This window comes from Paenibacillus sp. FSL K6-1558 (assembly GCF_038002565.1).
Taxonomy (GTDB): Bacteria; Bacillota; Bacilli; order Paenibacillales; family Paenibacillaceae; genus Paenibacillus; species Paenibacillus polysaccharolyticus.
Genome location: NZ_JBBOCV010000001.1, coordinates 2652890 through 2710560, shown reverse-complemented (window position 1 = coordinate 2710560; position 57671 = coordinate 2652890). Strand labels below are relative to the sequence as shown.

Below are 57671 nucleotides of genomic sequence, written 5' to 3'. Positions count from 1 at the left end.
CCATCGGACATCTGATCAGCATCGGTTTTGAGAAACAATTTTTGCTACAGAACAGTCTGGTCCTGGATTACTCCGAAGTCCTTGATCTCTATGCACTCAATTACGGTTTGAATATGGGCCGATTCTCGTACGGTACAGCGATAGGTATCTTCAACTCTGTTGTCAGTATCATTCTGTTGTTTACGGCCAACGGTTTGTTCAAAAAATTCACCAAAGAAAGCATCATGTAGGGAGGGGGAGACATTATGGCGAACAAAACATTCAATGCCACACGGGGCGATAAAGTGTTCGATATATTTAATATCCTCGCGATGACCATGGTGCTGATTGTAACACTCTATCCATTTCTTAACGTACTGGCGATCTCACTGAACAACTCAGCAGATACAGTACGCGGCGGAATTTACTTATGGCCTCGTGAATTTACATTACAGAACTATCAGACGATCTTCCAGTATGAAGGTCTGCTCCAGGGCTTGAAAATCTCCATTATGCGTACGCTTGTAGGTACACTGCTTGGACTGATCAGTTCATCCATGATCGCCTTTACGCTAAGCAGACCTGACTTCGGTCTTCGGAAATTTGTATCTACAACACTGGCGCTGACGATGTATTTCTCGGGTGGTCTGATTCCGGTATATATCCTGATGCGTGATCTGAACCTGATCGGTACATTCTGGGTATACGTATTGCCTGGTATGATCAGTGCCTGGAACGTATTTATCATCCGTTCATTCATTGACGGGTTGCCCTATGCCTTGCAGGAATCAGCGAAGCTGGACGGCGCGAATGATTTCAAAATCTATTACCGGATCATTCTACCGCTGTGTAAGCCGGTACTCGCAACGATTGCTTTGTTTCTGGCAGTAGGTCAGTGGAATGCGTGGTTCGATACGTATCTGTATAACGGCTCAAAAGCACATCTGACGACGTTGCAATACGAGTTGATGAAAGTACTGCAAAGTACACAACAAGGTTCGGGAGCCGGAAGAAATGCGAATGATATGGCACAGCAAATGACGCAAATCTCTCCAGAGTCGATCAAAATGGCGATTACAATCGTCGTTACCGTTCCAATTTTGATTGTGTATCCATTCCTGCAAAAGTATTTTGTTGGCGGAATGACGCTTGGAGCGGTAAAAGCATAGACCTGTGATCCGATGTAAAGACTGGCTTAATAATGGATTGTACACCTATAATAAAGTACTTATACAAGAAGCTCGGGATATCCGAACTGCTGCCGTAACGGCTTGATTTTCAGCTACTGCGGCAGAGGATACTCATGAAGCTATAGAGAGGAACAGAACAGTTCCGTATAAGACAGACGTATGAATAGGGAGGATTACCATTATGTCCAGTTTCAAAATGAAGGTCGCACTGGCGCCTGTTCTGGCTTTACTTGTGCTTACAGCCTGTGATGGAGGCGTTGGCGGTAAAACGTCACTTACGAATACGAGCGGAGCGCCATCTCCACTTACGTTCGATTTTTTCAGTGTTGATCCGAGTCCGAACTGGAATGGCATGAAGGATGAAGTGGGCAAGGTCATTACAGCTAAAACAGGCATCACCCTGAACGGTGAATTTGCCGTTAGCGGGGGACAGGATAGGATTTCATTAATGGCAGCAAGCCGAGACTATCCAGATATCGTTTCTCCCAAGGGGGAACTTAGCAAGCTGGTTGATGCTGGAGCGATGCTCGACCTGACAGACCTGATTGAACAACACGCTCCCAACCTGAAGAAGCTATATGGTAATTCCATGAATCGGTTGAAATATAGCAACGAGGATCAGTCTATTTATGTATTGCCGACGTATTATGCGGTGGATCAGAAGTATTTTGACGCCGGCGGTGGATTCGGTATTCAGCATCGTGTGCTCAAAGAGCTGGGATACCCCAAGGTTCGTACACTCCAGGATTATGAAAATATATTGCGAGCTTACAGCGAAAAACACCCCATGACGGATGGTCAGCCGACCATTCCGTTAACGCTGGATGCTGACAACTGGAGAATCATGATCACCGTTACGAATCCTGCGTTTCTGGCGACAGGCGCGCCGGATGACGGCGAATACTACATTGATCCGATTACCTATGAAGCGAAGCTACATTATAAGCGCCCAGAGGAAAAGGAGTACTTCCGATGGTTGAACCATATGTATAACGAAGGTTTGCTGGATCAGGAAAGCTTTGTACAAAAGTCAGATCAGTATAAATCCAAGATTGCGAGTGGACGCGTACTGGGCCTGATCGATCAGGATTGGGGATATGCCGACGCTGAGGACGCATTGAAATCGGCGGGCAGAGCGGAGGCAACCTATTCACATTTTCCGGTGACGTTGTCCGAAGACATGAAGGATCATTCTTTTCAAGACACGGGATTTGTATCAGGCTGGGGAATTGGTATAACGACTTCTAACCCTGATCCGGTGCGTACCATCAAGTTCTTTGATTATTTGGCTTCCGAGGAGGGTCAGATCTTGATGAACTGGGGCATTCAAGGCAAGCACTACGAAATCAAGGATGGCAAACGTGTAATTCCCGCAGAAGTCCAGGATCAAAAAACAAACCATGCTTCTGCTTTCCAGAGAGAGTCTGGCATTGGACTATATAAAAATATGTCTGGACGTTACGGGGATGGTGTAAAAGACTCGACTGATAATTATTATACGACGAATTTTCCTGAGCAAATTCAGGCTTCATATACCCAGGCGGAGAAAGAGACCCTACGGGCATATGGTGCATCCACTTGGAAGGACCTGTTTCCAAAGGAAGAGGAATTCCCGGTTAAACCTTGGGGAGCAGCTTATAACATGCCTACACCCGGAGACTCGGATTATAATGTCATTTTCCAGAAAACACAGGATATCATTCGCAAACGGATTCCCAAAGCTGTTTTAAGTTCGCCGGATCAATTTGATGCCATTTATGATGGCTTGATCGTTGAACTAAACCAGGCAGGAGCAGAAAAAATGGAAAAACAATATACCATTTTAATTCAAAATCGCGTTCGTTTGTGGAACGCTGATTAGTGTTGGAGTAGTACAGACTTGTCTGTTTCAAAAATGGAAACAAACCCGGAATATCGGGTTTGTTTTATACAGAAAACGTTTTAGTGAAACCGTTTTAGGTTTTTAAAATTAGCTATTGACAAGGGAATTCTTAGATATTATGATTCAACTGTGAAAGCACTTACAAAAACTTGTACGCTGTTGGATAGACTCAAACGTTAGTACTAAATTGAGTGAACGTGTGATTCATCAAAGCTCAGCTAGGTCAGATTCTCATCCCCACAGACGGGGGGAAAGTAAGCGCTTTTAATGTCACCTGAATCTGAGAAAGCATTTGATTCACCCGGATATGGTATGAGCAGGCGTGTCCTGTTGTACAAATACACAGCTTCATTTTATCCAAAGGGGGATTATACATGAAGGGCAGAACACCAAAAACATTTGCAATGCTTTTGTTAGCGAGCGCTCTTGCGATCACAGCAGGATGCGGAACTAGCGGAGGGAAATCAGCTGAAGAAAAACCGGTGGATACGGGGGATACAACCACGCCAATCACCTTTACATTCTTCGGAGCCGATGCAAGTCCGAACTGGAATAACATGAAGGATGCTGTTGGGCAAGAGATTACGAAGGCAACCGGTGTTACGCTTGAAGCTGAGTTTGACGTGAATAACGGTGGAGACCAGAAAATTCCGCTGATGGCTGCTAGTGGTGATTACCCTGATATTATCTATCCTAAAGGAAACCTGTCGAAGCTGGTGGATGCAGGTGCCATGCTTGATCTAACCGACCTGATTGAGGAACATGCACCTAACCTGAAAAAAATCTATGGTGACCAGATGAACCGTCTAAAATATAGCAATGAAGATCAGAAAATTTATACGATTCCAACGAATATGGGTGTAGGTAACGTCGCATTCGATGCTACCGGCGGATTCGAGATTCAGCAGAAAGTGTTGAAAGAGCTGGGTTATCCCGAAGTGAAAACCCTTGAAGATTATGAAAACGTGCTACGCACTTATTATGAGAAACATCCAACCATTGATGGTCAGCCTACGATTCCGCTCACGCTGAATGCGGATGACTGGAAGATTATGATTACGGTTACAAACCCGGCCTTTCAAGCAACGGGTGGACCAGACGATGGTGAATATTATATTGATCCAGAGACGTATGAAGCAAAGCTGCACTACAAACGTCCAGAGGAAAAGGAATACTTCCGCTGGCTGAACAAAATGTACAACGAAGGTCTTTTGGATAAAGATACGTTTGTTCAGAAGGATGACCAGTATAAGTCCAAAATCGCCAGTGGCCGCGTACTGGGTCTGATCGACCAGGAGTGGAACTATGGCGAGGCTGAGAATGCGCTCAAATCCAAAAACAACGGCGAGAGCACATATGCTCACTTCTCCGTGTCCCTGAACAAAGACATCGTAGATCATACGTTCCAGCCAACCGGTTTTGACGGTTACGGCATTGGTATTACAACGTCTGCGAAAGATCCGGTTCGTATCATCAAGTTTATGGATTGGCTTGCTTCTGACGAAGGCCAGGTGCTCCGGTACTGGGGTGTTGAGAACCAGCACTACAAAGTAGAGAATGGAAAACGCATCGTACCAGATGATGTGCAGGATCGTAAAACTAACGATAACTCCGCGTTCACAAAAGAGTCTGGAGTCGGAATGTATAACATCTTTAGTGCCAGATATGGTGACGGTATGAAAGATTCCACAGATAACTACTACACAACGAACTTCCCTGAACAGATTCAGGCTGGATATACGGCAGCTGAGAAAGAAACGTTGAAAGCGTATGGCATTACAACATGGAAAGATTTCTTCCCATCTGAGGATAAGTTGAAACTAAAGGATTGGGGTGCAGCATATAACATGCCGGTGCCTTCCGATACCGAATACAACGTGACTTTCCAGAAAACACAGGATATCATCCGCAAACGTATTCCAGAAGCGATCTTGGCGAAACCGGATCAATTCGACAGTGTGTATGACGGGCTGCTGGCTGAACTGGATAAAGCAGGCGCAGTGGAGATGGAAAAACAATATACCGTCTGGATCAAGGATCGTGTATCCCTCTGGACAGGTAAAGATGTGAAATAAGTTTTAGCATGACAAATGCATTGAAGGAAAATTTTAATTATATTTTTCAAGATTAAGCAGCTTGGCTCAAATAAGAAGTGGTATTCACAGGCACCAAGCCTGTTATACAGATAAAACCTTCATAAATAGGGGAGATAGACAAATGAGAGGCAAAATGAAAGGCAGAATGACAGGTAAGACACCCAAGACGTTTGCGATGTTAATGTTGGCTAGTGCAATGTTGGTTACAGCTGGATGCGGTAACTCCGGTAGCAAAGAGACTACCGAATCCAGTGGTACCGACCCGATTACGATCTCGTTCTTTGGCGCAGATCCAAGTCCAACCTGGAACAACATGCAGGATGCCGTTGGTAAAGAGATCACGAAGCAAACCGGCGTTACGATTGAGGCTGAGTATGATGTCAACAATGGCGGTGACCAGAAGGTTGCGCTGATGGCAGCAAGCGGCGACTATCCAGACATGATTTTCCCAAAAGGAAACTTATCGAAGCTGGTGGATGCAGGTGCAATGATTGACCTCACCGATCTGATCGAGGAGCATGCTCCTAACCTGAAAAAAATCTATGGTGATCAGATGAATCGTCTGAAATACAGCACCGAAGATCAGGCGATCTATACCATCCCGACCAACATGGGGGTAGACAACGTTGTTTTTGACGCTACAGGCGGATTCGAAATCCAGCAAAAGGTATTGAAAGAACTGGGTTACCCTGAAGTAAAAACACTTGAAGATTATGAAAATGTACTACGTGCCTATTATGAAAAACATCCTACCATCGACGGACAGCCAACGATTCCACTGACGCTGAATGCCGATGACTGGAAAATCATGATCACGGTTACGAATCCGGCCTTCCAGGCAACGGGTGCACCGGATGATGGAGAGTATTACATCAATCCTGAGACATATGAAGCGATGCTTCATTACAAACGTCCAGAGGAGAAAGAGTACTTCCGTTGGTTGAACAAAATGTACAACGAAGGTCTCTTGGACAAAGATACATTTGTGCAAAAGGATGACCAGTACAAGTCCAAAATCGCTAGCGGCCGTGTTCTGGGTCTGATTGATCAGGAGTGGAACTATGGTGAAGCCGAGAATGCGCTCAAGTCCGCAGGTAAGGATGACAGCACGTATGCTCACTTCTCCGTCTCGCTGAACAAGGACATCGTAGACCACACGTTCCAGCCGACCGGCTTTGACGGTTACGGTATCGGAATCACGACGTCTGCCAGAGATCCGGTTCGCATCATCAAGTTTATGGATTGGCTGGCATCCGATGAAGGTCAAGTCCTGAGAAACTGGGGCATTGAAAATGAGCATTACAAAGTAGAGGATGGCAAACGTGTCGTTCCACAAGATATTCAGGATCGCAAAGTAAACGATAACTCCGCATTCACCAAAGAAACAGGTATTGGCATGTACAACATTTTCAGTGCCAGATACGGTGATGGTGTGAAGGATGCAACGGACAATTATTACACGACCAACTTCCCTGAGCAGATTCAGGCTGGATACACAGCGGCTGAGAAGGAAACGTTGAAAGCTTATGGTATTAATACGTGGAAGGATTTCTATCCTGCTGAAGATGATCTGAAGCTGAAAGAGTGGGGGGCAGCGTACAATATGCCCGTACCTTCCGGTACAGATTACAGTGTAAAATTCCAGAAAACACAGGATATCGTGCGCAAACGTATTCCGGAAGCTGTTCTGACTTCACCAGCGAACTTCGATGCAACCTATGATGCATTCCTTGCTGAACTGGATAAAGCCGGTGCAGTAGAAATGGAGAAACAATACACGGAATGGATCAAAGATCGTGTATCCCTGTGGACGGGTAAAGACATTAAATAATAAGAGTTCATCTTTATACCAGTTTCGAATTGGAGTAATAGGAAAAGGCCCTCATTGTGAGGGCTTTTTTCTGTAGTAGTATCTTTTGAGAATTCTGTAACGAGAAGCATTGACGACATTTTTGAAATCGCATATAATCCTCTTATTGTAAGCACTTCCAGTCAACATAATGGATGAATTTTAAGTTTTGCATGTTTACACCATTAAAACTTTTTTATTTTCGCATTTCCGAAAACGTTTTAGGAAACTAGTTTCGCTAACTCCCTATATCAAAAAAAAGAAAAAAATAGGTAATAAGCGAGATGGAATCATGCCTTACATGAACGACCCTATTACTAATGAATGACGTGGGAAGCACGATCCGTACGTCATCTGAAATGGAGGAGTTAATTATGACGATTTTTCAATTTCCGCAAGATTTCCGCTGGGGGACCGCAACCGCATCCTATCAGATTGAGGGGGCTGCACAAGAGGGAGGGCGTGGAGTATCCATCTGGGATACATTCGCACGTACTCCTGGTAAAGTGTTTAACGGTGATAATGGTGATGTTGCGTGTGACAGTTACCACCGTTATGAAGAAGATATTGCACTGATGAAAAAGCTTGGCATTAACACGTATCGTTTCTCTATTGCGTGGCCACGCATTATTCCAGATGGGGATGGAGAGATCAACCGTGAAGGTCTGGATTTCTATCATCGTTTTGTAGATACTCTGTTAGATGCTGGTATTGAACCGTTCCTTACACTGTACCACTGGGATTTACCACAGACGCTGGAGGATGACGGAGGCTGGGGAAACCGTAGAACGGTGAATGCATTTGTAAAATATGCTGAAGTGATCTTCAAAGAATTTTCAGGCAAGATCAACTTCTGGTTAACCTTCAATGAACCATGGTGTATTGCCTTCCTGTCCAATATGCTTGGCATTCATGCGCCGGGTAATAAAGATGTGCAAACGGCTATTAATGTGGCTCATGGTCTGCTCGTGGCACACGGCAAAGCTGTACAGTCTTTCCGCCGTATGGGCATTACGGGTCAGATCGGTATCGCTCCGAATGTATGCTGGGCTGAGCCTTATAGTAAGTCTGCTGAGGATCAGGCAGCGTGTGACCGCTCTATCGCGCTGAATACAGACTGGTTCCTTGATCCAATCTATAAAGGCTCCTATCCTCAGTTTCTGGTGGACTGGTTTGCAGAAGCAGGAGCAACTGTACCGATTCAAGATGGAGATATGGAAATTATCTCAGAGCCGATTGACTTGCTTGGCATTAACTACTATACGATGGGCATTAACCGTCATAATCCCGAAGCGGGTGTGCTTCAGTCGGAAGAAATGAACATGGGATTAATTAAAACAGACATCGGCTGGCCTGTAGAATCGCGTGGCTTGTATGAGTTCATGCATTACCTGCAAAAGTACGGTAACGTGGATGTGTATATTACAGAGAATGGTGCATGTATTAACGACGATTTGGAGAACGGCAAAATTAACGATGATCGCCGCATTTCGTATTATGAACAGCATTTGGCTCAGATCCACCGCATCATCAATGACGGCATCAACCTGAAAGGGTATATGGCCTGGTCACTGATGGATAATTATGAATGGGCTGAAGGTTACCGGATGCGCTTTGGTTTGGTGCATGTTGATTTTCGTTCACTTGTGAGAACGCCTAAGGAGAGCTTTTACTGGTATCAGAACGTGATCAAAAATAATTGGCTTGAGATCCGGAATTAAACTTTGAACGAATGTCTCTTTAACAAAAATTATTTTTTCTACTATTATATAGGCGGTTCTGTCGGACTTCTAAGGCAGACCGTCTTTTTCTTATTCTAACGATCTCCACAAAGCTTATTTCAACAAAAACAGAAGAAACAAGCCCATTTCTTTAAAGCCCCCTAATCCAATTGGACACTCAAAGCTACCTCAGATACACTAAATGAAATGAGGAGAGTGTTCATGAAAAGACGATTTAGATGCCCAGTTGAGGCGAAAAAGGAGTATGTCGTAGAGGTGCTTTCTGGCCTCCGGACAGAGGTCGTGGCACGAAAGTACGGCATGTCTCCTAAAACGCTGACGACTTGGGTTCGTCAATACGAAGATGAGGTGGGGGAACTGGTGGCTAAAAAACAAAAAGAAACACAACAAATACAGCAAGATGTAGCCAACTATCAAGAATTACAGGAGAAATACAATGAAGCTTTGAAACTTCTTGGCGCAAAAGAATTAGAAAACCAGATTCTTAAGGATCTCGTTAAAAAAAAGTATCCCGACTACAAACCGCGATAGGTTGGATTGAGCGAGGATATCCTGTCCGTACGGTGCTCCGGATCTGCGATGTTCCTCGCTCAACATATTATTATCACTTGAAACACCCTGAACGCCAGCAACCCATAAGTAGCGGACGAAAAATCCCTGGATACTCTTACAACCAGCAAGGGAATCGTATTTCGGACACTCGGATTGTCGGGTTTCTTCGTCGTTTGATTCAAGGGCCAAATGCAGCGTTTGGCTACCGAAAACTAACCGTGTTGTTACGCCGAAAGTACAATCTGGTAATTAACAAAAAGAAAGTATATCGGCTCTGTAAGTCTCTCAGTATCCTTCTCCCTCAGCGCGAACAAATCCATACCGTACCGAGAAAAGTAGCTAATAACCGAACGGTAGATGGGCCTAACCAATTGTGGCAGATGGATATCAAGTACGGTTATGTTGCGGGGAAACGCCGGCACTTTTTCCTCGCAAGTATTATTGATGTTTTTGATCGTCGAATCGTCGCTCACCATCGCGGTAAAGCCTGCGACACGCAGAGCATCCTGCATACGCTCCGGCAGGCTATGGTAACGCGACGTATCCCTAAGACCGAGCCAAAGCTCGTGATTCGTACCGATAACGGCCCTCAGTTTATAAGCAAAGCGTTTTATAACTTCTGTGAAGAAGCAGGTTTAGAGCATGAGCGGACACCCGTTCGAACACCGAATAAAAATGCTTTTATTGAATCGTTTCATAGTGTTCTGGAACGTGAGTGTTACCAGCGACATTGTTTCGAAAGCTACGAAGAAGCCTTTTCCGAGGTAGACCGTTATATCCGTTATTACAACAAAGACCGTATTCACGGCAGTCTACACGACTGGTCGCCGACAGATTACCTGCGCCTGGTCAACGAAGGAACCATAGAGCCCAAATCCATTGCATTATGATGCGTCAATCTGAGAAAAAGCTAGCTAGTGTCCAATATTAAGGGGTTGAACCGATTTTAGCGCCAAACAACTCAAATAAGCTCTCCTGTGATCGTTAGAAAATAAAAAGGTGTGATATACCCTAAATAGCGTCTCTGGTGATCGTTAGAAAAACGAGTCGTCCCAGCATCTTAACATTCCCAATCTAACTTCCTCTTCGTTTAATTAAAAGAACAGAGCCAGATAATCGTTAAGCATCTCTATTGTCACAAGTAAAATTGAAATTTCTTAATTGTTCATAAGGGTTAACTAAGTTTCTGTTATAAATGGATTGTTTTTGGGTTATAAGAAGTATAGCGATGGCGATAATGAGTTTGTCAATACGATTAAAAGAAATAAAGTGTCCAAAATGAGAAAAAAATTTGAACATTTCTTGACTAAAATTCATACTGATGTGGTATATTGGTATTAGGAAAGCACTTACAAAAAGGGAAAAGGAAGTGTTTACTATGGCATCTAAAACAGCAATGGTCAGCCAATTAGAGCGTAAAGATAAAAATATGCGTCGCGCAGTTTTAACGATGACAGTTCTGGCATGGGTTGCGCTCATCACTGGAGTGGTACTGTGCCTGATCAACTTGAATGATTTTAATGATCGCAATTTAGGATTAATGGTCGGCATTGGCTTTCTTGTAGGTAGCGTATTTATCTACGTCATTGCTAAATCGATTGGTCTAGTTCATACACGGCATGAAGATGAAGGTGCAGATTAATTATAATCTTGCGTAATATCGTCCATAATAAGACTGGAGTATTCCTCGGAAATCCAGTCAATAAAGCCCTTTGCGGATACGTTGACAATCGTTCAACGGGACTGCAAAGGGTTTTATTTTGTGACCTGGAGTGTAAAGATTACAATGTACAAATATCAACCGATCAAGCGATTTGTGAGAAAAAATTCACACATTTGGGGTGTAAAATCGACAAATTTGTTAACATGAACAAAAAAGTCGTTCGTTTCTGATATCTTTAGTAGGAAGAGAGTAGTATACTGATTTTTTAGTATTAGCGAATATTTAAGGAGAGGGGATCAAAATGAACAAGAAACCTAGGTCGCTTATCCGGATTATTATTCCGGTTGTCCTGACGTTGGTTACAATTGCGTTGATTGTCTGGCCAATGCTGGCAGGCGGGCAGTATGTTGTTCTGGATCCGAAGGGGCCTATTGGCGCCGCACAGAAAGATTTGATTATTATTTCAACTCTTTTGTGTGCTGTTGTCATCGTCCCTGTGTTGATTATGTCCGCTGTAATCGTTTGGCGTTACCGCGACAAACCAGAAAACAAGAATGAGTACAAGCCAAACTGGGCTCATAGTACAAAGGCTGAAGTCATCTGGTGGACAATTCCGATTGTTATCATCGGACTTTTGGCCATCGTTACTGTGCGCTACACCTATGATTTGGAGCCTTCCAAACCACTGGCACATGAGAAAGAGCCCATTACGATTCAGGTATCTTCACTGGATTGGAAATGGTTGTTCCTCTATCCTGAGCAGGGCATTGCAACAGTTAACACACTGAATATTCCTGCAGACCGGCCTGTGAAATTTGAGCTCACTGCGGATTCACCGATGAACTCGTTCTGGATTCCGCAACTGGGTGGACAGATTTACACGATGTCAGGAATGGCAATGACCTTGTACCTGCAAGCTGACCATGAAGGTCAATATTGGGGTTCAGGAGCCAACTTCACTGGTGAACACTTTGGAGAGATGCGTTTTGATGTTAATGCAACGTCGGATGAAGAATTCGATAAATGGGTAGCTGAAGTGAAGCAACAATCCCAGCCAATGACTCAAGAAACGTATGACACACTGGCTAAGCCAGGAACAAGCAATGTTGCGTATTATTCTGCATTCCCTGAAGGACTGTTCCAGAAAATCGTAACTAAATATGTTGTTGACGGTAAAAGTGCTCACAGCAAGCATGAAGGTTCGAGCTCGAACGAGTCTGCTGCTGGAGATAAATCCTTGTCTGTACCGAAATTAAATACAAGTACGAACTAAAGATTCGAAAGGAGGCCCCCAATGTTAGAGAGATTAAAGGAGTTTGCATCGGAGTTTTTCGTTACCGGTGACCCGCTGATCTATGGAGCAGACGTGGCGATCGGAATTACGATGATTACCATCGTAACGGTGCTGACTTATTTCAAAAAATGGGGCTGGCTCTGGCGTAACTGGTTAACTACTGTCGATCACAAAAAGATCGGTATTATGTATATCATTGCTTCCATTATCATGTTGTTCCGTGGTGGTGTGGATGCATTGATGATGCGTCTGCAGCTGGCTATGCCTAATATGGATTTCTTACATCCAGAACACTATAATCAGGTCTTCACAACACATGGTACGATCATGATCCTGTTCATGGCGATGCCATTTATGTTCGGTTTGTTTAACGTTATTGTGCCGTTACAGATCGGAGCGAGGGACGTTGCATTCCCGTTCCTGAACGCACTAAGCTTCTGGTTATTCTTCCTGGGCGCAATGCTGTTCAACCTGTCCTTCGTCATCGGTGGTTCACCGGATGCAGGATGGCTGAGTTACCCGCCTCTATCGGAGCTGTCACACAGTCCAGGGGTAGGACAGAACTTCTATATATGGGGTATCCAGATATCGGGTATCGGTTCCCTGGCAACCGGTATCAACTTTATGGTTACCATCATTAAAATGCGTGCGCCAGGCATGAAATGGATGAAACTGCCGATGTTCACATGGTCGGTATTCTCCACTTGTATCATTATCTTGTTTGCATTCCCGATCTTGACTGTGACGCTTGCATTGCTCTTCCTCGACAGGTTTGCCGGGGCGCATTTCTTCACACTTGATCTGGGCGGCAACCCAATGATGTATATCAACTTGATCTGGATGTGGGGTCACCCTGAGGTATACATTGTCGTCTTGCCGGCATTTGGTGTGTTCTCCGAGATTGTAAGTACATTCTCGAAGAAAAAACTGTTTGGTTACAAATCGATGGTATTCGCGATGCTGATCATCAGCTTCCTGTCCTTCTTCACTTGGGCGCATCACTTCTTCACGATGGGTTCCGGAGCGGACGTTAATGCATTCTTCGCGGTTACAACGATGTTGATTGCCATTCCAACAGGGGTTAAGATATTTAACTGGCTGTTTACGATGTATAAAGGAAGGATACGCATGGCCACTCCGATGATGTGGACACTTGCCTTTATCCCGTGCTTTATCGTCGGGGGTATGACAGGGGTTCTGTTATCCGTTGCTCCTGCTGACTTCCAGTTCCACAACAGTTACTTCCTGATTGCCCACTTCCACCAAGTATTGATCGGTGGCGTTGTCTTCGGATACTTCGCAGGTCTGTACTACTGGTGGCCAAAAATGTTCGGTTTCCAATTGGAAGAGAAACTGGGCAAATGGGCATTCTGGACTTGGAATATTGGTTTCTATGTGTGCTTCATGCCGCAGTATGCTGTCGGTCTGATGGGTATGACTCGTCGTCTGAGCACTTACGGTTGGGATACCGGCTGGTGGGAACTGAACTTCGTATCCACAATCGGGGCATTCCTGATGGGTGTTGGATTCTTGTTCCAAGTTGCACAAATTGCAGACGGTATTCGCAAATACAAAACACTCAAAGCTTCTGGCGATCCATGGGATGGTCGTACGCTCGAGTGGTCGATTCCTTCACCAGCACCAGAATACAACTTCGCTGTTACACCGCGCGGAGATGATGTGGATGAGTGGTGGGAAGAGAAAGAACGTCGTGCGAAAGGCATTCATCCGCCTGAGCCTGTATATGAGCCAATTCATATGCCGAAAAATTCCTCGATTCCGTTCATTATGTCTGTCTTCTGGTTCGTTGCTGGTTTCGGCTTCGTCTTTGGATGGCTGTGGATGGCAATCCTCGGACTCGCTGGCGTGGGTATCTGCATGATTGCTCGTTCCTTCTCTTACGATACGGATTATTACATTCCGGTCGATGAAATCAAGCGTACCGAAGCGTCGTTAAGGGGGTCGGTATAGATGGCTCAAGCAGCCGCTAAACACGGTGAGAATCATGCACACGGTCATGACCATGGCCACCATGATCCACAGGAAATGAAAATTCTCGGATTCTGGTTCTTCCTGATTTCCGACGTTATCCTGTTCTCCGTATTGTTCGCAACCTTCATTGTGTTGCGTGACAATACGGCGGGCGGACCAATTTTGTCTGAACTGATCAAAATGCCTGGTGTTATTGCTGAAACCTTCTTGTTGCTCACAAGTTCATTTACGAGCGGACTTGCGGTTCTGGCAATGAACCAGGGTAAAGTGAAACAACTGATTAACTGGTTGATCGTTACAGCCGTTCTGGGTGCGGGCTTTATCGCGCTGGAAATAACTGAGTTCGTTGAGATGATTCACGAAGGATTCAGCTACACAACAAGTGCAGCATCCGGCGCGTTCTTTACCCTCGTGGGTACTCACGGACTTCACGTATCGCTCGGTCTGATCTGGATGATTGGCCTGATGTTCCAACTGAAAAAACGGGGTATTACCGATGTCACTCGCGGTAAAATCAACGTAATCAGCTTGTACTGGCACTTCTTGGACGTTGTATGGATCTTCCTCCTGACCATCGTCTATCTGATGGGGGTGATGTAGATGGCACAGCACAACGCACATGATTCTCATGGCCATGAACAACATGGTTCCCTGAAGTCTTATGTCATCGGCTTCATACTGTCCATCGTTCTGACCATCATTCCTCTGGTAGTGGTGCTGAACGACATGATGGGCAAAACAGGAACGATGATTGTTATTCTGGGAACTGCGGCACTGCAGTTTGTCGTTCAACTCTTCTTCTTCATGCATATCCGTGAAACAGAGAAACCTCGCTGGAACGTGATGGCTCTCATTTTCGGATTGCTGATGATGTTGACTATCGTTATTGGTTCGATCTGGATCATGCTGAACAACGCAGTTGCACATTAATAGTCTTTAACGAGAACCTTCTTGTCTGAATTTTCAGACAGGAAGGTTCTTTTTTTTCAATTAGGTCTGATGGCGGTATGGTTACAAACCGATATAGACTTTATAGGGATGATTTGTGGGAGGGGCTGGGGTGAAACTTTAAATTTAGGATTCTAAAATCAGTGATGTAATCTCGATCAAAATAAGATTTGTAATAACTCTTGCATAATCTACGGTTCAATAAAAAGGAGAATAGCGATGAAAAAGGCTACAGCTGAAAAAATCGGGATGCAAAGACATTTATCCCATCCAACAAAAAATGCAAAGAGCTACCTTAATAAGGTGTTCTCTTCTTTCATGGCAATTGTACTTTTCGTTAGTTTGCATTCATTTCCTGTATCGGCTGCTTCAGGGATTACAAGCAATTCATATCCTGAATTTAATGGCATACCATCGGCAGTGGCCAAAGCCTCGAATGGGGATATGTATCTCGCATATCCTCAAATGGGAACTGTTCAAGGTGGAAGCCAGGGTACTAAGGATTTTAAAATTTATAAATGGACTTCGGCGAGTAATTCTTTTTCACTAGAAACAAGTGTCAACGCAGCGGTTGGACTGAATCAACTTGATGTCTATTATGGGGAATTAAAGATGGCATTTGACACCAACGGCACATTACATGTTGCTTTTATAAAAACGGGTTCTTTCCATGATTTGAATTGGTATTCCTATTCCAAAGGAGTATATTACGGCACATACAATACAAACAACAATTCTTGGTCAAGTGAATTTTCGGAAATAGAGACACAGGGTCTTCCTACACAACTGAGTGCAGACCGCTACTTTTATAATTCGTTGCAACTTCAAGTGAATTCATCGGGTGACGCTACTATTGCCTATGTCAAAAACTCAAACCTAGATCCAAAAAATTACCACATTAAGATTAATACTGGCTCGAATGCAAATACCACTTGGTCTGAGACCGTATTGAATACAGGGGATAATGTTAGGTTTAATAGTCTCTTGAATGATAACCACGGAAACTTTAGTGTTGTTTATTCTATTGATAATGCGACTAGAGGTCCCGATATCTATGTATCCAGCGCCCCCTTTGCCACTTCCACTAAAGTACTAACGGGAGATGATATCTATTATTCTTATTACGGATCCGCAATAGATTCATCGGATCACATTCATGTTCTCTATGGGGATGCAGGATTTAAAGTTGTATCTAATACCGGAAACGGGGGTTCATGGGAAACAACAGTAATTGATAATGTCGACTACGTCGCAACTTCAAACGATTCTCCTCAAGCGGTGAGCCGCTTGGTTATCGATGCGAATGATAATATGTTTGTCCTTGCAGTTTCCATTGATCCATCAAATTATGCGGCTACCTCTTATTATTATTATGGAAAATTCGCTGGAAGTAATATTTGGATGAAAGGGAAGAATGATATTCCCGAATTAAGCAATATGATAGGCAAGAATTTGGACTGGTTGCATCCTTTTGTTCCGTCAACCGGGAATCTGATGTTGCAGTACTTTGAAAAGGACACAACTAAAGCAAGTTATGTTTATGGAAAACAAACCGACTTTTTTGCTTCTTCCAGCTCAAGCAACGATGCAAGTTTGAGCAGTGTATTGGGGCAAAACATTACAACAGGAGCGGAAGCGGGTACAACGTCAGCTCCGAAGACTGCAACCATCGAGGTAAGTAATGGAGTATCATCTGTATCGGCCGGGGATATCGTCAAGCACGACGCAGGTGCAATGGTGACTTTCTACGGAACAGACAGTACTTTCGTGACGCCTGATGTCGGCACTGTAAACCTTACATTGGGTTCAGGAACAGATGTATACATCAAAGTGGTTGCGGCAGACAATACAACCTTGTACTACAAGATTAGTATCAACAGGATGGCACCGATTTCTAATTTTGCGAATACGGCGAAAACGAGTACAAGTGCAAGCTTTAGCTGGACAGCAGCGAGCGGAGCAACTGGAATTGTGATTGAACAATCCCCTGCGGGCGCGAACACGTGGACTACAGCGTCTACAAGCGGAGCCCTTGCGACCAACGACACAAGTGGCACGGTAACAGGATTGAACCCGGCTACATCGTATGACTTCCGTCTTGTGGTCACTGGTGGTACGAACGCTGGCACATCGAACGTGGTTTCGAACATCACGACGGACAATGCACCGAGCGTACCGCTCACCGATTTTGCGAGTACAGCGAAAACGAGTACAAGTGCAAGCTTTAGCTGGACAGCAGCCAGTGGAGCAACCGGAATCATGATTGAACAATCCCCAGCGGGCATGAATACATGGACAACGGCACAAACAAGTGGAACGATTGCGACCAACGCCACAAGTGCAACCGTAACAGGTTTGAACCCAGCCACATCGTATGACTTCCGCCTCGTGGTCACTGGCGGTACGAATGCCGGCACATCGAATGTGGTCTCGAACATCACGACGGACAATGCACCGAGCTTGCCGCTCACGGACTTCGCCAATACGGCGAAAACGAGTACAAGTGCAAGCTTTAGCTGGACAGCAGCTAGCGGAGCAACCGGGATCGTGATTGAACAATCCCCAGCGGGCATGAATACATGGACAACGGCACAAACAAGTGGAACGATTGCGACCAACGCCACAAGTGCAACCGTAACAGGTTTGAACCCAGCCACATCGTATGACTTCCGTCTTGTGGTCACTGGCGGTACGAATGAGGGCACATCAAACGTGGTCTCGAACATCACGACAGATAATGCACCAAGCGTGCCGCTGACCGACTTTGCGAATACGGCGAAGACGAGTACAACCGGAAGCTTTAGCTGGACAGCAGTCAGCGGAGCAACCGGAATCGTGATCGAACAATCCCCAGCAGGTGCGAATACATGGACTACGGCATCTACAAGCGGAGCCCTTGCGTCCAATGCCGCAAGTGCAACCGTAACAGGATTGAACCCAGCCACATCGTATGACTTCCGTCTTGTGGTCACTGGCGGTACGAATGAGGGCACATCAAACGTGGTCTCGAACATCACGACAGATAATGCACCAAGCGTGCCGCTGACCGACTTTGCGAATACGGCGAAAACGAGTACAAGTGCAAGCTTTAGCTGGACAGCAGCGAGCGGAGCAACTGGAATCGTGATCGAACAATCTCCAGCGGGCACGAATACATGGACTACAGCGTCTACAAGTGGAGCCCTTGCGACCAACGCCACAAGTGGCACGGTAACAGGATTGAACCCGGCAACATCGTATGACTTCCGACTTGTGGTTACTGGTGGTGGGAATGCCGGTACATCGAACGTGGTTTCGAACATCACGACGGATAATGCACCAAGCGTGCCGCTGATCGACTTTGCGAATACGGCGAAGACAAGTACAACGGCAAGCTTTAGCTGGACAGCAGCCAGCGGGGCAACCGGAATCGTGATTGAACAATCTCCAGCGGGCACGGATACGTGGACAACATCGTCCACAAGCGGAGCCCTTGCGGCCAATGCCACAAGTGGCACGGTAACAGGATTGAACCCGGCTACATCGTATGACTTCCGTCTTGTGGTCACTGGTGGTACGAACGCTGGCACATCGAACGTGGTTTCGAACATCACGACAGATAATGCACCGAGCATGCCACTCACCGACTTTGCGAATACGGCGAAGACGAGTACAAGTGCAAGTTTTAGCTGGACAGCAGCCAGCGGAGCAACCGGAATTGTGATTGAACAATCCCCAGCAGGTGCGAACACGTGGACTACAACGTCTACAAGCGGAGCCCTTGCGACCAATGCCACAAGTGGCACGGTAATAGGATTAAACCCGGCCACATCGTATGACTTCCGACTCGTGGTCACTGGTGGTACGAACGCTGGCACATCGAACATGGTTTCGAACATCACGACGGACAATGCATCGAGCGTGCCGCTCACGGACTTCTCCAATACGGCGAAAACGAGTACAAGCGCAAGTTTTAGCTGGACAGCAGCCAGCGGAGCAACCGGAATCGTGATCGAACAATCGCCAGCAGGTGCGAACACATGGACAACATCGTCCACAAGCGGGGCCCTTGCGGCCAATGCCACAAGTGGCGCGGTAATAGGATTAAACCCGGCCACATCGTATGACTTCCGACTCGTGGTCACTGGCGGTGCGAATGCGGGCACATCAAACATTGTCTCGAGTGTGACGACGGATAATGCACCGAGCGTGCCGCTCACGGACTTTGCGAGTACGGCGAAAACGAGTACAACGGCAAGCTTTAGCTGGACAGAAGCCAGCGGAGCAACCGGAATCGTGATCGAACAATCAGCTGCTGGTGCGAATATATGGACTACAGCGTTTACAAGCGGAGCCCTTGCGACCAACGCCACAAGTGCCACGGTAACAGGGTTGAACCCAGCCACATCGTATGATTTCCGACTTGTGGTCACTGGCGGTATGAATGCAGGCACATCGAATGTGGTCTCGAACATCACGACAGATAATGCACCGAGCGTGCCACTCACCGACTTTGCGAATACGGCGAAGACGAGTACAAGTGCAAGCTTTAGCTGGACAGCAGCGAGCGGAGCAACAGGGCTGGTGATCGAACAATCGCCAGCGGGCACGAACACGTGGACAACGGCCTCTACAAGCGGAGCCCTTGCGTCCAATGCCACAAGTGCAACCGTAACAGGATTGAACCCGGCAACGTCATATAATTTCCGCCTCGTAGTCGCTGGCGGCGCGAATGCCGGTACATCGAACGTTGTCTCGAACATCACGACGGATAATGCACCGAACGTGCCTAACAACCCTAACGTACCAAGTTCGCCGACTAGTTCGATAAATAGCAGTTCTGGTAGCATCGCTCCTTCAAGCGGCACTACTGGAGTAGACATTCTTGTTAACGGGAAAGTGGAGAGTGCGGGTACAGCCACGACATCGCAACGCAACAATCAAAGCGTGACCACGATATCCGTCGACCAGAACAAGCTGGACAACAAGCTTGCATCGGAAGGTTCAGGAGCCGTAGTGACTTTACCGGTTAATACGAAATCGGATATTGTGATTGGTGAATTGAACGGTCAGATGATTAAAAATCTGGAAAACTATAGTGCAACATTGGAGATTAGAACAGCCCGAGCAACATATACCTTGCCAGCTCAACAAATAAATATTAATGCCCTATCCGCCCAATTGGGTAAAGAGTTGAACCTGCAAGACATCAAAGTTCGCATTGAAATTGCCGCTCCAATAACGGATATGATGCAAGTGGTAGACCAAGCGGCAGGGAAGATTGGGCTCACGCTCGTTGCTCCACCGACGGATTTCAAGATTAGCGCAACATATGGAAGTACGACCATTGACGTATCAAAATTTAACGCATATGTTGAAAGAAGCGTTGCTCTTCCGAACGGTATTGATCCGAATAAGATCACAACAGGCTTGGTGATAGAGCCGGATGGATCGGTAAGGCATGTACCAACCAAAGTGATTTTCAAGGAGGGAATGTATTACGCTCAGATCAACAGTTTAACAAACAGCACTTATAGCGTTGTCTGGCACCCACTAGAATTCAGTGATGTTGCAAAGCACTGGGCTAAAGAAGCTGTGAACGATATGGGTTCCCGAATGATTGTCAACGGTATCGGCAATGAACAGTTCAATCCCGACCAAGATATTACACGCGCCGAATTCGCAGCCAGCGTTGTTCGAGGACTGGGGCTTAAACTTGAGAACGAGACTACGCTTTTCTCGGACGTTAAGTCTTCCGATTGGTACAGCAGTGTAATTAGTACGGCTTATGCATACGAATTGCTTGATGGCTATCCAGATGGTACCTTCCGTCCGATGGATAAGATTACACGTGAACAGGCAATGGTGATCCTTTCCAAGGCAATGACTCTGACCAGATTGAAGGAAAAGCAGCCTGTACAATCGACAGATGGAATACTTCATTCATTCCAAGATGCGGCTAGTGTCTCTCAGTGGGCACAAAGTAGCGTTATGGAAAGTGTTCAAGCAGGCATCATATCTGGCAGAAGTGCCACAGCACTTGTACCTAAGGCTTATATTACAAGAGCTGAGGTAGCCACGATTATCCGGAAGCTTCTTCAAAAGTCCGAATTGATCTAATGTAAATACAGTTCTATTCATCAAGTGATCTAAAAAAAGAGAGTTGACTAAAAAAGGGTGATCTCTGCATCTTGCAGAAATCATCTTTTTTTCGTAGTGAGTTTTATTGTTACTGGAGTCACAAGTTTTACTAGAAATAGCCAACACAATTCAGTGATTTGGTTGAATCATAAAAATAAGGGTACACAAATGATAGGAAATGAACTAAAATGAACTCATATGAACTTTAATAAACATAGTGAACTTCATTGAATGCCACAAAGCAACAATGAGTTCAACTCTAAACTTAATTCACATGACGAAAGGAATGGATTACAAATGGAAAACCGTTATGCAGCACACCCGAATGAAGTAAAAACGTATGATACAGCTCGTTTGCGTGAGGAATTCCTTATGGAGCAATTGTTTGCCAAAGACGAACTGGTGACTGTGTACTCCCATGTGGATCGTTACATTGTCGGAACAGCGGTTACACAAAGCAAGGACATCACTCTTGAAGTAAACCTGAAAGATATCGGAACAGACTTCTTCCTGGAGCGCCGTGAAATCGGTATCATCAACGTGGGTGGACAAGGTACAGTAACAGCGGACGGAGAAGTGTATGAGATTGGAGCCAAAGAATGCCTCTACATCGGTAAGGGCGTTAAGGAAGTGGTATTCAAGAGCAATGGCACAGAGCAGGCGGCTCAGTTCTACTTTGTTTCTACACCGGCTCACCATACCTATCCAACGGTAAAAGCAACTCAAGAGCAAGCACAGCCGAACCACCTCGGCAGCATCGAAACCTCCAACGAACGTACTATCTACCGTTACATTCACCAAGGTGAGGGCGGGATCAAGAGCTGTCAGCTCGTTATGGGTATCACAGAGTTGAACAAAGGTAACATGTGGAACACGATGCCGGCACATACGCATAACCGCCGCTCCGAAGTGTACCTGTACTGGAACCTGCCTGAAGATGGCGTTGTATTCCATATGATGGGCGAGCCAACGGAAACGCGTCATCTCGTTGTACGTGATCGTCAGGCGATCATCTCTCCAAGCTGGTCTATTCACAGCGGTGTGGGCACAAGCAATTACACTTTTTGCTGGGCAATGGCTGGAGAAAACCAAACGTTCGAAGACATGGACGGCGTAGCGATGAAGGATCTGAAATAAGAAAGAAATAGGAAGTTGATTAGATGAATCCATTGAAACGACATGAAAAGATCATGGAGGCTCTGCTAGAACGCCAGGAGGTCACGGTTAGTGACCTGAGCGAACTGTTGCAGGTGACTGGCAAAACGGTGCGAGAGGATCTCGATAAGCTGGAGAGTATGGGATTGCTCGTGCGTGTACACGGCGGAGCTATGCTGGCTCAGAATGACCAATATGGGATTCTGAACAGCCGCGGGGCACTGGAGAAACACCAGTCCGAGAAAACCGAGATTGCCGAACGAGCACTTGCTTATATTAAGCCTGGGGATATTGTAGCACTGGATGGTGGCAGCACCACGCTAGAGATGGCCAAGCGGCTCGATAACCAGCCGCTGACGGTGATCACAAGTGATTTATACATCATTGCAGAGCTGACGAAAAAGGAACAGGTGCGACTGGTCGTTCCTGGTGGAGCGCGTGTGCGTAATATGCTGGTGGGTGAAGATACGGCGGCATTTATTTCCGGTCTGAACATTCACAAAGCCTTCATTTCAACAACGGCGCTTCATCCTGAATTTGGCTTGTCCATCTATACAGGCGATCTGGTTCCTCTGAAGAAAGCAATGATTGCTGCTGCACAGCAGGTATTTGGCGTAGTGGATCATTACAAATTCGGGCAATTCGCACTCCGTACCTTCGCACAGTGCTCTGAACTGGATTATATTATCAGTGACCGGAATCTGGACGAAGAGACAGCGGCTTTATACAGGCAGAGTGGTGTCAACGTGGATTACACAAGTTAACTTCATGTATTTTTAACGGAATGAAATAACGAACGATACAGTTGTAATTTGCATATCAAAGACATGTGGAGGAAATGTTCATGAACCCATTTGATTTAAGCGGACAAGTTGCAATGGTGACAGGTACTTCAGGAGGACTCGGGCAAGGGATGGCAGTTGGCCTCGCTGAAGCGGGGGCAGATGTGGTGCTGGTATCTTACTCCAAACCGGCGGAGACGGCAAGTGCAATTGAAGCACTGGGACGTAAAGCATATATCATCGAAGCTGATCTAAGCAAAGAAGAAGAACTGTCAGCTGTGTTTGAAAAAGCGCTCGCTTTCCAAGGCAGAATTGATATTCTCGTCAACAATGCCGGCATTATTCGCCGTACTCCGGCAGCGGATCACGCACATCAGGATTGGCATGATGTCATCGCGTTGAACCTGAACAGTGTATTTTTCCTGAGCCAGCTGGCGGGGAGACATATGATTGAACGTGGAAGCGGCAAAATCATTAACATTGCATCGATGCTTTCCTACCAAGGTGGCATTAATGTTCCAGGATACACGGCTAGTAAACACGGCGTTGCCGGGTTGACGAAAGCCCTGGCTAATGAATGGGCTGGCAAAGGCATTCAGATTAATGGTATCGCTCCAGGTTACATGGAAACGGATAATACAACTCAAATTCGTGCGGACGAGAACCGTTACCGCGATATCACGGCACGTATTCCAGCAGGTCGCTGGGGAACACCTGAGGACTTGAAAGGTCCAGTGGTGTTCCTGGCTTCTGCTGCATCGGATTATTTGAATGGTCACGTACTGAATGTAGACGGCGGTTGGATGGCGCGTTAATCCGTCATCTGAGATCCGTTTTGCAGAAGGAGGCAATGAGATGAAACTTGGTGTTCTGGCCCATACGTTTGGTAAACGGCCTACAGCTGACCTGGCGCAAATCATTGCGGACAACGGATTCAACTCCGTGCAACTGGCTCTTGCTAAAGCATTGTCGGACATGGATTCAGCGAACGGCAAATTGAGTCCTGGATTCGCTAATGAGGTAGGAGAACAATTTGCTAGCCGCGGGGTGAAAATTGCCGTTCTAGGCTGTTACATCAACCCGATTGATCCTGATCCTGTAAGCCGTCGAGCAGACATTAACCGGTTCAAGGAACATCTGCGTTATGCCCGGGATTTTGGGTGCAGTATGGTGGCAACAGAAACAGGAGAACGAACGACTTATAAGGATTCTCATCCAGACACATATGATGAAAAGTCATGGAGTGTTCTGAAAGATACGCTGGAGGAAATCACGGAGGAAGCTGAAAAATGGGGTGTACATGCTGCCATTGAACCCGTGGCGACCCATACGCTTCATACCCATGAACATATGACCCGGTTGTTTGAAGAGATTCCGTCATCCAATCTGGGCATGTTGTTTGATCCGTGCAATCTGATTAAACAGCATCATACAGCAGATCAAGGAGCTTTTCTGCGTGAAGTAATGGAGAAGCTGTATGAGAAGATGATCGTGATTCATGCGAAAGATGTAGCTTTCAATGCACAGGGTGAGAAGTATAATCCTGTCCCTGGTGGGGGCATTCTGGATTATCCGTTGTTCTTCGAATTGCTCAAGACGTATAAACCACACATTGATATCTCGCTGGAAGGTGTGAATGCAGAAGAGGCTGTGCCTGCTGCCAAGCATCTGCGAGCGGTATGGGACGCTGTGAAGGTAAGATGAGGTAGAAGAAGTTCTAACGATGAATGAACTGAAAAACCTTTGCCATGGCAAAGGTTTTTTTAGTACAGCAGGATCATATTTTACATATTAACATTTCTTATCGGAAAGATCGGAAATAACTCTTTTCAAAACCGACATCTTGTGAGAGAATATGGAAAACATAAGCCGCCATGATGAGACATCAAGAAGCCAGCAATTGAGATCAGGATGCACCAGAGTGCATATATCAAGGGAGGATTCAGTATTATGTCAAACGAACGTGAGCTTTCATTTGAAACATTAGCTATTCATGCAGGTCAAGAGATTGACCCAACAACCCAATCTAGAGCTGTGCCTTTGTATCAGACAACATCTTATGGATTCCGTGATACGGAGCATGCTGCTAATCTGTTTGGTTTGAAAGAGTTTGGCAACATCTATACGCGTCTGATGAATCCAACAACGGATGTATTTGAACAGCGGATTGCTGCTCTGGAAGGTGGAGCAGGCGCATTGGCTACGGCTTCGGGTCAGGCAGCTATTACGTTCTCTTTGCTGAACATTGCCGGTGCTGGAGACGAGATCGTGTCCTCGGCAAGTCTGTATGGCGGTACGTATAACCTCTTCTCTACAACGTTGCCGAAATTGGGCCTTGATGTGAAATTTGTAGATTCCAGTGATCCGGAGAACTTCCGAGCGGCGATTACGGAGAAAACAAAAGCATTGTACGCTGAAACGATTGGTAACCCGAAGGGGAATGTACTTGATATTGAAGCCGTGGCAGCAATTGCCCATGAACATGGCATTCCTTTGATCGTGGATAATACGTTCCCAAGCCCGTATTTGCTTCGTCCAATTGAACATGGAGCGGACATTGTCGTTCACTCGGCAACCAAGTTCATTGGTGGGCATGGTACATCCATCGGTGGTGTCATCGTGGACAGTGGTAAATTCGACTGGAAAGCAAGCGGGAAATTCCCAGGATTGACTGAACCGGACCCAAGTTATAACGGGGTTGTATACACAGAAGCGGTTGGCCCGATTGCTTATATTATTAAAGCACGTGTACAGTTGTTACGTGACTTGGGAGCGTCCATTTCACCATTTAACTCCTGGCTGTTGGTACAAGGTTTGGAGACGTTGCATCTTCGCGTGGAACGTCATAGTAGCAATGCGCTGGCAGTTGCAGAGTATCTGGAGAAACATGAGGATGTCCTGTGGGTGAGCTATGCAGGTCTGCCAAGTCATCCATCTTATGAACTTGCACAGAAATATCTGCCAAGAGGGCAAGGTGCCATCCTGACGTTTGGCATTAAAGGCGGTGTAGAGGCAGGGCGTAAATTGATCGAAAGCGTGAAACTGTTCTCCCACCTTGCTAACGTAGGTGACTCCAAGTCATTGATCATCCATCCGGCAAGCACAACCCATGCTCAATTGACGGAAGAAGAACAAACAGCAGCTGGCGTAAATCCGGAATTGATTCGTCTGTCCATTGGTACGGAGAACATTCAGGATATCATTTATGATCTGGAGCAGGCGATTAAAGCGAGCCAAGGTGCAAGTGTAGGCGCGTAAAAGTAAGTTACAATTGTAGGTGTATCAAAGTATGTCGTACTTGAAAGGTCAAAGCCACGTTCAGCGGGCTTTGGCCTTTTTGTATGGAGAGTTCTTTGTGGCAAAAGCTTTATGGTAGGTACATAACGAACGAGTACTTTAAAGCCCCCTAATCCAATTGGACACTCAAAGCTACCTCAGATACACTAAATGAAATGAGGAGAGTGTTCATGAAAAGACGATTTAGATGCCCAGTTGAGGCGAAAAAGGAGTATGTCGTAGAGGTGCTTTCTGGCCTCCGGACAGAGGTCGTGGCACGAAAGTACGGCATGTCTCCTAAAACGCTGACGACTTGGGTTCGTCAATACGAAGATGAGGTGGGGGAACTGGTGGCTAAAAAACAAAAAGAAACACAACAAATACAGCAAGATGTAGCCAACTATCAAGAATTACAGGAGAAATACAATGAAGCTTTGAAACTTCTTGGCGCAAAAGAATTAGAAAACCAGATTCTTAAGGATCTCGTTAAAAAAAAGTATCCCGACTACAAACCGCGATAGGTTGGATTGAGCGAGGATATCCTGTCCGTACGGTGCTCCGGATCTGCGATGTTCCTCGCTCAACATATTATTATCACTTGAAACACCCTGAACGCCAGCAACCCATAAGTAGCGGACGAAAAATCCCTGGATACTCTTACAACCAGCAAGGGAATCGTATTTCGGACACTCGGATTGTCGGGTTTCTTCGTCGTTTGATTCAAGGGCCAAATGCAGCGTTTGGCTACCGAAAACTAACCGTGTTGTTACGCCGAAAGTACAATCTGGTAATTAACAAAAAGAAAGTATATCGGCTCTGTAAGTCTCTCAGTATCCTTCTCCCTCAGCGCGAACAAATCCATACCGTACCGAGAAAAGTAGCTAATAACCGAACGGTAGATGGGCCTAACCAATTGTGGCAGATGGATATCAAGTACGGTTATGTTGCGGGGAAACGCCGGCACTTTTTCCTCGCAAGTATTATTGATGTTTTTGATCGTCGAATCGTCGCTCACCATCGCGGTAAAGCCTGCGACACGCAGAGCATCCTGCATACGCTCCGGCAGGCTATGGTAACGCGACGTATCCCTAAGACCGAGCCAAAGCTCGTGATTCGTACCGATAACGGCCCTCAGTTTATAAGCAAAGCGTTTTATAACTTCTGTGAAGAAGCAGGTTTAGAGCATGAGCGGACACCCGTTCGAACACCGAATAAAAATGCTTTTATTGAATCGTTTCATAGTGTTCTGGAACGTGAGTGTTACCAGCGACATTGTTTCGAAAGCTACGAAGAAGCCTTTTCCGAGGTAGACCGTTATATCCGTTATTACAACAAAGACCGTATTCACGGCAGTCTACACGACTGGTCGCCGACAGATTACCTGCGCCTGGTCAACGAAGGAACCATAGAGCCCAAATCCATTGCATTATGATGCGTCAATCTGAGAAAAAGCTAGCTAGTGTCCAATATTAAGGGGTTGAACCGAGTATGCCTTTATCTTTAGGTCATTGGAACGAGGAGAATGAGGAGCTAGCGCTAACGATCTCCACGGAGTTTATTTGCCTTTTTTACCGAGATTTAAAATCTAACGATTAGCAGAGATGTTATTTATTCATTTTTCAGCATTTAGGGGCGAGAAATGGGCTAAATGCAATGAATAGCGTTCCTAGTGATCGTTAGCATTAAAAATGATGCTTTTTCGATGAAATAAGGTTTCTCATGATCGTTAGCCTGAAACACCCATTTACAAATCAACAGCATAGGCATATAATTGAGCTAAAGTTGTATTGAGTAAACATAATTGCATAAGCGCAAAAATGATTATCATTCTCACTGGATTACAGATCTATGAAAATGCCAAATCATCTCTAAACCATGCTGCTGCGGGATTCCCGCAGCAGCATGTGCCATTTTTAGGGCAATAACAATGGCTCTCATTCTCAATACAATTTGGGCAATGCAGTCAGATGAGAACAAAACCTCCGAAGGGAACGTGATTTATATGCAAGCGATACATCAACCTTTACAAGGGAAACAGCAAGCCAAGCAACAATCGGCCCATACTCCTGGACCCAAACGGGGCAAGAAAAAGAATTTTCGCGCGATGTTGCAGAACAAGGAGATGCAGGCAGCGCTGGGCAGTGGCATTATGATGCTGATTGCATGGGGGATAGCACCTTATTTTGCCACGATGTCTGTGATAATCTACATTGCCGCTTATGGGATTGGTGGCTGGACGAAGGCCAAAGAAGGTGTCGAAACTTTGGTTAAGGATCGTGATCTGGACGTTAACTTGCTAATGATTGCCGCATCACTTGGAGCGGCGACAATTGGTTATTGGAATGAAGGCGCGATGCTAATCTTTATTTTCGCCCTTAGTGGAGCATTGGAAAGCTACGCCACGGAGCGCAGTCACAAAGACATCTCATCCTTACTGGCACTTAAACCGGAGACGGCATTGCGGATCGAGGATGGACAAATGAATATCGTGGCGATTGAGGATTTGCAGCCAGGGGATCTGCTACTCGTGAAGCCAGGCGAGCTGATTCCTGCGGATGGAGTTGTTTATCGGGGAAGTTCTTTTATCAATCAATCGTCGATTACCGGGGAATCGATGCCAGTAGATAAGAGTGCAGGGGACGAAGTTTACGCTGGTACAGTGAATGGTGAGGGGGCGTTATATGTTGAAGTCACCAAGTCGGCCGAGGGCTCACTATTCGGAAAAATCATCAAGCTGGTGGAGGAAGCGCAAGCCGAGGTACCGGATTCGCAACGTTTTATGGAACGTTTTGAAGGTATCTATGCACGAATTGTTGTAGGTGTTACGCTTCTTGTTATTGTAGGAGCACCACTACTCTTGGGATGGACGTGGAATGAAGCTTTTTACAAAGCCATGGTCTTTCTTGTCGTGGCATCACCTTGTGCACTGGTGTCTTCCATCATGCCTGTGATGCTGTCCGCAATGTCCAGCAGCGCTCGCCGCGGGATTTTGTTCAAGGGAGGGGCACATATGGAGAATATTGCTCATACCCGAGTGGTCGCTTTTGACAAAACAGGCACGCTCACGATGGGAACTCCCAAAGTAACGGATATCCTAACTGCACCGAGCGTAAGCAGAGAGCAATTATTGTCCGCAGTGGCGTCTGTTGAAAATCTCTCGATGCATCCCCTTGCTCGGGCTATCGTGGAACAGGCGAGTAAAGAAAACTTACCTCTACAAGAGGCAGAGCATGTGCAGTCTATTACAGGACACGGCATTCAAGGAAGCATAAATGGCGTCGTGTGGAAGATTGGGCGGCTGGATGGAACAGTTTGGGCACAAGAGATACAAGAGAATCAGACGATGGAAGAGAGAGAAGCTACGGAAACGCTAGCTGTAACGCCAACTGGCGAATTTAAGAATGGCAAAGCTGTGGAGTCTATAGCCAATGATGTACTTGTAAACGGTGAAGCAGACTGGGAAGCGGTATGTACCCGACTGGAGCAGGAAGGCAAAACGATATCTGTTGTAACTGTCAATGGTGAGTTTGCGGGTTTGATTGCGATGCGGGATATGATCCGTCCACAGGCGGTTGAAGCTGTGAAGAAGCTGGAGAGCATGGGTGTCAAAGTAGCGATGTTAACTGGTGATCGTGCCCGTTCAGCTTCGGTCATTGCCGGTGAAACCGGGGTTAGTCTGGTCTATGCTGATCTGCTACCTGAAGATAAGGTCACACAGGTGCAAGCGCTCCGTGAGCAATATGGTCATGTGCTGATGGTTGGTGACGGGGTTAATGATGCGCCTGCGCTTGCGGCAGCAACGGTGGGGATGGGCATGGGGTTATCAGGCAGTGGGACAGCAATTGAAGTGGCCGATGCGGTGCTTATGAATGATAATATCGAAGAGATTGCTTGGGTAATCGGGCAAGCTCGGCGAGCCGAACGCACGGTGAAGCATAATATGTGGTTTGCCATTACAGTTATTTTAGCGTTAATCGCAGGTAACTTCTTACAAGATATTGCTTTGCCACTTGGAGTGGTTGGTCATGAAGGCAGTACCATTTTGGTGATTCTGAATGGACTTCGACTGTTGCGTTAAGTTGTGCTTTAACGCACAGTGCCCCAGCAGCTCCCGTTTGAACCTGTTGTCAGAGGGTAATAGTCGAAGAGACGATACAATGTAATGCAATGTATCTCACTGACGATAATTACTTTTAACGATAAAGGGAGCTGTGAACAATGGGCCGTTATGTACAAGTTGAACCGAATGTAAAAGTATATGTTGAAGATATTGGTGAAGGGACTCCGGTACTGTTTTTGCACGGCTGGCCTGTCAATTATAAAATGTTTGAATACCAATTGAATGTGCTACCGAACCACGGCATTCGTACCATTGCAATGGATTTCAGAGGTTATGGTTTATCCGATAAGCCGTCTACTGGATATGATTATGACCGCATGGCAGACGATGTTCGTGCTGTTATTGACGACCTGGGGCTGACAGATGCCATACTCGCTGGTTTCTCCATGGGTGGTGCTATCGCGGCACATTATATGGCGCGTCATCAGGGACACGGAGTATCGAAGCTGGCACTGCTGTCGGCGGCGGCACCTGTATTTACGCAACGTGAAGGTTATCCGTACGGTTTAACGCCGGATGAGCTGAATGAGCAGATTATTGAGCCGATCTTCACGGATCGTGCGAAGCTATTGGATACGTTCGGCGGAATGTTTTTTGCGAAGAAGCACAGCCAGCCTTTCATGCAATGGTTCCATGCACTAGGCATGGAAGCTTCGTCTTATGGTACGATTAACAGTGCGATGGCGTTGCGTGATGAGGATTTGCGCGGGGAATTGGAAACGATCCAGGTGCCTACAGCCATTTTCCACGGTAAAAAAGACGAAATCTGTCCGTTCGAATTCGCTGAAGAGATGCACAAAGCGATCCCTTCGGCTGAAATGGTTGTGTTTGAAGAGAGTGGACACGGTGCATTTTACGATGAGTTGGAAAAATTCAATGCTGAACTAATTCGATTTATTCAATCTTGATCGTTTAAATAAAAAGAAAATATAAATTGCTTTACAGATGATTTCAGCAATTTCAGTAATTTCATGGAATCTTCATTTGTGGCTAAAAAAAGAACCCGACTTCAGCATCCGCTGTGGTCCGGGTTCTTTTGCCTTTCACCCATCTAGAACAGTTCGGTTAGTCCGATCATCGTAATCAGACCAAACAGGAAGGAGATCGTAGCTGCGCGTGCATTGCCGTCACCATGACTCTCAGGGATGAGTTCTTTATAAACGATAAACATCATTGCACCTGCTGCGAACGCGAGACCGTAAGGCACCAGTCCGGCAACAAGACTACTGAGTGTATATCCGATCATGGCCGTTATAATCTCTACAGCCCCAGTCAATGTTGCAATGCCAAGTGCTTTAAAGCGACCGATGTTCTGATTGACGAGAAAGAGAGCGACCAGAAAGCCTTCCGGTGCATTTTGCAAACCGATAGAAAAGGCAATCAGGTTGCCTAAGTTTTCATCCGTACTTGCATAACTTACACCGACAGACAAGCCTTCCGGCAAGTTATGCATTGTGATGGCTGCGATAATCATGAAAGCTTTGCCTTCAATTTTGAAAGGCATCTTTTCAGGGTTTTCCAGATCTACGTGCGGAATACGCATCTCCAGCACCAGTAGAACCAGACTGCCGAGCATAATGCCAAAAGCAAGAACAAATAAATTAGATTGTCCCAGTGCTTCGGGAATGAGATTGTACACCGAGGCTGAAGTCATAATACCCGCTGCGTAAGCGAGCAGAATGTCGCGCAGACGATGTGATATTTTACGCATAAATAAGATCGGTACGGCCCCAAGTCCGGTAGACATGGCCGAAATAATACTGCCGAGTAGAGCGTCGTTCATGCTTCCATTTTCCCTCCTGATGAAGACTTCTTCATAATCGCTGCCGAGCATTGACACCGTACATAAAAGAGATCATAATGAACAACAGATTAGAATGATTATAAATTAGAATTCGGTTTCTGCATAGGTAAATCGTCATATTCGTAGGCAGTTCTTATGGACATGATGTGGGCTATCCGTTCTAGTGTATGCAAAGGCTCGCGCTTTTGATGCCGGAGAGCTTGATCTTTTTGCAGAACATGGGGGAGGAACTATACATGTATAAATCAATTATTATTGGAACAGGCCCTGCAGGGCTGACAGCAGCAATCTATCTGGCACGTGCCAACTTGAACCCACTCGTTATTGAAGGACCGCAACCGGGTGGACAACTTACAACAACGACAGAAGTGGAGAACTTCCCGGGTTTCCCTGATGGCATCATGGGCCCTGAACTGATGGACAACATGCGTAAACAAGCGGAGCGTTTTGGCGCAGAATTCCGTACGGGCTGGGTAAACAACATCGACATGAGCGAGCGTCCTTTCAAAATTCAAGTCGAAGGTATGGGCGAACTCGTATCCGAAACGTTGATTCTGTCTACAGGCGCATCTGCTAAATATTTGGGTATCCCAGGAGAAGAAACAAACGTGGGCCGCGGTGTCAGCACATGTGCGACATGTGACGGATTCTTCTTCCGTAATAAAGAAATTATCGTTATTGGCGGAGGCGATTCCGCACTGGAAGAAGCAAGCTTCCTGTCCCGTTTCGGTTCCAAAGTAACACTGGTGCACCGTCGTGAAGAACTGCGTGGCTCCAAAATCATGCAAGATCGTGCACGCAGCAACGAGAAAGTAGAAATGGCACTGAACCGCACACCACTTGAAGTGATTGCTGGCGACAACGGCGTAACTGGCCTCAAAGTGCTCAACAACGCAACTGGTGAAGAAGAAGTGATTCCGGCAAGCGGCGTATTTGTAGCGATTGGTCACACACCAAACACAGGTTTCTTGGGTGGTCAGATTACTACAGACGAGCATGGTTACATTTTGACAACTCCAGGTACTTCTGAAACAAACATCCCAGGCGTATTCGCATGTGGTGACGTTCAGGATACACGTTACAAACAAGCGATCACTGCTGCAGGTAGCGGATGTATGGCTGCAATGGACACCGAGAAATTCATTGAAAGCCTGGAGCACAGCGCAGTAGCGTTGTAATTCGGAAAGCCCGATGTTTAAATAGTGCTTCATTTAGCTTATAAATAATTAACCATATATAACAAATAATAATTCTGAGGTGAACTAAACATGGAAAACGTAATTGTATACACATCCACGAACTGCCCGAACTGCAAATCCGTCAAGACTTTCCTGGCTGATAAAGGTATTGCTTATGAAGAGCGTAACATCGAGACAAGCGACGAGTTCGCACAACAAGTATGGGATATGGGCGTACGTGCAGTTCCTTTGACTGTAATCGGTGAACACCGCATTCTGGGTATGAACAAAACACAATTTGCTAAAGCATTGGACGCTTAATTCATGCTTGGCTAGCTATGGTTGCTGGCTATGTAGTTTAACAGAATTGAAGCTATTCCGGTTCGCGCGAGCCGTTTGAATATAGAAGTTAGATTGGGAAGGGACCGTACCGTATAAGGTACGGTCTTTTTTTAATTAATCTGATGTTGAAAGGAATGGGATGAAAACAAAAAGAAGACGCGTAAGACAACGTCTGGACTTGAGGACATTGCGCATAAGCGTCTCCTTTTTAGTCGGAGCAACATCATTTGCCTTTGAGTATAGGAGTACATTCAAGCGTAAAGAATTCTCCGCTAGAAAAAAATACTCATGCATGTCTGAAATACGACATACACCAGTAAGCCTGACAGCATGTACATGAGACCAGCCTTCTTTTTGCTCTGAAAAAAACGAAGTATGCCCAGGCTGAACAGGGGCGCAAGCACAATCAGGAACAGGAGTACGGTGACAAATACTGGCGCCGAGATATCTGATGTATCCACGTAGGTCACGAGTTTCACTCCGTTTCATTATCGGATAACACGGCAACGAGAACGCTGCCATGACAAAAATCACATAATCTCATTATACCTCTGGATTTCTTTAACAAAAAGGGAGGAAATGGGGCGAAATCTTGTCAATTTTAATGATTTTTAGCTAAATATTAAACAGATACCCTTACATTACCTAAAAATTGGGATATTGCAGAATAAGCAGCCCCTATTCGAGTCGAACGGCTACCAAGTGCAGCCCATTCCACTTGCAGACTTCGACGGTGATAAGGCAGAGTACGTTCCTCGACCACCTGTTTGAGGGCTGATTCAATCCAAGGTTTAGCTTCCGAAAGCGGCCCGCCAATAATAATACGCTCCGGGTTGAAGCTATTTACGATGTTGGTAATGCCAACGCCCAGCTTGCGTCCGATGATATTGTATAAGGCGATCACGTCCTGATGTCCGTTCTGGGCGTGTTCAATCAGTTCTTTGGTCGTATGTGCAGGCAGGTGCTGCTGATCCGGGTGTTCGTATACTTTTTCCGAAGCATATAACTCCCAGCATCCCCGATTACCGCAAGAACAAGGCAGACCCTCTGCTTCAATGGACATATGTCCAGTCTCACCCGCGTAACCCCACGCACCCTTATATAATTCACCATCAACCATAATGCCTGAACCAATCCCGATTCCTGCACTGATATAGATCAGATGACGCACACCAACACCTGCACCAAAGTTTAATTCGCCCCGTGCTCCCGCGTTGGCCTCATTATCAATGGTGACAGGCAGGTTGAAGCTTTCTTCCATCATGGATCGCAAAGGCACCATCTCCCACTTCAAGTTGGGCGCAAACAGTACGGTTCCTTGCTCATCCACCATCCCTGGAACACCGATGCCTATGCCAATTACTCCATGCGGAGAGGGGGGAGCCTGCTTTATCAGGTGACTAGCGGCCAGCTTTAATTGTTCAAATACAGACGTTGCATCATGCTGCTTCAGATCGACGGCATAATCGGCAACGATATGACCTTCGAGGTCGGTGAGTACTCCCTTCAAACGCGTTACGCTCAGTTCCAGACCAACAGCATATCCAGCCGTACTTCTGAAAAGCAGCATTAGCGGTTTACGTCCACCACTAGATTCTCCTGGCCCAATCTCCTGCACCAACTCATCGCTGATCAGATCCGCTACCAGATTGGAAACCGTTGCTTTGTTGAGACCGGTCACTTCGGACAATTTCGCCCGGGAAAGGGGGGCATGACGGCGAATCGTATCCAGTACGATCGATTTGTTTATTTTTTTGACCAGCATCTGGTCTCCGGTAATTTTCATATCGATAAGGCACTCCTATTCTTTCTCTTTTTATATAAATTGAACTGAACAGATTTACACGGACACTTCGATGACAGAATAACCTTTCGATCGCTGTTATCCCCAGATTTTTCGATTCCACTATTAAAGGGGAAAATCCGGTGATAAATGCGAACACTTCGCTTCTACAGGTTTTTTCTGTCCTCTCCGTTCATGTGTAAATTAAATGGTTCAACTTATATAAGTAAAGGCTCTCATGTACATCCGCTAAGAAGCTATTCGACTATTATAGCGTAAACAAAGCGGGAAAAAACAATTTTATTTTTACTTTGTTTAACCAATAGACAAAGTAAATCTGATGTGTTAGGATAACGGTGTAAACGATTTCTTAAACAAACTCTTTTAAAACTTTTGAGGAGGCATTTATCACATGGCCTATTTTGAATCCGTTAATAAGATTGCATTCGAAGGTAAAGATTCCAAGAATCCATTTGCTTTTAAACATTATAATCCGCAAGAAGTTGTTGCTGGCAAGACGATGGAAGAACACTTCCGTTTCGGTATGGCTTACTGGCACACATTAACTGCAGGCGGTAGTGACCCGTTCGGCGCTGAAACAGCATTACGTTCATGGGATAGCTACTCCGGTCTGGATAAAGCGAAAGTTCGTGTGGAAGCGGCTTTTGAATTTATGGAAAAAATGAATCTGCCATACTACTGTTTCCACGATGTAGACGTGGCTCCAGAAGGCGCATCACTGCGTGAATTCTACAGCAACATCGACACCATCGTTGATTTGCTGGAAGAGCACATGAAAGCAAGCGGCAAAAAGCTGCTGTGGAACACAGCTAACATGTTCTCCAACCCACGTTTCATGTTTGGTGCAGCATCCACTTGCAACGCAGACGTATATGCTCACGCAGCAGCGCAGATCAAAAAAGGTCTGGAAGTAGGTAAACGTCTCGGTGCAGAAAACTATGTTTTCTGGGGTGGCCGTGAAGGTTACGACACATTGCTGAACACGGACATGCAACTGGAGCAAGACAACATTGCTCGTATGTTCCATATGGCTGTTGACTATGCAAAAGAAATCGGCTTCGACGCTCAGTTCCTGATTGAGCCTAAACCTAAAGAGCCAACAAAACACCAATACGACTTCGACGCAGCAACTTCCATTGCGTTCTTGCAAAAATATGATCTCGACAAACAGTTCAAACTGAACCTTGAAGCGAACCATGCAACGCTGGCTGGTCACACATTTGATCATGAAATCCGCGTAGCGCGTATCAACGGCATGCTCGGTTCCCTGGATGCGAACCAAGGCGATCTGCTGATTGGCTGGGATACGGACGAGTTCCCGGTTGATATGTATGATGCTACTCTGACCATGTACGAAGTGTTGAAAAACGGCGGTTTGGGCAAAGGTGGCGTAAACTTCGACGCGAAAGTTCGTCGTGGCTCCTTCGAACCTGAGGATCTGTTCCTGGCTCACATCGCAGGTATGGATACGTATGCGAAAGGTCTGAAAGTCGCTTCCAAGCTGATCGAAGACCGTGTATTCGATGAATTCATCGAGCAACGTTACAGCAGCTTCAACGAAGGCATCGGTGCAGAGGTTGTTGCAGGTAAAGCAACACTTGCTTCCCTCGCGGAGTATGCTTTGAACAACGAAAACCCACGCAAAAACCAATCCGGACGTCAGGAATTGCTGAGAGCAAAGCTTAACCAATACATCCTGGCTGACTAGGGTGGGTCTGAAAACGCTGAAGGAAGCAGATTTTGCCGAATTTTCGTTCCAAACCAGGGAGTTTACCGCAGGCGTGCCGGGGCACGTCAAGGGAAAGTGACGCAGTATGGGGCGAAAAGGGGTAAAAGATGCACTTCAGTGGGTTTCAAGACACGCCCCGATAACAGTCTTAGAGGAAGAGTAGATTCCTGCCCAAGCGTACTGCCTATGGCTAGATCATTGCCGTAGATAAAGCAGGAATCATACCTCTTCCTACTCGGTGCAAAAGTATGTTGCACCCTGGACGTTGAATAAGCGTGACATTCAAACCGTCCCCGCTTTCCTCTGGGAAGGCGGGGACGGTTTGTTGTCATTGTTGGCCCCCGAGTTGCCCCAAACGAGTACGTTTGTACCGTTTGAAAGCAACGTTACAAGGGGCATGCAGAAACGGAGTGAGCAGAAAGGACCCGGAGAAACGAAGTGTTCGCATTTACAACCGGATTTCACCTATGAAGAGGGGACAGTGAAGAAATCCGGGGGTAAGGGGCGATCGGAGGGTTTTCTGCACACGGAGTGACCGGGCATGGCGCACCACCAACGCTTTATGCTTTTAAATAAACCAATGACGATTGAAATGTCATTGGAACCCAAGTTGCCCCAAACGAGTACGTTTGTACCGTTTGAAAGCAACGTTAGAAGCGGCATGCAGAAACGGAGTGGGCAGAAAGGACCCGGAGAAACGAAGTGTTCGCATTTACAACCGGATTTCACCTATGAAGAGGGGACAGTGAAGAAATCCGGGGGTAAGGGGCGATCGGAGGGTTTTCTGCACACGGAGTGACCGGGCATGCCGCACCACCAACGCTTTATGCTTTTAAATAAACCAATGACGATTGAAATGTCATTGGAACCCACGTTGCCCCAAACGAGTACGTTTGTACCGTTTGAAAGCAACGTTAGAAGCGGAATGCAGAAACGGAGTGAGCAGAAAGGACCCGGAGAAGCGGAGCGTTCGCATTTACAACTGGATTTCACCCTTGAAAAGGGTAAAGTGAGGAAATCCGGGGGTAAGGGCGATCGGAGGGTTTTCTGCACACGGAGTGGCTTATCATGCCGTACCTAAGGTTTCAATCCTGTATAAACGAAAGGAGTATACTTATGAGTTATGTAATTGGCGTCGATCTCGGAACGAGCGCGGTCAAGACCGTTTTGGTCAATCGTGAAGGTAAAGTGGCATTTGAAGCATCGGAGGCTTATCCGTTGTACCAGCCTAAAGCTGGATATAGTGAACAAAATCCAGAGGATTGGGTGCAGCAGACAATTGTGTCGCTTCGCAAATTGCTGGAAGTATCTGGCGTGCAGCCTTCCGAAATCGAAGGATTAAGCTTCTCCGGGCAGATGCATGGGCTGGTGTTGGTGGATGCAGAAGGCAAACCACTTCGTAATGCCATCCTGTGGAACGATACCCGAACGACAGCACAGTGCCGCCGGATTGAGAAGGTTCTTGATAGCAAGTTGCTCAGCATTGCCCGGAACCGTGCATTGGAAGGGTTTACGTTACCTAAAATCTTGTGGGTGCAGGAAAATGAACCAGAATTGCTGGATCAAGCGTTCTTGTTCCTGTTGCCAAAAGACTACGTCCGTTACCGCCTGACTGGCGATTACGCGATGGATTATTCCGATGCAGCGGGTACGTTGCTGCTGGATGTGGCAGGCAAACAATGGAGCACGGAGATCGCATCCGCATTTAATCTGCCGATGACGCTTTGTCCGCGCCTAGTTGAATCATTCGACGAAGTCGGCACCTTGTTGCCTGAGATTGCAGAGCAAACAGGCTTGGCGCCAGCAACCAAAGTATTTGCTGGCGGTGCCGATAATGCCTGCGGTGCAATTGGCGCAGGCATATTGAGTGAAGGACAGACGATGTGCAGCATCGGTACGTCCGGAGTTGTTCTCTCGTACGAAGAACGAAAGGATCTCGATTTCGAAGGGAAAGTGCATTTTTTTAACCATGGTGAGAAAGATGCCTTCTATATTATGGGTGTGACGCTGGCAGCAGGATACAGTCTCTCCTGGTTTAAAGACACCTTCGCAGCGGACAAATCATTTGATGCTCTTCTACAGGGCATTGACCAGATTCCTGCAGGAAGCAACGGATTGTTGTTCACGCCATATATCGTAGGGGAGCGCACACCTCACCCGGATGCCAACATTCGAGGCAGCTTTATCGGCATGGATGCCGGGCATAAACTGGAGCATTTTGGACGTGCTGTAATGGAAGGCATCACCTTCTCGTTACGTGAGTCGATTGATATTTTGCGTGGTGCAGGCAAGACGGTCAATGAGGTGATCTCCATTGGAGGCGGAGCGAAGAACGAAGCTTGGCTGCAGATGCAAGCGGACATTTTCAATGCAACGATTGTGAAGCTGGAGAGTGAGCAAGGTCCGGCGATGGGGGCAGCTATGCTGGCGGCTTATGGTAGTGGCTGGTTCCCGACAATACAAGAGTGTGCGGCGGCGTTTATTCGTCCAGCGAAATCTTACGTACCAAACCCGGAGACGGTAGCGGTATATGACGGTTTGTTTGCCCTTTATCAAGAGGTGTACGGACAGACACGCGGCTTGAATGATCGTTTGGCGGCATATCGTTAAATCGAAGGTTTTCATAAGTAGTCCGTATTCAAAAATAAACAGAATAGAAGTATCCTGATCCAAAAGCATTCGCGCAAGCGAGTGCTTTTTTTGTGTTAGGTGTGAAGTAAATCCCGAGGTGGCTATGCCGGAACACTTTGCCCTGCATAACCGGATTCCAGCTTAGCATAGATTGGATATAGAGGGTTTGCGTCTAAAAGAACCGGAAGCATGGGGGTGTGGGGTTGGAAGAACAGGAGCAACACAAACGGGAACAGGGCAAGGAACAACCAGTTAGGAAAAGGCCGCATATCACCTTATCCATGATTGTATGCAACGAGGAGAAGCGATATCTTAGGCAGGCACTTATGACACATCGTGCATGGATTGATCGGGCTGTCATTATTGATGATGGAAGCACGGATGGGACGGCTGCTATGTGTAGGGAGCTTTTACACGGTATCCCTCTAGTACTAGTGCAGAATCCGGTCTCGCGTTTTTCCGATGAGGTGAGTCTGCGAAAACAACAATGGGAGGAGACCCTTTCAACTAACCCGGAATGGATTCTTAATCTAGATGCAGACGAGGTTTTAACGCCGGATTTTGGTGTTTTGAGGGATGACCTCTTAAGTGGAATGGAAGAAGCGATTTACTTCCGTTTATATGATATGTGGAGTGAGACTGCGTACCGGGAAGATATGTACTGGCAGGCTCATATGTATTATCGGCCTTTTCTAGTCAAGTATCGTCCCGGGATGGTCTATGAATGGAAGGAAACACCGCAGCATTGCGGACGATTCCCGTTGAGCATTCAGCATCTGCCCTATGCCTGTCATCCCCCGCGAGTAAAGCATTATGGCTGGGCAAGAGAGGAAGACCGTGTTCGCAAATATGAGAGATACCAAACACTGGACCCCGAAGCAAGGTATGGCTGGAAAGAGCAATATGAATCGATATTGGATGCAGAGCCACGGCTTATTCCATGGTCTGATTAAGGGAAGGAAGTGAGCATCATTGGTGAAAGACCCGCTAGACCGCAAAAACAGTAACAAAAGTGTTCAAGGTGAACCACAAGCGGATACCATACCCTCTAAGTCTGAGAAGGAAACGGGGGAGATGTTAAGGATAAAACAGGAAAAAGAAAAAGAAAAAGAAAAAGAAAAAGAAAAAGAACAAGAGCGAGTACACAAACAGGAGAAAACCCCGGAGCAAGTACAGAAGCAAGTGGAACAGCCCCAACAAATGACAGGGCAGAAGGAGATCCAACATCCACAGCCACAGCCACAGCCACAGGAAAAGGAAAAGGATGAGGATGAGGACATCTCGCAAAGTACCCGTGAGCGTATCCTGATTGCTAGCCCTGTACGGCAGACAGCTGCCATTCTGAATGAATTTCTGAATTCCCTGCAGAGCCTTGAGCGAAAGACGGTGCGTACAGACTATTTGTTTGTAGATGATAATGAGGAGGAAGCCTCCTCCCAAATGCTGAACGATTTTGTACTTCGACATAACGGTAAGGTGATCCATGCTCGCGATATGAATGGTACGGAGAGTGGGGACGCGGACGACCCAGGAAACTACAACAAAGATGAAGGTGGGCATTACTGGAGAAACGAACAGGTATGGCGAGTGGCCAGGCTGAAAAATAACATTTTACAGTACGCACGTGAACATCAATATGATGGCGTGTTTCTGATCGATTCTGATCTGGTGTTGCACCCTCGAACGCTGGAACAATTGGTATCGAACCAAAACGAGATTGTATCCAATATTTTTTGGACCAGCTGGCAACCGGGAACAAAGGAAATGCCGCAAGTATGGCTTCAGGATGAATATGCACTCTATCAGCGGGGGGGTTCAGCTCTCGAAGCAACAGAGGCGCAGGATGAGGACGCACAGGCAAGCGCCTTTCTAAACCAGCTACGTATTCCGGGTTGTTATGAGGTGGGCGGGTTAGGCGCTTGTACTCTAATTCGGCGATCTGTACTTGAAGCGGGAGTGAATTTTGACCGTATTCCGAATGTTTCTTTTTGGGGAGAGGATCGTCATTTCTGCATTCGTGCTCAGGCGTACGGATTTCAACTGTTTGTGGATACCCACTACCCAGCCTATCATATCTATCGTTTGTCCGATTTGCCGGGGGCGGCGGCCTATAACCGCAGAATTAAACGAGGCGAAGAGGGAATTCGAATTAGCTTATGTATGATTGTAAAAAATGAAGAAACTTCCCTCGCCAGATGCCTGGATTCCGTAAAAGGAATTGCCGATGAAATCGTCATCGTGGACACAGGTTCCACGGATCATACAAGGCAAATTGCGGCTCAGTACACCGACTGTATTTTCGATTTTGAGTGGGTGGATGACTTTGCGGCGGCACGTAATTTCGCCTTCGACCAAGCTTCCTGTGAATATATTATGTGGCTGGATGCGGATGATGTGTTTGAACCGCAGGATCGCGCCAAGCTGATCGCATTGAAACAGTCGCTTGATCCGGCTGTGGACAGTGTAACGATGGATTACAACCTCTCCTTCACGCCAGAGGGCAAGGTCTCGTATAGTCTGCGGCGAAATCGTCTGGTGCGGCGGGATCGCCAGTTTCGCTGGATTGGTGCAGTGCATGAATATCTTGCTGTAGCAGGCAATTTGCTGCATAGTGATGTGGCTGTGACCCATAAGAAAGATAAGGTGTATACAGATCGAAATTTGCGAATATATCGCAAACGTGAACAGGCCGGTGAAGACTTCTCACCGCGTGACCTCTATTATTTTGGCAATGAACTGAAAGACCATGCTTTTCATGAGGAAGCCATAACCTACTATGAGAAATTTCTGGACACCGGACTGGGATGGGTGGAGGATCGGATTGCCGCCTGCCAGAAAATCGCGGATTGCGAGGCAGTACTGAAACGTCCGGAACGGGAATCGGCGGCGTTGTTTCGTTCTTTTGCCTATGATTTGCCTAGAGCAGAGGTGTGTTGCCGACTGGGGGGATATTTTGCTGACAGAGAAGACTATCGCCAAGCTATATTCTGGTACGAACAGGCTGTGCAGGCGAACCGTCCAGGTGATCCGATGGTTGTACTGAATGAAGCCGCATGGACTTGGATGCCTCATCTGCAACTATGTGTATGTTATGATCGAATGGGCAACCGAGCGAAAGCGAAGGAGCACAACGATATTGCCCTAACTTATCATCCAACTCACCCAAGCATGTTGTACAATGATCGATATTTCAAGGATTTGGCGAAGGAAAGTGTAATGGAGAACGCATAGAGTTTAGTTTAATGGGTTTGAATAGCGTTAACAGAATCCACCTCTTCGCGATGAAGAGGTTTTTTGTTTCTATTTTAAAAACCAAAATTAAGGTAGTGTGCTCACAGGGGAGAAAATCGGCAGTGTTATAAATGAAGAATTTAAGTAACAAGCGGTGTATCTCGGAGTGGATGTTAGAATGTCGGAGCGGTTATTACATTACGTTAATGGGATTCATGGTGCGTGGGTAATTGGCTCCGACTTTATTCTAACGATCACAGGAGAGCTTATTTCAAGACTTTTGGGGATTTGAAAATTCTAATGATCACCACAGACGCTATTTCGCCAAAAATGGACAAAATCGGGTGAAATCATAACTAATTTGAGTAAATAAGCTCTCTGGAGATCGTTAGAAAATAAAAAGTGGCGAATCAGGCCAAATAAGCTCACTGGTGATCGTTAGAAGATTTAAATACTATAATGCTATGCCTAAACCGAATCGGCTTTCATAAATTGCAACCACATAATGAAAATGTCTTGATGTCTTGACACCACAGGTGGACTTATTGTTGCTTTGTTTAAATTCCCTAACTTCACATCACTACGTCCACAATCCTTATTATGGATTAATGTATTTCGTTCAATGGAGCATATGCATTACAATAGTTTTTAACGGAGAAGCAGTGTACACCAAGACGGGTCCTCGGCTGCCGAATCTGAACGAAGTAAGGGAGTGAATGGATATGAATCTGACAGAAGTACTACTCGAATCCAGACTGGTCGCGATCGTTCGCGGTATAAGCCGGGAAGCGGCGGTGACAGCCGGTCAGGGAATGACCGAAGGCGGCATTCGTCTAATGGAAGTCACGCTGAATACACCGAATGCGCATCAGATCATTGCTGACTGGCGCGAACGTCACGAAGGACAAGCCTATGTCGGTGCAGGCACGGTACTCAATGTGAGCATGGCGAAGGAGGCCGTGTCTGCAGGGGCACAATTTTTGGTCTCCCCCAATGTCGATCTGTCTGTCATTGAATATGCTGTAGAACACGGTGTTGAGATTTGGCCCGGGGCCATGACGCCTACGGAGATTGTTGCTGCGCATGAAGCAGGAGCACGGGCTGTTAAGCTGTTTCCTATGGCTAGTCTGGGTATTCCATACCTGCGTGAAATCAAGGCGCCTCTCGATCACATTCCACTGCTCGCAACGGGTGGTGCGACGCTGGAGAATATCGCTTCCTATTATGAGGCAGGTGCAGCCGCAGTAGGCTTGGGAAGTGCACTTTTGCCGAAAGAAGCTCTGAATTCAGGAGATAGCGCACAGATTGCAGAGCGAGCGAGAGCATTTGTGAAGGCGGCGACAACGAGAACAGACCAGTAGACTGCGGTTAGGTAACGGTAAGAGTAAAGGCACTGGAGTAGAGGTTTTAATTTAAGAACAAATAAGTAAATTAGGCGTAATGGGGTATATATATAAAGAGTTTACAAGGTTAATCGTTATAACAAACAAAAAGTGGAGATCATTTAACGTGTAGTTGATCCTGTTATCGTATGATAAGCGTATGTCAGTAGCCAGAGAGGAGAGAGGCCTTGTGAAAGCGAGAACGATGATTGGCGGTATGTTGGCAGTGGCCGCTGTAACTGCGGGTGGTTTATGGAAGGCAGCGGTAAAAAGCCAGACACCCAAAAAAATTCCGATTACGTTGACACCGCCGATGCCTTTTGAGGATATTACCTTTGAAAGTGGAGGGGGACAGGTGCAAGGTTGGTTTATTCCAGCGAGACCCGATGTTCCTAAGCCCTGGCCGCTCGTAATCATCGCACATGGCTGGGGTTCCAATCGCTCTCGTGTATTACGCTATGCACGCCCCATCTGGGAGGCCGGGTATGCACTGTTTATGTATGATGTACGTAGTCATGGAGCCAGTGATCCTGTTCGTGCTGCATCGGCCTATCTGTTCAGGGACGATCTACTGGCTGCGTTGACCTATGTATCAGGCCGTTCCGAGATTGATCCCGAAGCGATTGGCGTGTTGGGGCATTCCTTAGGTGGACTGGGGACGATTCTAGCAATTACAGAAGGCATTCCAGTTTCCGCCGTGGTTACCGACTCCATGCCATCCCAATTTCAGGTGATCGTCAGTTCGGAACTGAGACGCCGGCGTTTGCCGCTGTTCCCACTGGCACAGTTGATCCCCCGAATCTGGTTTTGGCGGTTAGGTGAGTCTTTAAAGACTTATCAGCAGAATGATGCCGTAATGATGCTGAATGAGCGGAGAAGAAGCATGCAGTTGCCATTCCTGATGGTACACTCCAAAGGGGATAACTTTATTCCGCCGAGTGAACTGGAATATTTTATGTCCAAAGCCGATCCGCCGGTAGAGCATCTATGGGTTAACAGTGAAGGACACAGTTGCTCAGAGGAAGACCCGGCTTTCTGGGACACGGTGATTCCGTTCCTGAAAATGCATGTTCGTTCTGCTCCAGAGCGAGTTACGCATGATGAAGCTACAATAAATCAGGACGGAACAGATCTGCATCATAGTGCAGGTTGATAGAAGGAAACGCCAACTTGATTGGCGTTTTTTTGTTGTGTTTTTTCATTATACAGAAATTCACAATTGTAAAATTACCCGGAAAACAGCGATTAAAAAGGAAGCTTATGGTATCATAGATTAGAATGGCAAAATTCATGCGAGAGTATTTATGATGCATCCTGCATGAGATTGAAGGGAGAGGTAACCATTTTGAGTTGGGATTGGAACATGAATGGAAGGCTAAAAACGTTCACAGCCAAAGCCGCAGCAACAGCAATGGCAACTCTGCTGTTTACGACACAGGTACCGGGTTTGACGGGGAGCGCATCCGCTGCTCAGGCGGGAACTGGCTCAGTGAATGAAGCAGTGTCGGGGGAAAACGATCAACTAGACGTAACAAGCAATGACGTGCCGGAGGGTGCAAAAATTTCATCCAGGCAAGCCGCTGATAATATATTAAAGCTGTTTCCGTTATTAAGAAAAGCGACGATCTCGTCTGCTAATTTCGATGTATCCAATTCCTATCCACCGCCGGATTACAAGGTATGGGATATTGGATTTCAAATTGTACAAGGTAATCATTCCATGGGATTCAGCGCGAATGTGCATGCAGGTACGGGGGAAGTCCTAAGCGTACATTTGCCATCTGAATTTGTGGAGAGTCAGCTGTCATCCGGTTCAGATGTTCAACTTACCAAGGAAGAAGCTGAAAAAACAGCTTTGGAACTGCTACATCAGGCAATTCCTGAACTACAGGAAGGACAGTATGTGCCGCTAGGAGACACGGTTTCACCTGTGGAACAACAAGCGTTATTTGGCCGCAATGAATATCAGTTTGTCTATAACTTAAAACATGATGGCGTCGTGTCGGATGCAGAGACAGTCTACATAACTGTGGATGAGAGAGGTCAAGCCACATCGTATTCACGTTCGACCATCTCGGCGAAATATCCTTCCTCCAAGCCGAAGGCCTCGGAAGAGCAGGCCAGACAGGTATTTGAAGATGGATTTGATGTAGAGCTTGCCTATATCTCCAAAGAACAATGGTCATCCAGACAAGGGCAAAAATATGTTCTCGGTTATTTGCCCAAAGGTGATAGTATGGGGCCGATTAACGCTAACACGTTAGACCGAATTGACGTGATGACAGGAAAAGCCGTGGACAAGAGCAGTTCACAACAAAATAAAAAAGTAACAGGCAATCGGCCGGCATTTGTTGCAGCCAGCGGTCAGCGCTTAAATGTGCAACAGGCAGTAGAGCGGGTTGCAGCCAATTTTGACATACCCAAGGATTACAAACTCGAACACAGTCAATTAACCAAAGGTTACTATGGCAATGCGAACAGCCAGGTCTGGAGTCTAAGCTGGAGCAATCGCAATGCAAACATATCCTATATGTTCATGCGTGATATTTCGGCGCAGGTCGATGCGGTTACCGGACAGGTCTACAGCTACAACTTGATGCAACGGGTTGGACCAGAGATGGGGCAGGAAAAGCCTTCTCAAGAGAAGGAGAAAAAGACGGTTACTTCAACACAGGCCGAGAAACTTGCAATAAATACGATCATTGCCGCTGTACCACAAGCCAAAGAGCAGTATCAATTGGCCAGAATGATAGAAGCAGACGATGCTCGTACGTTTGTATTTCAGCGTTATTTGAACGGGATTCGGGTTCAGGATGACACGGCACAGGTGCAGGTAAGGAACAATGGGGATATTACTGAATTCTATACACGCCTCGCGGCATCTCTTGAGCAACTACCGACAGATATTACACCTGCAATCTCTTACGAAAAAGCTAAAGAACTCTATCTGAAGAAATATACGTTAACGTTGAATTATGCTCGTTACGGTGGGTTCGGTTTGGGTACTAGTGAACCTGTACCTGTGGGGGTGAATTTGGCTTATGTACCTGTAAGCGGTAAGAAATCTCTATACAATTTGAATGAATTGCTGGATGCTAATACAGGTCAATGGTTCTTCATGTACGGTCTAGACCATGCGGCATCTCAGATCGAACCGACAGATATTGCGGGTCATATTGCTGAATCAGCTTTGCGTAACATGACCAAGCATAAGGTGTTGATTGCTGACGAGCAGGGACGTGTATTTCCGGATCGGGTCATTACCCGGGGGGATTGGTTCAACTATCTGGCAAGAGCAATTAATCCGAACATGGACATGTACTATAACAGCGAGAGCAATGAGAAGCTTTTTGCTGATGTAACGATAGAAAGTCCGTATTACAAGGCAGTGAAAGTCCTTATAGATCAACGATGGATCGGTGGAGCTGACCCTGAGAAGCAGCTAAAACCTGAGGAAGAAATGACACGTGAGGAATTGGCGGTCTTGCTGATGCGTATTCTGCGTTATGAGAAGCTCGCCGGATTCTATATGCAGCCGTCAGATTTGCCTAACATTGCCGACGCCAGTGCGATCAACAATAAGGGCGCTGTTTCTCTGAGCTTGAAGCTTGGCTTGTTACCTTCTATTGAGGGAAGATTCATGCCTGCTCGCAAAGTAACGGTATCTGAGGCATCTCAAGTTCTTGAACGACTTGCCAAGTTGCAAGGGAAGACGGACACGTTCATGACGGGTAGCCGCCTTTATTGATTCCAGGCAGGCTGACCTGCATTAATGTGTACGAATCTGTACGCATGCAAAGCCACTCATAAATTGCTCCAGAAAGACATAGGATGAAGTGAAGCGGCAAACATGATGACTGCAACTAAAGTTCAAGGGGCCTTCCGAGAAGGTCCCTTTTCCACTTGATTCCACTAAGATTGGAAAGATACAAGTCGAATTATTCTTTTACACGTTAACGACGTGGACTGTGTAAAATTTTTAATTCAACTTATATAGAACACTGAAAGCAAGACCTTTTATGATACAATAGGGCATGAGAATGCTACGAAGAAGGGTGGGGTCCTTTCATGGGTAAGAACGGTAAACGAGTGATCACCATGTTGCTGGCAGGCTGTCTTGTTGCCGCTTGGTTGCCACGTACAGTTGACTTGGATCAATTGTATGCAGCGTCAGGCACGTCCGAACTATCTACAGCGACGGATTTGCGTCAGACACTGTTGAATGCGATGTCGCAGCGTACAGAGAAAGTGGTGTTTACCTACAAGGGGAATGTGAAGGGCCTCAAGAAACAGTTGCAGACCTCTATCGATGAAGCAATGAAGAGTGATCCTTATATTCAATATACAGTGAAAAGTTATGCGTTTAACTATAAAGGCTCCAATACATCGGCCGAGGTGGATGTGACCCTCTCTTACCGGGAAACGAAGGCGCAGACCGATTATGTGAATCGGAAAGTAGCTAGTGTGCTCAAAGAAATTATTAAACCCGGCATGACGAGTCATGAGAAGGTTAAAGTTATTCATGATTGGATTGTGCTGAATCTTGCTTATGATACTTCATTACAAAAATATACGGCTTATGACGGACTTGCGACAGGCAGTACCGTATGTCAAGGATACTCCTTGCTTACTTACCGCATGCTGGAGCGGGTAGGGATTGAAAATCGCATCGTTGAAGGTCAAGCAGGGGGGCAACTTCATGCCTGGAACCTGGTGAAGCTGGATGGAAAGTGGTACCATATGGACACGACGTGGGATGATCCAACACCTGATCGCAAAGGCGTTGTGAGTCATAGCTACTACTTGTTAAGTGATAAAGAGATGGCGCGTGACCATGTCTGGACAGGCAAAAACAAGTACCCTGCAGCCTATGCACCATACCGTGATGCTCTGCTTAAACTGGCGAAGACGGACGGAAACAAGCAGGAGGTATACCAAAAACTGTACCACGCATTGGAATACTCTCTGTACGATGAACAAGATGCAGTCAAGGAACGCGCAGTGCTCAAAACCAAAGTTCAGGGTGTGCTAAATGAGGGCGGAACTTCGTTAACCTTCAGATATAAGGGCACAGAGAGCAGTTTGATCGAAGATTTGCAGGATCTGTACCAGCTGGGTATGAAGTCTATCTCTTATTTTGTCTCCAAGATGGAAGATACAACAGATCTGCGTGTCAAAATTAACTGGACCTTGTAATAGAGGGCAGGAGCATATAGTCTGGTTCAGGTTCAGTGGTGTCAAATATAGCTGTATCAACGTATCTTCGTACCAAGAGCACCGCATGACGGGTGCTCTTTTTGTTGTCCAGTCTGCCAGCATGTCCATTGTCTATTTTTTGTATAGGTTCCCCTGTTATTCTATTCCTCGGCGTCTGCCAACATTATGAGCGAGGAGGATATGCGGAACATGAAGAGACAAGTGGGCATCATGATGATTGCACTTTTGCTGGTTACGCAATTGCTACAAGGGATGGTGTTAACATCAACTGTGCATGCTCAGGATGACACGAACCTGATCTCGGCGGGTACAATGAATAATTTAGAACCACCTTCACCAGAAGAGGATGACACGGTTTCTGAGGAACAGGACAATACGGATACTGCTACGGATGATGAATCAGTCCAGGGAGATGTGGATCAAACGGCATCTGTAGAGGAAGCGAACCATACAAACGTAAGCCTTATGGCTACCGCTGCTGCAGCTCCCGAGATTCAGGAGAATCTGATTACGAGTGTGCAGATGTACAACCAGAAGCCGGATTATGACGGCAACGGTCAGATCGAAGTCAAGGGAGACAAGATTGAGGATATTCGCCCACGGATATCGGATGAAGTTGCGGTTGTTTTTAAATGGGGATTTGGGGATGATACCCATTCTTACGGGGATGGATCGACCTTCACATTCCACCTGCCTGACAAGTTTATGATAGGCTCACAGCTGAGGGGCAGTTTGGACGGGGGCGTCGGAGAATACGTCGTGAACCCGGACGGCACCATTGTATTTACCTTTAATGAAATGCTCGAACATGCCAAGCTGGAAGGAAACTTCTATGTGTGGATCAAATTTGACGAGAGCAAGATGCAAGATGGACTGAAACAGAAGATTGATTTTAGTGGTGCAGGTCAAGGCATTATTGATGTGAATTTTGCAAACACCGCGAAGGATGAACTTCAGAAGACAGGGAAAGCAAACAAAAATAATTTCAACTCGGATGAGATTGAATGGACCGTAGATTTTAATCAGGCCGAAAAGATCATGAACAATGTGGTTTTGGAGGATACATTACCGCTGGGGCTGTCACTTCAAGGGGATATTGAGATCCGCGAGCTGGAGGTCCAGTTAAATGGTTTCGTGAAGGAAGGTCCTGTTGTTAATACAGCAACCCAGTTCCCTGTAAACTTGGGCAATATCGACAAAGCATATCGTGTCACATACAAGACGAACATTCAGGCACCGACTAGTGCTCCCTATACAGGTGTAACTTATTCCAATGAAGTGACGCTGACAGCAGATCAGAGCGAGTATAATGAATCCGATCTTGGACGTGTTACGGTTAGTTTCAATGAACCGCTGAACAAGTCGGGACAAGAAAGTGCATACGATCCAGTTACTCAGACGATTACATGGAAGGTTCAGTACAACTATAATCAGCAAACCATTGCACAGGCAAGTGCATGGCTTGAAGACCGTTTTGATACGGCAAAACAGAGGCTGATTGCAAGTTCACTTCGCGTATATGAAGTACAGATTCAATCGGATGGTCGCCCTGGTACAAGAACAGAGGTTGATCCTGCAAACTACACGGTGACTGGTGTCGGCACCGGTTTTAATGAAGGTTTTAAGCTACAGTTCAACAACGATATTGATAAAGCCTATGAGATTGAATATGACACCCAGGCCATACAGCGGATATACGAAAATGAGACTGTAGTTAATACAGTAAACACACAGGATGGCACGACTAAGGAAGGTCAAAAAAATATTGAGGAAGTTATTTTTGCGAAGAGTGTAAAAAATGAAAATTTCAATGCCAAGGAAATCGAGTGGCAGATTGTGCTGAACCGGGATCAGAAGGAGATGACGGACATCGTCATCACAGATGATTATACAGGCAGACATATGAAGCTTATTCCGGGCAGTCTGCAGATCAGTGGCGATCAGCAGGATCAGTTCGAGGCAGAACCTGTAGCAGACCCGGCGGATGTGAATTTTGAAAAAGGGTTTACGATTCGCCTGAAACCTGGCGGTATGATTAATAAAGAACATGTGATCACTTATAAAACAAGCTTTGATCCAACGGCTGGAATGCCAACAAACAATGAATATCGCAACACGGCAACGCTAAACTGGAATGAATCAGGCATTCCGCAGACCGCTATAACAAAGTTTGCTGTGGTCAGACCCCAGAATTACACAATTGAGAATGGTAACAAGAGGGGCGAATACAGCGCCAGAGACAAAGCGATTACCTGGACCATTGATGTGAATTACAATCTGTTCGATCTTCAGGAGGCCATTCTCAAGGATGCCTATATCGGGAATCAATCCTTTGTGGATGGATCATTGAAAGTGAATGAGCTTGAATTGAGGGGTGCCAACAATGTTACATCAGTTGGTGATGAGGTCACGTTGACATCGGGTCAATTCCAGCTTAACCCGGATGGCAAAGGTTTTACGCTGAATCTGGGTGACATCGGCAAAAAAGCTTATCGCGTGGTGTATCAAACGAGTCTGGACGGAGCGTATGCAGTGGAGGGTTCGTACAGCAATCATGCTGTTCTGACGGATGCTGAAGGCGGGCCTGTACGTTTTGACAAGAAGGCTGTAGTTACTCCAGCCCATGGCGGAGTATATGTGAACAAAACAGGCCGTCAGGTGGGGACATCAGATCTGGCCTCATGGGTTGTAAACATTAATCCAAGTCAGTCATTCATTGCCGCGGGTTCTGAATTAACGGACACGTTATCCGGCAACCAGATTTTGCTTGCCGATTCAATGAAGCTGTATGAAATTCAACTGCCTGCAAACAATTCAGGCGATGTTTCGGTGAAGGATCGGCTGGTTGATCCATCGGAATATGAATTGGCAGTGGACGGTAACACATTTACTTTCACATTTAAGCACGACTTAAACACGGCATATCTTCTGGAATATCAGTCCTACATCAATGCTGATGATGGCGAGAGAATTCAAAATCAGGTTGATTTTGCAGGACAGTCCTCTTCCGTTGCGGGAGAAGGTAGCCAGGCTGGTATCAAGGTATCGATGGCTGGTGCAGGCGGAGGGGCATCCACCGGAGTGGGGAAAATCAAAGTGCATAAGGTGGATGACAGCGGACAACCGCTGGAAGGAGCCATCTTCGCGATCTATAATGCATCTGGAACAATTCTTTTGGAAACATTGAAACCGACAGATGCGAACGGAATGGCCGAAAGCAGTCGGAATTATCGACTGCATCTCACGAGTGGTGTACCCTACCGTCTCAAGGAGGTTGCAGCACCCGCTGGATATCTAACAGACGCTGAGTATGGTTCTATTTCAGGCAAAACGATACAGTTCAAGGATGCGGATGCAGCCTTCGAGATTGTAAACGAAAAGATTCGTCAGGGCTTTGAACTGACCAAGGTAGATGCAGCAAATCCAGCCAAGACGCTGGAGGGGGCCGTTTTTGAGTTATATCACATTCAGGGCTCAACGCGTGAGAAGCTTAATGAACTCACGTCAGGAGTGAACGGCAGAATCACCAAAGGAGATTTGGAAGCAGGGGCGTATGAATTAATTGAAATTCAGGCGCCGGAATTTTATACAGTGGATAGTACACCTATTCCGTTCACGATTACTGCGAACCAGACACAAATTGTGACACTTACAAAAACGAACCACATCGGTACGGGAGGTAAACTGACCGTAACGAAAGTAAATGCCAAGGATCAAGCTCCATTGAGCGGAATTGAGTTCGAACTGCGTGATTCCTCCAACACGATTGTGGATACCGGGGTTACGAATCAACAGGGTATCATTGAATTTGGCAATCTGACTTATGATGTGTATACACTGGTGGAAACCAAAGCTGAAGGTTTCGTGATAGAAACCCCGGAGACTTCGGTATCCATTACCAAGCCAGACACTCAAGTGACGATCGAAAACAAGGAAAATGACCGTTCGGTAAAGCTGGTGAAATATAATGCAAGCCGAACGCAGCATCTGCAAGGTGCGGTCTTTGAATTACGTGCTCAATCAGCACTTATGGGGCCGGATGGAGAATGGCTGTTTAACGTGGTTACAGGCATCAACCCGACATTATTGACAACCGATCTCCACGGTGAGATTAAATTACAGCAGCTTGAACCCAATATGTATCAGTTGGTTGAAGTGAAGGCCCCTGCTGGTTATCAATTGGATCAGACGCCAGTTGTATTTGAAATTACCAATCGACAAACCGAGGCCGTTGTTGTAGAAAAGACAAACCGGGCTATTCCGGTATCAGGCGGGCCGAGTGAGCCGTATAATCCGGGTACGCCTAACATTGGCAACACTCCAGAACCAACGAAACCAAATACACCTGATGGGAAAACACCGGAAATATCCGTGCCTGGTACGATTGTAACGAAGCCTTCGGAACCCGCAGAAGGAAGCGCGGGTGGAAGCAAGCCGGATGATGATTCCGAGACATCGCCTCCAGCGTCTGAAACGGTCGATGGAAATGAGACGCAGCCTCAGGTGACAGAAGGAAATGATACGGGCGAAGATGGTGAGCTTACACGTCCTACGGGTACAGATTCTGATCGTGAGGTTTCATCAGGGAACAGCAGCCATACGTCAGCTCAAGGCATGCTGCCCAAGACAGGTGAAGAGAGCTCCATCGTTTACACGGTCTCGGGATTAATGCTGATGGTTATGGGAAGTGCAGGGTACTTGTACTTCCGGCGCAGAGAGCAGTTCCAACGCTAAAGTGAGATGCTGGACACCCTGACCTGGACAAATACGAATAACGTATAATCAAACACCCTCCGGCCTATGCCACGAAGAATTGATCTTCGTGAGCAGGCGGGAGGGTGTTTTGACGTTTTTTTCTTGGTTAAGGCTGTATCACGGTGTAGCAGTCCATTTAAGTGTTTACTTTTACAGCGCGTATAATGAGCCGATGTGTTGCATCGATCAGCGGATCACAGGTGATCAACGTTAGAACTTCTCCAAGGCCCGGGTCTTCCAGAACAGATACATCGGAAGGCTCTACAACGGAAATCTGATCGATTTTGTAGTGTATGGTTGTTTGATTGGCAAGTATGATCTCTACAGAGTCGCCCATTTGAAGCTCACCCAGCCGGTTGAATAATCGACCTTTTCGATGAGCACGATGAGCAGCAATCGCCGCATTACCAGATTGTCCGATTGAAGCTGTCTCCATCAGATGGGCTGCAGCAAACTTCATATTTTCCTGAGTCGCACCTTCCAGAATAGGCAAGCGCACATCAATAACCGGAATAGAGATAATTCCAAGTGTTCCGGGTGCAAGGGAATTATTGGCGGCAATGTCCCCGGTAGTTCCCTCTTGGTCTGAATGACCGGTATCTATACTGCGTTCAAAGGTAAGATTCAGTTGAGACAGGCCGGACTGAAGATGTTTCAGTTCACTCAGGACTCGGCTCTGCTGCCAGTCATAATACATTCCTTGCAGCGTTGGAAAGCTGATCGTCAACAGGCCTAATAGCACAAGCAGGACAGACCACTTTTTCAAAGTACATCTCTCCTTCGGTTGAGAGTATAATAGGTGTTCCCTTATCTATTGTACGGATCAACCTATACAAAATATGGACAGAAAAATCCCCTGTTCCAAACAGATTGCTCTGTAGAACAGGGGATGAGGATTAGTCTTTTACTCCTTAATACCTGAAGATTCAGCAGGTGTGAAGTCGCATTCCTGTAGAGGGACAACTTTGGTCTTTTTAATCCATTTGTAACCGAGCCATAGTATCAGGAATAACGGTACACTCAGGTAAGCAACAAGGACTCCACTCCAGTCGATCTGGTCACCTGTGAATGCCTGATAGTTCTGTCCAAGAATAACGATAATACACAGCACAAAGGCAAAGATCGGCCCAAACGGGAACCACCGCGCACGGTAAGGCAAATCTCTCAAATCCCGGCCTTGTGCGACATAGGCTCTTCGGAAGCGGTAATGGCTGATCGCAATACCCAGCCACGTAATGAATCCACACATGCCGGATGCATTCAGCAACCAAGTATAGACGATACCGTCACCGAAGAGGGAAGCCAAAAATGCAAGCATGCCAACAGCGGTTGTGACAAGCAGCGCGTTCATCGGAATGCCTCGTTTATTCAGCTTGCCAAGAAAACGTGGAGCTTTGCCATCCCGGGCAAGTGCATAGAGCACACGGCTTGAAGCGTACATGCCGGAATTGCCGGCAGAGAGCACGGAAGTCAGGATGACGGCATTCATGACAGAAGCCGCAATCGCAAGTCCTGCTTTTTCGAAGACAAGCGTAAACGGACTGACCCCGATGTTCTCCAGATCACCTTTGAGCAGATTCGGGTGAGTGTAAGGAATAATCAAACTGATTACAGTAATCGCCAAAATGTAAAAGATCAGAATACGCCAGAAGACCTGGCGAATGGCACGAGGTACGTTTTCGCGTGGATTCTCACTTTCACCTGCGGCGACACCGATCAATTCCGTTCCCTGGAAGGAGAAACCCGCGGCCATAAACACGCCGAGCACAGCGAAGAAGCCACCGTGGAATGGTGCATCACTGATTGTAAAGTTGCTGAAGCCAACAGCTTCACCGCCTAGAATACCAAAGATCATTAATACGCCGACACTCAGGAAGATAATAACTGTGGCCACTTTGATAATGGCAAACCAATACTCCGATTCCCCGTATCCTTTGACGGACAGGATATTCAAGGCAAAGATCAGTACCAGGAACAGCAGACTCCATAACATGGATGAGCTGTCCGGGAACCAATATTTAATCAGAACGGTAGCCGCAGCGAGTTCGGCGGCAATCGTTACCGCCCAGTTGTACCAGAAGTTCCAGCCCATGGCGAAGCCGAGAGCGGGGTCAACGAAACGTGCGGCATACGTATTAAAAGAACCGGAGTCCGGCATAAAGGTTGCGAGTTCTCCCAAGCTGGTCATGAGGAAATAAACCATGATTCCCACAGCCGCGTAGGCAAGTAATGCACCGCCAGGGCCGGCAGTGGAGATGGCTGTACCACTTGCCAGAAAGAGTCCGGTACCAATGGAGCCGCCCAGGGCAATCATGGTCATGTGACGTGCACGCAATCCTTTTTTCAGTGTAGGTCCAGTTGTTGTTGTGTGTGATTGGTTGCTGCGGTCTTGCATGAAAACACTCCTTCAATTGTATTGCTGATGCAGATCATAGATCCATAAACAAAAAAAGACCACAGGCATGAGCCTGCGGTCTTGATATTTATATCCGCACCATGTCCCAGATGATTAAGATAGCTCAACACAGAAGAAGTCATACCTTTTTTAGAAAAAGATACGAATACTTCTGTGACAGTTCTGCACCTTTCGGCTGCAGCCCCAGCTCACCGGACCGATAAAGGAACGTCCAGTAAACTTCGGCGGGTACACCTTTCGGCTGATCTCAACAGCGGCTCCTAGCGCCTTCTTCAGCTTACTGATCGCACCCGCGACCTCTACCTCACCATGCAATGGATGAGGTGTATCTATTGTTTATGAAATTAGAAATCACGCTTTGAGCAGCGTGTAACCTGTTAATCAAACAGAAAACAAGTATACCGCTCATCGATTTACAGTGCAATAACAAATGTTGGATTGTTCCCTGGAAGGTTCCTAAAGGACAAAACTAAAAGATAAATCTAATCCTGCTTTTTATTTCGTCCTGCCATCTGCTGCCACACCGTTCCGGCCGCCTGTTC

The 57671-nt window shown here is 46.5% G+C and carries 40 protein-coding genes and 1 riboswitch (2 of these 41 running past the window's edge); of the genes, 34 read left to right on the top strand and 6 right to left on the bottom strand.

Annotated elements, in window-relative coordinates; all coding sequences use genetic code 11:
- From MHI38_RS11780 to MHI38_RS11670, 23 genes are all read left to right on the top strand, one after another.
- Nucleotides 1–230: the end of an ABC transporter permease gene (locus tag MHI38_RS11780; protein ID WP_145334795.1), read on the top strand. It extends 754 nt beyond the left edge of the window; only the last 230 of its 984 coding nucleotides appear in the window; its start codon lies beyond the left edge, outside the window; the stop codon is at nt 228–230.
- Between the two features lie 15 nt (nt 231–245).
- The gene (locus MHI38_RS11775; protein ID WP_090924952.1) at nt 246–1148 is read left to right on the top strand and encodes a carbohydrate ABC transporter permease; all 903 of its coding nucleotides are present in this window, start codon (nt 246–248) and stop codon (nt 1146–1148) included.
- 202 nt (nt 1149–1350) lie between these two features.
- On the top strand, nt 1351–3030 hold the full coding sequence (locus MHI38_RS11770) for an ABC transporter substrate-binding protein (protein ID WP_341181271.1): 1680 nt from the start codon (nt 1351–1353) through the stop codon (nt 3028–3030).
- A 395-nt stretch (nt 3031–3425) separates the two neighbouring features.
- Entirely contained in the window at nt 3426–5126 is a 1701-nt protein-coding gene (locus tag MHI38_RS11765) for an ABC transporter substrate-binding protein (protein ID WP_154891745.1), read from the top strand.
- Nucleotides 5127–5292: 166 nt separating this feature from the next.
- Nucleotides 5293–6978 (top strand): extracellular solute-binding protein, encoded by a 1686-nt coding sequence (locus MHI38_RS11760; RefSeq protein WP_154891769.1) that lies wholly within the window; start codon nt 5293–5295, stop codon nt 6976–6978.
- A gap of 392 nt (nt 6979–7370) precedes the next feature.
- Nucleotides 7371–8717 carry a GH1 family beta-glucosidase gene (locus MHI38_RS11755; RefSeq protein WP_154891744.1) on the top strand — a complete coding sequence of 449 codons (1347 nt, stop codon included), beginning with the start codon at nt 7371–7373 and terminating at the stop codon, nt 8715–8717.
- A gap of 222 nt (nt 8718–8939) precedes the next feature.
- On the top strand, nt 8940–9269 hold the full coding sequence (locus MHI38_RS11750; RefSeq protein WP_308723560.1) for a transposase: 330 nt from the start codon (nt 8940–8942) through the stop codon (nt 9267–9269).
- Nucleotides 9266–10180, top strand: a complete 915-nt coding sequence (locus MHI38_RS11745) for an IS3 family transposase (protein WP_341181917.1) — start codon at nt 9266–9268, stop codon at nt 10178–10180. Before MHI38_RS11750 ends, MHI38_RS11745 begins: the two co-directional genes overlap by 4 nt.
- A gap of 488 nt (nt 10181–10668) precedes the next feature.
- A complete protein-coding gene (locus MHI38_RS11740; protein ID WP_090924956.1) occupies nt 10669–10932 on the top strand; it encodes a hypothetical protein in 264 nt (87 codons plus the stop codon).
- 322 nt (nt 10933–11254) lie between these two features.
- Nucleotides 11255–12226, top strand: a complete 972-nt coding sequence (gene cyoA / locus MHI38_RS11735; RefSeq protein WP_154891743.1) for a ubiquinol oxidase subunit II — start codon at nt 11255–11257, stop codon at nt 12224–12226.
- Nucleotides 12227–12247: 21 nt separating this feature from the next.
- On the top strand, nt 12248–14218 hold the full coding sequence (locus MHI38_RS11730) for a cbb3-type cytochrome c oxidase subunit I (protein ID WP_090924958.1): 1971 nt from the start codon (nt 12248–12250) through the stop codon (nt 14216–14218).
- Complete coding sequence (gene cyoC / locus MHI38_RS11725; RefSeq protein WP_154891742.1) at nt 14219–14839, top strand: cytochrome o ubiquinol oxidase subunit III; 621 nt, start codon at nt 14219–14221, stop codon at nt 14837–14839.
- Nucleotides 14840–15169, top strand: a complete 330-nt coding sequence (gene cyoD / locus MHI38_RS11720) for a cytochrome o ubiquinol oxidase subunit IV (protein ID WP_090924960.1) — start codon at nt 14840–14842, stop codon at nt 15167–15169. It begins immediately after the preceding gene.
- 336 nt (nt 15170–15505) lie between these two features.
- Nucleotides 15506–21286 carry a fibronectin type III domain-containing protein gene (locus MHI38_RS11715; RefSeq protein ID WP_341181270.1) on the top strand — a complete coding sequence of 1927 codons (5781 nt, stop codon included), beginning with the start codon at nt 15506–15508 and terminating at the stop codon, nt 21284–21286.
- A 318-nt stretch (nt 21287–21604) separates the two neighbouring features.
- The gene (gene kduI, locus MHI38_RS11710; RefSeq protein ID WP_090924443.1) at nt 21605–22444 is read left to right on the top strand and encodes a 5-dehydro-4-deoxy-D-glucuronate isomerase; all 840 of its coding nucleotides are present in this window, start codon (nt 21605–21607) and stop codon (nt 22442–22444) included.
- Nucleotides 22445–22467: 23 nt separating this feature from the next.
- Entirely contained in the window at nt 22468–23226 is a 759-nt protein-coding gene (locus MHI38_RS11705; RefSeq protein WP_145334811.1) for a DeoR/GlpR family DNA-binding transcription regulator, read from the top strand.
- A gap of 80 nt (nt 23227–23306) precedes the next feature.
- Nucleotides 23307–24059 (top strand): 2-dehydro-3-deoxy-D-gluconate 5-dehydrogenase KduD, encoded by a 753-nt coding sequence (gene kduD / locus MHI38_RS11700; RefSeq protein WP_090924445.1) that lies wholly within the window; start codon nt 23307–23309, stop codon nt 24057–24059.
- 40 nt (nt 24060–24099) lie between these two features.
- On the top strand, nt 24100–24948 hold the full coding sequence (locus MHI38_RS11695; RefSeq protein ID WP_154891740.1) for a TIM barrel protein: 849 nt from the start codon (nt 24100–24102) through the stop codon (nt 24946–24948).
- A 246-nt stretch (nt 24949–25194) separates the two neighbouring features.
- Nucleotides 25195–26502, top strand: a complete 1308-nt coding sequence (locus MHI38_RS11690) for a homocysteine synthase (RefSeq protein WP_154891739.1) — start codon at nt 25195–25197, stop codon at nt 26500–26502.
- Nucleotides 26503–26711: 209 nt separating this feature from the next.
- Entirely contained in the window at nt 26712–27041 is a 330-nt protein-coding gene (locus MHI38_RS11685; RefSeq protein WP_308723560.1) for a transposase, read from the top strand.
- Nucleotides 27038–27952, top strand: coding sequence for an IS3 family transposase (locus tag MHI38_RS11680; protein WP_341181917.1), 915 nt, complete (start codon nt 27038–27040; stop codon nt 27950–27952). Before MHI38_RS11685 ends, MHI38_RS11680 begins: the two co-directional genes overlap by 4 nt.
- Before the next feature lie 570 nt (nt 27953–28522).
- Nucleotides 28523–30598, top strand: coding sequence for a heavy metal translocating P-type ATPase (locus tag MHI38_RS11675; RefSeq protein WP_308723213.1), 2076 nt, complete (start codon nt 28523–28525; stop codon nt 30596–30598).
- A 140-nt stretch (nt 30599–30738) separates the two neighbouring features.
- Nucleotides 30739–31548 (top strand): alpha/beta fold hydrolase, encoded by an 810-nt coding sequence (locus tag MHI38_RS11670; RefSeq protein ID WP_154960170.1) that lies wholly within the window; start codon nt 30739–30741, stop codon nt 31546–31548.
- Nucleotides 31549–31691: 143 nt separating this feature from the next.
- Here MHI38_RS11670 and MHI38_RS11665 read toward each other — a convergent pair whose 3' ends face one another.
- Nucleotides 31692–32423 (bottom strand): ZIP family metal transporter, encoded by a 732-nt coding sequence (locus tag MHI38_RS11665; RefSeq protein WP_090924449.1) that lies wholly within the window; start codon nt 32421–32423, stop codon nt 31692–31694.
- A 257-nt stretch (nt 32424–32680) separates the two neighbouring features.
- Here MHI38_RS11665 and trxB point away from each other — a divergent pair, with 257 nt between their 5' ends.
- Both trxB and MHI38_RS11655 read left to right on the top strand, forming a co-directional pair.
- The gene (gene trxB, locus MHI38_RS11660) at nt 32681–33622 is read left to right on the top strand and encodes a thioredoxin-disulfide reductase (RefSeq protein ID WP_090924450.1); all 942 of its coding nucleotides are present in this window, start codon (nt 32681–32683) and stop codon (nt 33620–33622) included.
- Nucleotides 33623–33712: 90 nt separating this feature from the next.
- Nucleotides 33713–33943 (top strand): glutaredoxin family protein, encoded by a 231-nt coding sequence (locus tag MHI38_RS11655; protein ID WP_090924451.1) that lies wholly within the window; start codon nt 33713–33715, stop codon nt 33941–33943.
- 293 nt (nt 33944–34236) lie between these two features.
- Here MHI38_RS11655 and MHI38_RS11650 read toward each other — a convergent pair whose 3' ends face one another.
- Together MHI38_RS11650 and MHI38_RS11645 are read right to left on the bottom strand one after the other, a co-directional pair.
- Nucleotides 34237–34434, bottom strand: coding sequence for a hypothetical protein (locus MHI38_RS11650; protein WP_090924452.1), 198 nt, complete (start codon nt 34432–34434; stop codon nt 34237–34239).
- Nucleotides 34435–34586: 152 nt separating this feature from the next.
- A complete protein-coding gene (locus MHI38_RS11645) occupies nt 34587–35750 on the bottom strand; it encodes an ROK family transcriptional regulator (protein ID WP_341181269.1) in 1164 nt (387 codons plus the stop codon).
- Nucleotides 35751–36159: 409 nt separating this feature from the next.
- On the opposite strand from MHI38_RS11645, the gene xylA reads away from it, so the two are divergent.
- From xylA to MHI38_RS11600, 9 genes are all read left to right on the top strand, one after another.
- Nucleotides 36160–37476, top strand: coding sequence for a xylose isomerase (xylA, locus tag MHI38_RS11640; protein WP_308723211.1), 1317 nt, complete (start codon nt 36160–36162; stop codon nt 37474–37476).
- Nucleotides 37477–38613: 1137 nt separating this feature from the next.
- The gene (gene xylB / locus MHI38_RS11635; RefSeq protein ID WP_341181268.1) at nt 38614–40107 is read left to right on the top strand and encodes a xylulokinase; all 1494 of its coding nucleotides are present in this window, start codon (nt 38614–38616) and stop codon (nt 40105–40107) included.
- A gap of 224 nt (nt 40108–40331) precedes the next feature.
- Nucleotides 40332–41081: a glycosyltransferase family 2 protein gene (locus tag MHI38_RS11630; protein WP_308723215.1), complete on the top strand. Its 750-nt coding sequence runs from the start codon at nt 40332–40334 to the stop codon at nt 41079–41081.
- Between the two features lie 22 nt (nt 41082–41103).
- A complete protein-coding gene (locus tag MHI38_RS11625; RefSeq protein ID WP_341181267.1) occupies nt 41104–43359 on the top strand; it encodes a glycosyltransferase in 2256 nt (751 codons plus the stop codon).
- Nucleotides 43360–44081: 722 nt separating this feature from the next.
- Nucleotides 44082–44720 carry a bifunctional 4-hydroxy-2-oxoglutarate aldolase/2-dehydro-3-deoxy-phosphogluconate aldolase gene (locus tag MHI38_RS11620; RefSeq protein ID WP_154891736.1) on the top strand — a complete coding sequence of 213 codons (639 nt, stop codon included), beginning with the start codon at nt 44082–44084 and terminating at the stop codon, nt 44718–44720.
- 211 nt (nt 44721–44931) lie between these two features.
- On the top strand, nt 44932–45894 hold the full coding sequence (locus MHI38_RS11615; RefSeq protein ID WP_253491369.1) for an alpha/beta hydrolase: 963 nt from the start codon (nt 44932–44934) through the stop codon (nt 45892–45894).
- A 210-nt stretch (nt 45895–46104) separates the two neighbouring features.
- Nucleotides 46105–48489 (top strand): YcdB/YcdC domain-containing protein, encoded by a 2385-nt coding sequence (locus MHI38_RS11610; protein ID WP_186809833.1) that lies wholly within the window; start codon nt 46105–46107, stop codon nt 48487–48489.
- A gap of 320 nt (nt 48490–48809) precedes the next feature.
- Nucleotides 48810–49937 (top strand): transglutaminase domain-containing protein, encoded by a 1128-nt coding sequence (locus MHI38_RS11605; RefSeq protein WP_154891734.1) that lies wholly within the window; start codon nt 48810–48812, stop codon nt 49935–49937.
- Nucleotides 49938–50147: 210 nt separating this feature from the next.
- Entirely contained in the window at nt 50148–54692 is a 4545-nt protein-coding gene (locus MHI38_RS11600) for a collagen binding domain-containing protein (RefSeq protein WP_341181266.1), read from the top strand.
- 157 nt (nt 54693–54849) lie between these two features.
- On the opposite strand, the gene MHI38_RS11595 is transcribed toward MHI38_RS11600, so the two are convergent.
- The 3 genes from MHI38_RS11595 to MHI38_RS11585 form a co-directional block, all read right to left on the bottom strand.
- Nucleotides 54850–55479: a class D sortase gene (locus MHI38_RS11595; protein WP_154891732.1), complete on the bottom strand. Its 630-nt coding sequence runs from the start codon at nt 55477–55479 to the stop codon at nt 54850–54852.
- A gap of 138 nt (nt 55480–55617) precedes the next feature.
- Entirely contained in the window at nt 55618–57108 is a 1491-nt protein-coding gene (locus MHI38_RS11590; RefSeq protein WP_341181265.1) for an amino acid permease, read from the bottom strand.
- 112 nt (nt 57109–57220) lie between these two features.
- Nucleotides 57221–57439: riboswitch (Lysine riboswitch) on the bottom strand.
- A gap of 172 nt (nt 57440–57611) precedes the next feature.
- Nucleotides 57612–57671 carry the 3' portion of a virulence factor gene (locus MHI38_RS11585; RefSeq protein ID WP_154891729.1) on the bottom strand. It continues 1083 nt past the right edge of the window, so 60 of the gene's 1143 nt are visible here — the last part of the coding sequence; the start codon falls outside the window, past its right edge; it ends in the stop codon at nt 57612–57614.

Excerpts from the sequence above, each read along its gene's own strand:
- MHI38_RS11775 (WP_090924952.1), top strand. The coding sequence starts at position 246 with ATGGCGAACAAAACATTCAATGCCACACGGGGCGATAAAGTGTTCGAT.
- MHI38_RS11770 (WP_341181271.1), top strand. The coding sequence starts at position 1,351 with ATGTCCAGTTTCAAAATGAAGGTCGCACTGGCGCCTGTTCTGGCTTTA.
- MHI38_RS11765 (WP_154891745.1), top strand. The coding sequence starts at position 3,426 with ATGAAGGGCAGAACACCAAAAACATTTGCAATGCTTTTGTTAGCGAGC.
- MHI38_RS11760 (WP_154891769.1), top strand. The coding sequence starts at position 5,293 with ATGACAGGTAAGACACCCAAGACGTTTGCGATGTTAATGTTGGCTAGT.
- MHI38_RS11755 (WP_154891744.1), top strand. The coding sequence starts at position 7,371 with ATGACGATTTTTCAATTTCCGCAAGATTTCCGCTGGGGGACCGCAACC.
- MHI38_RS11750 (WP_308723560.1), top strand. The coding sequence starts at position 8,940 with ATGAAAAGACGATTTAGATGCCCAGTTGAGGCGAAAAAGGAGTATGTC.
- MHI38_RS11740 (WP_090924956.1), top strand. The coding sequence starts at position 10,669 with ATGGCATCTAAAACAGCAATGGTCAGCCAATTAGAGCGTAAAGATAAA.
- cyoA (WP_154891743.1), top strand. The coding sequence starts at position 11,255 with ATGAACAAGAAACCTAGGTCGCTTATCCGGATTATTATTCCGGTTGTC.
- MHI38_RS11730 (WP_090924958.1), top strand. The coding sequence starts at position 12,248 with ATGTTAGAGAGATTAAAGGAGTTTGCATCGGAGTTTTTCGTTACCGGT.
- cyoC (WP_154891742.1), top strand. The coding sequence starts at position 14,219 with ATGGCTCAAGCAGCCGCTAAACACGGTGAGAATCATGCACACGGTCAT.
- cyoD (WP_090924960.1), top strand. The coding sequence starts at position 14,840 with ATGGCACAGCACAACGCACATGATTCTCATGGCCATGAACAACATGGT.
- MHI38_RS11715 (WP_341181270.1), top strand. The coding sequence starts at position 15,506 with ATGGCAATTGTACTTTTCGTTAGTTTGCATTCATTTCCTGTATCGGCT.
- kduI (WP_090924443.1), top strand. The coding sequence starts at position 21,605 with ATGGAAAACCGTTATGCAGCACACCCGAATGAAGTAAAAACGTATGAT.
- MHI38_RS11705 (WP_145334811.1), top strand. The coding sequence starts at position 22,468 with ATGAATCCATTGAAACGACATGAAAAGATCATGGAGGCTCTGCTAGAA.
- kduD (WP_090924445.1), top strand. The coding sequence starts at position 23,307 with ATGAACCCATTTGATTTAAGCGGACAAGTTGCAATGGTGACAGGTACT.
- MHI38_RS11695 (WP_154891740.1), top strand. The coding sequence starts at position 24,100 with ATGAAACTTGGTGTTCTGGCCCATACGTTTGGTAAACGGCCTACAGCT.
- MHI38_RS11690 (WP_154891739.1), top strand. The coding sequence starts at position 25,195 with ATGTCAAACGAACGTGAGCTTTCATTTGAAACATTAGCTATTCATGCA.
- MHI38_RS11685 (WP_308723560.1), top strand. The coding sequence starts at position 26,712 with ATGAAAAGACGATTTAGATGCCCAGTTGAGGCGAAAAAGGAGTATGTC.
- MHI38_RS11675 (WP_308723213.1), top strand. The coding sequence starts at position 28,523 with ATGCAAGCGATACATCAACCTTTACAAGGGAAACAGCAAGCCAAGCAA.
- MHI38_RS11670 (WP_154960170.1), top strand. The coding sequence starts at position 30,739 with ATGGGCCGTTATGTACAAGTTGAACCGAATGTAAAAGTATATGTTGAA.
- MHI38_RS11665 (WP_090924449.1), bottom strand. The coding sequence starts at position 32,423 with ATGAACGACGCTCTACTCGGCAGTATTATTTCGGCCATGTCTACCGGA.
- trxB (WP_090924450.1), top strand. The coding sequence starts at position 32,681 with ATGTATAAATCAATTATTATTGGAACAGGCCCTGCAGGGCTGACAGCA.
- MHI38_RS11655 (WP_090924451.1), top strand. The coding sequence starts at position 33,713 with ATGGAAAACGTAATTGTATACACATCCACGAACTGCCCGAACTGCAAA.
- MHI38_RS11645 (WP_341181269.1), bottom strand. The coding sequence starts at position 35,750 with ATGAAAATTACCGGAGACCAGATGCTGGTCAAAAAAATAAACAAATCG.
- xylA (WP_308723211.1), top strand. The coding sequence starts at position 36,160 with ATGGCCTATTTTGAATCCGTTAATAAGATTGCATTCGAAGGTAAAGAT.
- xylB (WP_341181268.1), top strand. The coding sequence starts at position 38,614 with ATGAGTTATGTAATTGGCGTCGATCTCGGAACGAGCGCGGTCAAGACC.
- MHI38_RS11620 (WP_154891736.1), top strand. The coding sequence starts at position 44,082 with ATGAATCTGACAGAAGTACTACTCGAATCCAGACTGGTCGCGATCGTT.
- MHI38_RS11610 (WP_186809833.1), top strand. The coding sequence starts at position 46,105 with ATGAATGGAAGGCTAAAAACGTTCACAGCCAAAGCCGCAGCAACAGCA.
- MHI38_RS11605 (WP_154891734.1), top strand. The coding sequence starts at position 48,810 with ATGGGTAAGAACGGTAAACGAGTGATCACCATGTTGCTGGCAGGCTGT.
- MHI38_RS11600 (WP_341181266.1), top strand. The coding sequence starts at position 50,148 with ATGAAGAGACAAGTGGGCATCATGATGATTGCACTTTTGCTGGTTACG.
- MHI38_RS11590 (WP_341181265.1), bottom strand. The coding sequence starts at position 57,108 with ATGCAAGACCGCAGCAACCAATCACACACAACAACAACTGGACCTACA.